This window comes from Labrys sedimenti (assembly GCF_034424805.1).
Taxonomy (GTDB): Bacteria; Pseudomonadota; Alphaproteobacteria; order Rhizobiales; family Labraceae; genus Labrys; species Labrys sedimenti.
Map to the genome: position 1 here is coordinate 1 of NZ_JAXOUF010000017.1, position 56,060 is coordinate 56,060.

Genomic DNA, 56,060 nt, shown 5'->3' on the forward strand with positions numbered 1-56,060 from the left:
CATGGCCGCGCTCGTCGGCTCGCTATCGCGCACCGCCAATGGCAAAGCCTCCTGAACGCGACTACTTCACGGGAGACTTTGTATCGGCCTGCAAAATAGCCATCAACGCGCTCGGCGCTTCATTCGGCCATTCGGTGGCATCATTGGTTCGGCCATAAGCCATGCCAAACAAAATGTCGGTCACGGTTGTTTCGAGCTTGGCCGAGAGCCTTAAGGCCATTTCACATGGTATCGGCTCGCTCCCTTGAACTCAGGCTCCAAGGCTACCGGATCGACGCCAACCGCTTGGCGAGCCATGATGGATCCATGCATGCCCCCCTTCATTGCAAGGAGTGAGCCGAAAGATGTCACGAAAGCTGAGCGGGCTTCACCAGTGAGGGGGCTTTCGCTGGATCGCTGCGCTTAGCAGTATTTTCACGCTGTTTCGGACGTGGGAGAAGTCCTTCGCGCTGGGCTTGCTTGCGCGCGAGTTTGCGGGCACGGCGCACCGCTTCAGCCTTTTCCCGGGTTTTTCTTTCGGAAGGCTTCTCATAGGCCTTGCGGCGCTTCATCTCGCGGAACACGCCCTCTCTCTGCAGCTTCTTCTTGAGTACGCGTAAGGCCTGTTCGACATTGTTGTCCCGCACCAGCACCTGCAATGAGTTATCTCCTTTTTGGTTGGGTCGATATAGGAGCAATCTCGAACATCGTTCATTGCTCCAAAAGCTCGATCTATTCGGCGTTGTGTCGATCGGATTTGACGCGTTCGGTGCAAGCCGTCAGACGTGCGCTATCTCATGCTCTTTGACGGCACGCAGATGCTGCTCATCCTTGCTTTTGATACGATAGGCCGGCTCGACATTTTCAACGGGAAGCATCTCGACGATCTCGTAATATCCACGCCGCCCCACAAGGCCGGGACGCAAATAGACGACGGTGTCGCCAATGCCGAACTTGCGGCATGCTGCGCGGGGCTCTCGAGTCGCCGGGCATGAGGTGTTTTTGGCACCATCTTGAACGGCATGTGTTCCCTTCAGCGGATAATGCTCATTCTGATAGAGAGAGCGAATGGTGTCGCCTGTGTATTCGCCCATATCTGTGTGAATGGAGACTCCATTGAGATTGGCTCCATACTCGTCCATCGCAAATTTTACGGCAGAGGCGAGGCTGTCAAATCGACGATATTTTACAGAATTTCGAGTCCATCCAGCGGATTTTGATTTTACGAAAAGCTCAGAAGGAACAAAGAAATCTAATTTAGACATATATCAAATTATCATTAAATCTCAGATTTGTCATTATATATCTGAAATAATGATGGGATGTCCGACTGCTGAATTTAAAGCTTTTTCCAGATATTGAGCGCCTGCATCTTCATCATGCCAATTGCAGCCACCCTCAATGAACGAGCGCGAGCGCTAACCCCAGCGGCGATGGGCCCACATCCATTGTTGGGGATATTCACGCACCCATTTTTCGAAGAGCCGGTGAGTCTGGTGCGTTGCCGCGTCGATATCGGCATTTCGATCGTCGGTGCGTGGGACATCGAGGAGTTCGGCCTCGATCCGAAAGTGTACGCCATGCGTGCGGATGACGCGGGCCGCGACCAGCAGCGCATCGCTTCCCCTGGCAAGCAGGGCAGGAAAGGTGGTCGAAGGGGCCGGACGGTCGAAAAACGGCACGGAGAGCCCATTGCGGTCGCGCAGATCGGCCAGCAATGCAATGGCGCCTCCACCACGCACGATGCGCAGCAGCTTTTTGCCAACATCCGCGCCCTTGACGAAAAGCCCGCGCGGATAGCGGTCGCGGCGCACGAGCGCGACATAGTCGTCGACTTTCGGATTCTTCATGCGTTGATAGACACCGGCGACCTTGATGCCGTTCGTCACCGTCGGGATGACGACGAGTTCCCAATTGCCCGTATGGAGCGAGACGAAAACCACGCCCTTGCCGCTGGCCTTCACGGCCTCGATCAACGGGCCGCTCGCATCCTCCACCCGTCCGGCCTTGACGATGCGATTCACCATCAGGCTTTCGGCGAATGTTCGTCCCAGATCCATCCACATGGCCCGCGCCAGTGCGTCGATCTCGGCGGCACTCTTTGTCGGATAAGCCGCGGCGAGATGCTGCAACGCACGCTCGTGGCGGCGCAATCGCGGCGCGACCAGGCGCCATAGGGAACCCATGGCCCAGGAACCGAAATCGAGCGGCAAGAGGTGAAGCAGGCCCACAAGGCCGCGCAGCAGGATATATTCGGCAGCGTGTTTGGTGTTGCGCCAGCTGCGCCCTGTTTCCGACGGGATCACGTTGATATATCTGAAAAATTTACCATTATCGTAACCGAAATCGCCCGTTCGACCGAATGTCGCGGCGATACATCAAGGTCGTGGGCCTGAATCTCGGCTGCACCGGATTGTGAGGCCGCCGACCTTGCCTATACCGGCATCTGCGTCCGATGCCTGCTCTTTCGGGGACTCGGCACAGCCCCCGCGCCCAGACCACAAACGACCAGCCTCCACCCGGGAGACTATCGAGATTTGCACCCCTTCCCGGCCTACCTCATGGTGACCGTCGCGTCGGTCTGGTCCGCGTGGGTCTCAAGGAACTTTGACCCGGTTCCATCATCGAGCCCGCGCCTTGCCTGGAAGCCCGCAGTTCGTGTTCCCGAGCCACTCTTTCGCGGGAATCCGCCACGCCCTTGAGTCTATAAGCGGGCTCGGGGCCGTCCGAGGGCATTTGCCGGGTTACCTGATAGGGGCCTTCTTCGTGCCTTGAGATGGACGAATGAAGGGTGACGATATCGCCGACCTCAAACGCATGCTTCATCACTCACTCCTCCTTGGATGTTCTGGAGGTGTCGGGAGGCGCTCGCCGTGCCGCCAATATCGTGATCTGCGACGCGTCGAACCGGCGACAATCAGGTCCTGGTGACGGTCGGGGGTGCGCTCCTGGGCGGGCCACCCCGTCCCCGCGACTGAGCCTTGGGCTTGGGTGCGGGCAGAAGCCCCTCGCGCTGCGCCTGCTTGCGTGCGAGCTTGCGAGCGCGGCGAACGGCTTCCGCCTTCTCGCGCACCTTGCGCTCGGACGGCTTCTCATAGGCTCTGCGCAGCTTCAGCTCACGAAGGACGCCTTCACGCGCCAGCTTGCGCTTGAGGGCCTTGAGTGCCTGTTCAATATTGTTCTCACGAACGAGTATCAGCATATGAACTCCAAATACCAAAAACAAAAGGGCCGAACGCATCGCCGGCCCAAGGATGAATCGTAACCGTCTTGCACCAATCAACCATTCTGATCGGTCGGAGCGGAAGGCGGCAGGCACCTTTCCCTATTGCCAGCCACAGACTTACCCATCCCTCGGCGCGCTAAGAGCAAACCGGGAGAAGAGTTGCAGTTTCCTGGAAAAATCGCAGCCTGCAGGCACGGTGCCGCAAGAGCTTCGGTCAATCCGCCGATCGTAGAGCGCATCTCGATTAGGCCAGCGTCTCATGCACTGACCCTGCTCCAGTTTTTGGAGTTGTACACCATTCCCCCTGGGATAGCTAGGATCGGATGACCGCATGGTTCGATGCGGCTTGCCCGTCGATCGCCCAGGATCGATCCGTCCTTCTCGGGCCGTCCCTGAACGGCAAGCGTGGCGCCGGAAAGGATAGGGGCTGGAACGCTCCGAATCCCGCCATGCTTGTAACTCACGCCGTTCGCCGGGCCTTCCTACAATCCCGTCATCGAACCAAGCAACGGGAGACAGCCATGACGGACTGCAGCTACACCACCAGTTTCACGGTCGAGCAGACACCAGAGTGGGCCTTCGCCGCCATCAACAATGTGCGCGGCTGGTGGTCGCAGAACGTCGAAGGCGGGACCACCCGGGTCGGCGAGAAATTCAAATATCGCTACGAGGATCTGCATCGCTGCGAGATCCAGGTGTGCGAATTGATCCCGAACCGAAGGGTCGTCTGGCGCATCCTCGACAATTATTTCAGCTTCACACGGGACAGGTCCGAGTGGAAAGGCACCGAGATCGTTTTCGAGATCGCCAGGAAGGGCGAGCAGACCGAGGTCACCTTCACCCATCAGGGCCTCGTGCCCGACTATGAATGCTATGACGCCTGTTCGGAGGGCTGGCACACCTATGTCAATGGCAGCTTGCGGGACCTGATCGCCACCGGCGCGGGCCGTCCCAATGTCGGCGAGGCGATCACCCAAAGCGAGCAGCAGCTGACGCGCTCCGACGCGGTCTGATCGGTCCTGGAGCCGGGTGCGTTCCCATTGCAACGCCTAAAGCGTTTTGCGATTTGATAGAAACACTTCGAATCGCAAAGACGCGTTGGAACAAAGAGTTAGAGAAAATAAGCGTTCACATTTGAACGCGTCTTGCTTAGATGCGGCCGAGAAAATCGAGCACCCGGCGGGTGAGCAGCCGCGTTGCCTCCGCGTCGAAGGACGGCAGCGAACTGTCGGCGAAGTAGTGCTGATCCCCCGCATAGAGGAACAATTCTGCGTCTTCGGCTTTCTCGACGATTTCGCGCGCCGCTTGGATGTCGCCTTCGCCGACGAAGATGGGATCTCGGTCCATGCCGTGGATCTGCACAGGAACGCTTGGCGGCCAGGGCCCGAAGGCCCATTCGCCGCGGGTCGGCAGGCAGGAATAGAAGAACAGGGCTCCACGCGCGCCCAAGCGGGTCTGTGCGAGCTTCTGGGCCGGCACCACGCCGAAGGAGAAGCCGGCATAGACCAGGTCCGCGGGCAGGCCGTCGGCACAACGTCGGTGAATGCGGAACCAACGACGGCAACTCCAGCATGTTCCTTTCATTAGTTCAATTCACAGGGTCAGCATCCGAACGGGTGGCATTCTCGCCAGCTTCTGCAAGATTGGGGCAAAGTTTGATTCATCCGAATCGCATTTTTCTCTGACTTATTGTCTCGATGCATTTTCTCAGCCGAAAGTTCGGCCTGCTTTTCTGGAAAATGCTTTGGGGCCTCGCATTCGTTGCCCGGAGTGTTGCTCGATGAAATTGTTCTTTTCCGACAGGCAGATGGCCCATCGGCCGACCCAGTACATGATCAACGGTCGTATCGGCAGCGCCCTCGAAAATCCCGAACGCGCGCAAACCCTGGTCGGGTCGCTCACGGCGCTTGGCCTGACGGTCGAGGAGCCGAAGGATGCGGGCCGGGCCGCGATCGAGGCCGTGCATGCCGGCCACTATATCGACTTCCTGGAGACGGCCTATCGGCGCTTCCAGGAACTGCCCAATGCCGGGCCCGAAGTCCTGCCGGCCGTCAGTCCCTATCAGGGCGCGGACGCCGCCTTTCGCCCGCGTCCCGCCCCGCGCCCGAAGGGCATTCTCGGGCAGACCGGCTGGTACATCAACGGCCTGTCCAATGCGATGACGGAGCACACCTTCGCCTCGGCCTATCTCTCCGCCCAAAGTGCTGTGGCGGCAGCCGACGATCTCATCGCCGGCGCCTTCGACAGTTTCGCACTTTGCCGCCCGCCGGGGCATCACGCCTATGTCGATCGTGCGGCCGGCTTCTGTTTCTTCAACAATGCCGCCATCGTCGCCGAGCGGTTGCGCATGCGCTTTCAGCGGGTGGCGATCATCGATTTCGATACCCATCATGGTGACGGCACGCAGGCGATCTTCTACAGCCGCGGCGACGTCTTCTTCGGCTCGACCCATACGGACCCATCGAGCTACTACCCCCATTACACCGGCTATGCCGACGAGACGGGCGAGGGAGCGGGCGAGGGGGCCAACCTCAACCTGCCCTTGGCCGAAGGCAGCGGCGACGAGGCCTTCATCCAAGCCAATCGGGCGCTGGCCACTGCCGTGACGGCGTTCGGGGCCGAGGCTCTGGTGGTGTCCGCCGGCTGGGATGCCCATCGCGAGGATCCTCTGTCCAAGCTCGCCGTGACCACCGCCGCCTATGAGGCGATCGGTTCCGTCTGGGGTGCGCTGCCCCTTCCCGTCGTGATCGTACAGGAGGGCGGCTACTCGCTCAGCGCGGTGTCGGAAGCCGCGCCGCGCTTTGTCTCGGCCTTCCGCGCGGCCCGGCCATCGCGCTGACCCAAGGCGTTTTGCGATTTGGCGGAACCGCCAGGAATCGCGAAGACGCGTCCTACACGAGGACCATGATGACACAGACCGTCACAGCCGACGCCCAACAGGCACCCGAGCGTCAGCCGATCCGTGCCGCACTCGGCGCCTTCGTCGGCACCATGATCGAATGGTACGATTTCTACGTCTATGGCACGGCCGCGGCGCTGGTCTTCGGCGATGTCTTCTTCAAGTCCGAAGATCGCTTCATGGGCATCATTGCCTCGCTCGGCACCTTCGCCATCGGCTTCGTGGCCCGTCCTGTCGGCGCCCTGCTGTTCGGCCATTTCGGCGACAAGGTCGGACGCAAGAACTCGCTGATCATCACGCTCTTGCTGATGGGCGGCGCAACCGTGCTGATCGGCCTCTTGCCGGGCTACAGTTCGATCGGCATCAGCGCCGCCATCCTGCTCATCGCGCTGCGCCTGATCCAGGGCGTTGCGGTCGGCGGCGAATGGGGCGGTGCGGTGCTGATCGCTGCCGAGCATGCCCCGCCGAAGTGGAAGACCTTCCTGGCTTCGGCCCCGCAATATGGCAGCCCGATCGGCCTGATGCTGGCCGCGCTCGCCTTTCGCACGGTCTCGGATCTGCCGCGTGAGGATTTTCTCGCCTGGGGCTGGCGTATTCCCTTTCTGGCCAGCGCCGTGCTGATCATCGTGGCCTTCGTCATCCGCGCCGGCATCAAGGAGAGCCCGGAACTGATCAAGCGGCTGCAGGAAGCGCCGCAGGACGACGTCGTGCCGGCCAAGGAGATCTTCCGCACGCGCGGCTATACGCTCCTGCTCGGCATGGGCCTGTGCCTGCTCGGGGTCGCGGGCTTCTACTTCCTGACCACGCTGATGACGACCTTCACCACCGAGTCGCTCGGCATCTCCAAATCCGACATCCTGAACGTGATCTTCTGGGTCGGCGTGCTCGAACTGGTCGCCTTTCCGTTTGGCTCCTGGATCGCCACCCAGTTCAACGAACGCTTGCTGCTGGTGGCGATGTCGGCGGCCGCCTTCGTCTTCGCCATCCCGATGATGATGCTGATCGTCACCGGCGATCTCGGCAACATCCGCATCGGCATCCTGGTCGGCACCTTCTTCGTTGCCGCCCATTATGCCGTGATGGCGCCTTTCCTGACGCGCGCCTTCCCGGTGCATCTGCGCTATACCGGCATTTCGCTGAGCTCGTCGCTGAGCGGGGCCATCTTCAGCGGCTTGACGCCCGTGGTCGGGGTCTGGCTGGTCAAGACCTATGGCGTGCAATGGCTGCCGCTGTCGCTGCTCTTCATGGTGATCGCCGGGCTCACCTTGCTGTCCAGCCTCTTCCTGCCCATCGAGGAAGAACAGGTACGGTCCTGAAGCTTCGGAGGCGGGCCTTCTGACCCGCCTTTCCGGAAACCGCAATGTTTCGGGGCGGGTCCGACGATCCGCCCCGGAGGCCTACGCCGCCTTGGTGATGGCGTCGATCACCTCGTCCACGGCGGTCTCGACGCTGACGCGGTCGTCGCCTTCGGCCATCACGCGGATGACCGGCTCGGTGCCGGAGGGACGAATGACCAGGCGGCCGCCATCGCCGAGCTGCTTGCGCGCGCCTTCGATCGCCTTGGCGACCTTGGGATCGTCCAGGACCTTGCCGCCACCCGTGCGTACATTCTTGAGGATCTGCGGCAGCGGGTCGAAGCGGTGGCAGACCTCGCTGACGGGGCGATCTGCCTTCTTGAGCACCGCCAGCACTTGCAGGGCGGCGACCAGACCATCACCGGTGGTGGCGAAATCCGACAGGATGATGTGGCCCGACTGCTCGCCACCGACATTGTAGCCCCGCGCCCGCATGCGCTCGAGCACGTAGCGATCGCCCACCGCGGTGCGTTCTAGTTGCAGGCCGAGCCCACCGAGATAGCGCTCCAGGCCGAGATTGGACATCACCGTGGCGACGATGCCGGGCTGGGTGAGCTTGCCCTCGTCCTTCCAGTCCGAGGCCACCACCGCCATCAGCTGGTCGCCGTCGATGACATGGCCCTTTTCGTCGACGATCACCACGCGGTCGGCGTCGCCGTCGAGGGCGATGCCGATGTCGGCGCGCAATTCGCGAACCTTGCGTGCCAGCGCATCGGGGGCAGTGGAACCGACATCCTTGTTGATGTTGTACCCGTCGGGCTCCACGCCGATCGGAATGACGTCCGCCCCAAGTTCCCACAGGGCTTCGGGAGCGACCTTGTAGGCAGCGCCATTGGCGCAGTCGACCACGACCCTGAGGCCGTCGAGGCGGAGCTGGCGCGGCAAAGTGCGCTTGGCGAACTCGATGTAACGGGCGCGCACGTCGTCGATGCGGCGGGCCCGGCCGAGATCGCGCGAGCCGGCCAGCCGCGACGACAGATTGGTGTCGATCAGCGCCTCGATGGAGCGCTCGGTCTCGTCGGAGAGCTTGAAGCCGTCGGGGCCGAACAGCTTGATGCCGTTGTCGTCATAGGGATTATGCGAGGCCGAGATCATCACGCCGATGTCGCAGCGCAGCGAATTGGTGAGCATGGCTACGGCAGGCGTGGGCATCGGGCCCAGCAGCATCACGTCCACGCCGACGGCGGTAAAGCCCGCCACCAGGGCATTCTCGATCATATAGCCCGACAGGCGGGTATCCTTGCCGATCACCACGCGATGGCGGTGTTCACCGCGCTGGAAGGCGAGGCCGGCCGCCATGCCGACCTTCATCGCCAGTTCCGGCGTAATGACACTATTGGCCCGGCCGCGAATGCCATCGGTGCCGAAATATTTGCGACTCATGCGACAACCCCAAGATTTTCTGGTGCGATTATGCCCGAATCCCTGAGCAATTTGCTTCAAAAAATGTTTTCAACCGTAACAGGCCGCTGCCTTTTCAGCGGCGCCATTCATAGTCGAAGGTCGGCAGGCCGGAAGCGGGGTTGACGCCGCTGCCGATGCGCTCGAAGTCCTCGCGCTCGTAGAAGCGGATTGCCTTTTCGTTGAAGGCATTGACCGTGAGGCGCAGGGCCGAGCCGGCTTTCTGCTTGGCAAACAGCATCAGCAGATGCGCCAAACCGTTGCCCTGCTCGGTCGGCGGCAGCGCGATCTGCTCCAGCAGCAAGGCGTCGTCGTCCTGCGGCGCCAGCACCAGCATGCCGACGATCGAGTCGGCGGTGGCATCCTCGCGCAGCGCCACGAAGATTTCCGCCTCCAGCAGGTGCCATCGGCCCCACTGCCCCGGCCAGCGGGCTTGATAGTCGAAGGCTGGATAGGTCGCTTGCCAGGCCCCGCACCACAAGGATTTCAGGGCCGGCTCGTCGGCAGCCTCCGCCAGCCGGAGCGTGACTGCGGCAATGCTCATCGCTCGGTCAGCTTCAGCTCGATGCGGCGGTTCTTCTTGCGCGCCTCATCGGTGCCGGCGGTATCGATGGGCTGGAATTCGGCAAAACCGGCCGCGACGAGGCGCTGTGCCGGGATCCCCTTCGACATCAGATATTGCACCACGGAGATGGCGCGGCTGGACGACAATTCCCAGTTGCTCGGGAATTGCGGCGAGTTGATCGGCCGGTCGTCGGTGTGGCCGTCGACGCGCAGCACCCAGGGGATGTCGGTGGGAATCTTGTCCTGCAGGTCGAGGAGAGCGGCGGCGAGCTTGTCCATCTCGGCCTTGCCTTCGGGCTGCAGCGTGGCCTGCCCCGCCTGGAAGAATACCTCCGACTGGAAGACGAAACGGTCACCGACGATGCGGACATCCGGACGGTTGCCGAGCACTTCGCGCAGGCGCCCGAAGAAGTCGGACCGGAAGCGGGAGAGTTCCTGCACGCGCTGGGCCAGCGCCGCATTCAGGCGCGAGCCGAGATCGGCGATCTTGGTCTGGCTCTCGCGGTCCTTGGATTCGGAGGCGTCGAGGGCCTGTTCCAGCGCGGCGATCTGGCGGCGCAGGGCCGAGATCTGCTGGTTGAGCAGCTCGACCTGCGCCATCGCCTGGTCGGAAATACGCTTCTGGCTGTCGAGTTCACCCTGGATCTGCGCGACCTGCCCGCCCTGGGCGCTGGCGGCTGCGGCATCTTTCTGGGCGTCGTCGAGCAGGCCCTGCAAACGCGTTTTGTCGGCATTGGCCTTGTCGAGGCCGCTGGTGAGCACCGAAAGCTGCTCCTGGGCGTTGCGGCCATTGGTGCGCTCCAGAGCCAGCAACTGCGACAATTCCGCGATCTGGGCATTGAGCCGGTTGAGCGCCTCGTCCTTGCCGGTGACTTCCTGGGACAGGAAGAACTGGCCGAGCACGAAGATCGACAGGATCATGATGATGGACAGGAGCAGGGTCGACAGGGCGTCGACGAAGCCCGGCCAGTAATTAATGCCCTCGCCGCGACGGCGGCTGCGCCCGAGCGGCATCAGTTCTTCTCGCGTTCTTGCATCAGGCGCTCGAGCACGCTCTTGATGTCGCGCTGCTGTTCGGCCTGGCTTTCGACCCAGTCGCGGATCATCTGCTGCTCGGAGCGCATATGCTGCACCAGACCCTGGATGCCCTCGGCGAGCTGGGCCATGGCGGCGGTGGCATTGCGGCCGGAACCGGCCTCTCGCGAGCCGTCGGCCATGCGCTCGATCGCCGATTTGATCGCTGCCATCTCGCCGTCCGAGCCGCCGCGGGCCAGGCCCTCGGCTTCGATGTCTGTCACGGTGGCGGCGAGCCAGTCCTCGAGCTCGGTATAGAAGCGGTTCTGGGCCTGCCCGGCCTGCAGGTCGAGGAAACCGAGGATCAGCGAACCGGCAAGGCCGAACAGCGAGGACGAGAACGACACGCCCATGCCCTTGAGCGGGGCAGCGAGGCCGCTTTTCAGGCTCTCGAACACGGTGCTGGCGTCGCCGCCGCCCACCGACATGGAATTGATGACGTTGCCGACCGAACCCACCGTCTCGATCAGGCCCCAGAACGTGCCGAGAAGGCCGAGGAAGACCAGGAGACCCGTGAGATAGCGCGAAACCTCGCGCTGCTCGTCGAGGCGCATGCCGATCGATTCGAGGATGGAGCGCAAAGTGGAGAGCGAGATCGAGCGACGGCCGACCTTGTCGCCCAGCAATGTCGCCATCGGTGCCAGCATGACCGGCTGGTCTCGCAGCTCCAGGCCGGGATCGCGCAGGCGATAGGCGTTGACCCAGCGCACTTCCGGCAGCAGGCGGATCACCTGGCGGAAGCCGAAGACGATGCCGAGCAGCAGCGTGAAGATGATCAGGCCGTTGAGGCCGGGATTGGCCATGAAGGCGATATAGAGCTGGCGATAGAGCACGGCGGTGACGCAGGCCGCCAGCACCAGGAAGATCAGCATGCGGATGAAGAAGATCCGGGGGGAAGACAGCTTGTAGGGATCAAGGTCTCTGGCCATCGCACCACGCCGTTTCAGCAATCTGTAGCATTTTCCAGAAAAGTTGCTCGACTTTTCGGTCAAGAAAATGCGTCAAAACAAACACGTGGAGCAAGAATGCGATTTTTCGGAAATCGCATTTTTCTCCACACGCGAACCCTCGACAGGAGGGTCCTCCTTTTCGGCCAGAGCTTGACGCAATGCAAGGACCGAAAGCACGCGCTCAATGGCGCGCCGGGCCGGATCAGGCTGCAGCGGTCTGGCCGCCATAGGCGAAGACGGTCTGCGGCCGCGCGCCGCGAATGAAGCCGCCGCCGAGCACGCGGGCCTGGCCATCGGCGTGGTCGTAGAACACGGCAGCCTGTCCGGGCGAAACGCCGTCCTCGGCCTCGGCGAGCTCGATCGCGGGGCCATCGGCCCCGAAATGCAGCAAAGCCGGCTTGGGCGCGCGGGTGGAGCGCACGCGCACGGCGATTTCCAAGCCCTCCGAAGGCAGGTCTTCAAGCGCACCGTCGCCGATCCAGTTCACATCGCGCAGAGCGACATGGCGCGTCGCCAGCGCTTCGCGCGGGCCGACGATCACGCGCGCCGCCTCGGCATCGAGACGGATGACGTGCAACGGCTCGCCGGTGGCGACGCCCAGGCCCTTGCGCTGGCCGATGGTGTAGTGGATGACGCCCTGGTGCTGGCCGAGCACGCGGCCGTCCAGATGCACGATCTCGCCGGGAATGGCGGCGCCGGGCTTGAGCTTCTCGATCACCTGGGCGTAGCGGCCGGAGGGCACGAAGCAGATGTCCTGGCTGTCGGGCTTGGCCGCCACCGACAGGCCGAAGCGCTCGGCGGCCTGGCGTGTTTCCGGCTTGGTCATCTCGCCGAGCGGGAAGCGCAGGATATCGAGCTGCTCCCTGGTGGTGGCGAACATGAAATAGCTCTGGTCGCGCTCGGCGTCGCGCGGGCGGAACAGGCCGCGCCCGCCTGATACCGCACGGCTCGCAACGTAATGGCCGGTGGCCAGCACGTCGGCGCCGAGGTCGCGCGCCGTGCCGAGCAGATCGCGGAACTTGACGCGCTGGTTGCACTCGACACAGGGAATCGGCGTCTCGCCGGCCACATAGGAATCGGCGAAACGGTCGATCACCGCTTCCTTGAAGCGGCTTTCATAGTCGAGCACGTAATGGGGAATGCCGATGCGGTCGGCGACCTCCCGCGCATCGTGAATGTCCTGGCCGGCGCAGCAGGCGCCCTTGCGATGGACCGCGGCGCCATGGTCGTAGAGCTGAAGCGTCACCCCGATCACGTCATAGCCCTGCTCCTTGAGAAGAGCGGCACAAACGGAAGAGTCGACGCCGCCCGACATGGCAACAACGACACGGGTATCCTGCGGCCGGCGCGGCAGGTCGAGCGAGTTCAACATGGCTTCCTTCCGTCCATCAGAGGGTCAAGGTCTCTGCGACGGCGCTCCTTTACGCGATTTTGACCGCGAGGGGAACGCCGATGTTCGGGGAGGCAAGGGCGGGCGACGTTGCCGCGCCGGTCTATTCCGATATTACTTTAGGGAATACAGAGTAGCGATTTTCAACATTAACTATATTTATTAAGTATATCCTGGCACTTTGGCTTAATAAAAACCGAAGTGTTGCATTTATGTCATAGGATTTCGTGTAAAGCCGGTGCTATCAGGCGTTCATGCGCTATAAGCGCCAAGTGCTGGGGTATTAAAATGCAGTTTTTCAGGAATGCTGTGCTTGCCGGCGTCGTGGTTCTCCTGCCGGCAGCGGCATTCGCCGCCGATCTGGCGCCGACGCCCGTCGAGCCGGTTGCGCCGGAAGTCACGCCGTCCTTCACCTGGACGGGCTTCTATGCCGGTTTGAGCGCGGGCTATGGCCGCGGCAATCTCGACACCGATCTGAAGGCGGTTCCGACCGCGACGGCACCGACGCTTGAGAGGGCTCTCGGTTTCGGGCTGAACGGCGGGGTCGCAAAGGTCAAGGGCAGCGCCAACGGCGTCGTCGCCGGTGGCCAGGTCGGCTACAATTATCAGATCGATCCCAATTGGGTGATTGGCGCCGAAGCCGACCTGCAATATGCCGGCCTGGACACCAAGAAGACCTTCATCGGTGCTCAGGACATTCCGGTCACGGTGAAGAATGAGCTCAACTGGTTCGGCACGGCCCGGGTGCGCGCCGGCTATGCCTTCGACAATGTCCTGATTTACGGCACCGGCGGTCTTGCCTATGGCCAGGTGAAGACCAAGGTCAGCACCGGCGGCACCAACCTGTCCGGATCGGAGACCAAGTTCGGCTGGGCTCTCGGTGCGGGCGCCGAATATGCGCTGACCCAGAACTGGACCGTGCGGGCCGAATATCTCTATGTCGATCTCGGCAAGGCCGAGACGATCAAGGCCAACAGCGAGATCGCTCAGATCACCGCCAAGACCGATGTCTCGGTGCACACGGTGCGTGCCGGCGTGAACTACAAGTTCTGATCGGTCGCGACAGCATTTATCCTGTCTTCGAGGGCTCCGCATTGCGGGGCCCTTTTACTTTGGCCGGTCAGCCTTGCGCCGGCCAGCCCGTCGTTCTAGTCAGGGGTCCTTTCCAGGAGACCTCGAACCATGCCGGCCACGCCTGACGACCTGTTCGCTTTCTTCGCCAAGCTTGGCATCACCGTGACGACCGTCGAGCATCCGCCGCTGTTCACGGTAGAGGATTCGAAGGCTCTGCGCGGCCAGATCGCCGGCGGTCACACCAAAAATCTCTTCCTGAAGGACCGCAAGGGCAGGCTGTTCCTGGTGGTGCTGGAGGAGGATGCCAGCGTCGATCTCAAGCGCATCCACGAGATCATCGGCGCCCAGGGCAAGGTGTCCTTCGGCTCGGCCGAACTGCTGACGCAGGTCTGGGGGGTATTGCCGGGAGCCGTCACGCCCTTCGGCGCCATCAACGATACCGAAGCGCAGGTGACCGTGGTGCTCGATCAGGCGCTGCTCGAGAACGACCAACTCAACCATCACCCGCTGGTCAATACGCAGACCACCACGATCGCCCGCGAAGACCTCATTGCCTTCCTGCGTGCTACCGGGCACGAGCCCAGGATCCTTGCCGTTTCGCTGCCACAGCAGGCGGATGCCTGAGGCCAGGCGCGGTTCCATCGATGCGCGCCCGGTCCTGATTCAGAGTCTCGATGACGCCGTTGCATCCGGGCATTGAGCGCTGGATCGAGGATTTGGCGAAAACCGTCAGAAGGAACCAAGAGTCATCGACCATGACTCTTGGCATAAGCCCGACTTCCTGTGCCAGCGTGGTTCGGAAAGCCCGTCGGGTCGTCGACGGGCATGATCCCGTTCAGTCGAGGCAGCCGCGGAATATATCGTACTTCATGCATTTGCGGCGAGGTGCATAGGCGGCTGGGGCAACCGTGGCACCGCGGGCATAGCGCTGGGCCGGTTGCTGCACGCCGGCTACGCCGGCCGATGATGCGGCCCTGGGGCCAACCTGGCAGCGAATGCCTTCCGTTGCCAGGGCGCCGGCGACATCGGCGTCGTAGCACAGCATCTGGGTGGCAGCCCTGCGATAGCCCATGGATTGCAGCGTGCGGGCAAAAAGGCGAATGTTGCAGCCCTGGTCGAGCTTGGTGGTACCGAAGCTGAAGCCGAAGCCGGCTCCCGAGCCGCCGACGCTGACGCTGCCGAGGCAGGCTTCGATGCCGGCCGCCGCGAGGCCCGGGGCAAACGCCGCGGGAGCCTGGCGTCGATCGCGATTGTTCAGCGTGGCGCCGCCGACATTGCCGGTGATGTTGCCATTGCCATTGCCATTGCCGGATCCGTCGCCGGAATTATTGCCGTTGTTAGTTCCGTTCTGGGCCTGTGCCAGCGAGGCAGCGGTAAGGAAGATGACGATGGTGAAGAAATAGACAATACCCTTCGCAAGCGATTTCATATGCGTTCCCCCAAACACAAACACGCCCACAAACTTTTGGAAAGTCTATGAGGTGTACAGGAGGCTACGCTACAAATGTGATTTTCGCAATGAATACAATATTTTATCGCTAAGGAACCTGACGGGGAGTAATGCCGCAGCGTTGAAGTTCTTTCATGAGACGCTTGTAGTCCCAGCTATACGTTGCCTCGTTGTGATTTTCGTTATTGTCACTTGTGAAGCAGTTTCCGTTTCCGTTACCAGAATTGAAATTACCGTTATTGTTTCCTTGATTGAAATTTCCATTAAAGTTGCCGGTATTGCCGTTGCCGTTGTTGTTTCCTTGCCCAACACTGTATTGAACAAGGATAACATCATCTCTCCGCAGTATCCGGATTTGAGATGCCCCGTGCTGCGGGCCTGGGACATGGCAGCGGGAAAGCGCCGGAACCTGCGGGGTAGCGGGAGTCTGCCAACAGCCGATATCGAGGTCTGCGATCATGGTTGCATTCCTGTGATCAGGGACGGCGTGGTTCAGTATAAACCATAAAGGCCGGACCGACCCAGCAGTCGATCCGGCCGAAGCTGCCTCGGCAGCCTCCTATGGGTTGCCGTTTCCGTTTCCGTTGAACGAACCGACGTTTCCGTTGCCGTTGAACATGCCACCATTGTTGTTGCCGTTCAGCGCGCCGATATTGTTGTTGCCGCTGGTGGAACTGGAGTTGCCGCGGCCGTTATAGGCGCCGATATTGCCGGTGCCGCCATTGCCGTAGCCGATATTGCCGTTGGCGTCCGGCGCGCCATTGCCATTGGCGTTGCCGTTCAAGGTGCCGGTATTGGCATTGCCGTTGTAATTGCCGTTGCCGAGCCCGTAATTGCCGTTGCCGTTGCCGTTGCCATTGGCGAGGCCGCTATTGGCGTTGCCGTTCCTATTGCCGCTGAAGCCGCCCCAGTTGCCATTGCCGTTGCCGTTGCCGTTGCCGATGCCGGTATTCATGTTGCCGTTGGCATTGCCGTTGCCGACGCCGACATTGCCGTTTCCGTTTCCGTTTCCGTTTCCGTAACTGAAAGCGTGAGCTGCGGAGATCGAGGTGCAGACGAGCGCGGCGTACAACGCCGCATGGAGCAGGGTTATTCTCATGGTTCTACCTTTCCTGGACTGGGTTCGGGAAAGGCCGAGCCTTCCCTTGATTGTGTTCCGATCCCTTGAGGTGGCAGGAGGCAGGCGCGCATGCGACATACCTCGCTTCCCAGGTGTCACGCGCCACGCGAGCGGTGTTGGCAATTGCCGGATGATCGTTGCCCTCAATGGGGTTAGTTGCGCCTCCTGGTTTTGGGAGGCGCGTGGTGGTTTTCACCTCAATGCGAGGTGCAGCCGTTGTTCATGATGTTACAACTGGCTCGATCGGCAATGGTCTTTACCTTGTTGCTGGTTGCCGTGACCGTCACGCCGGCGGGCGGATTCGGGTCATTGGGATCACCCATGCCGTAATTGCCGTTGCCGTTCATGTTGCCGTTGCCGACGCCAGTGTTGAAATTGCCGTTGTAATTGCCGTTCAACATGCCGGTATTGAAGTTACCGTTCATGTTGCCGTTACCGATGCCGGTATTGCCATTGCCGTTATAGTTGCCATTGTCGGTTCCGGTGTTGCCGTTTCCGTTCATATTGCCGTTGCCGGTTCCGGTGTTGCCGTTGCCGTTCATATTGCCGTTTCCGGTTCCGGTGTTGCCGTTGCCGTTCATGTTGCCATTGCCGGTTCCGGTATTGCCGTTGCCGTTGTTATTGCCGTTATTGGTGCCGGAATTGCCGTTGCCATTGCCGTTACCATTGCCGGTTCCGGTGTTGCCGTTGCCGTTGCCGTTGCCGTTGCCGAATCCCGCATAGGCGCTGAGGACCGGGGTGCAGACCAGTGCCGCACTCAGCAGCAGCCGCGTGAGGAGGGTGCGCATGATACTGTCCTTTCTTGCGACTAGAAAAACAGCCTGGCCGCCGATGTCGGGAGGCGTGTTCGATGATCGGGCGGTGCGGTCTGTCGCTGCCGCGGCCCGTCCATGATGCAATCTGACTGGACCTGCACGGAGCGTTCGGAGCGGTTCGTCTGTCGGGTCGAACCGCCTGGCGCCCGGCCGGAAAGGCCTGGATGCGGGATCCTCGTCCGTCGGCCGTCCGCGGGACGCTACGCCGGAGCAGGGAGGGAGGAGAACTGCCGCATCCAGATTTCAGAGCTCGAGCAGTGAACGCTGAACGCCAGGGAAGGCGGGAGCTGACCGAGGGCCGGGAGGAAAGCCGGGCCAGCTCCCTGAGAGCAAGCAAGGCTTATTGGTTGCCGTTGCCGTTGCCGTTGCCGCTGAAGGCACCCCAGTTGTGGTTGCCGTTCACGTTGCCGTTGCCGATGCCATAGTTGGCATTGCCGTTCACGTTGCCGTTGCCGAAGCCGAAGTTGTGGTTGCCGTTGGCGTTGCCGTTGCCGAGACCGACGTTGCCGTTGCCGTTGGCGTTGCCGTTGCCGATGCCGGCGTTTCCGTTTCCGTTTCCGTTTCCGTTGACGGCGCCGGCATTCCCGTTGCCGTTCAGGTTGCCGTTGAGGGCGCCCCAGTTGCCGTTGCCGTTGCCGTTGCCGTTGAAGGCGCCGGTATTGGCGTTGCCGTTGCCGTTGCCGTTGCCGAAGCCGACATTGCCGTTGCCGTTGCCATTGCCACTGCCGATGCTGAAGGCCATCGCGGCGCTGGAGACGCTCAGGATCAGGGCGGATGCGATGAGAAGCGATTTCATAATGGTTTCTCCACTCAGTCTGTCTTGTGAGGTGCTTAAGGCTGTAATCAGCAGAAGCATTTGCTTTAAGCCCGCGGTGATTACAGTTTTAAGCTTATTGATTTTTCAGTGTAGAGAAACTTGTCTATTGGAATTAGTACAAAGGAGTATTAAATCAAGGGCGATATACTAAAAATCGATTTAAGCATGGCAAATATTGCCGCGCAGCGACGCAAATGCGCGCCATGCAGCTCAAAAGCCCCGGATTGTTCGAGAGGAAAATTTTCAAGGCGTGGAACGGCTGGATCAGAGTTCCCCAACACACCCAGCTCGGTCCATCGGACGTCTTTTGTGGCCGTCGTCAGTAGGCGATGGCAGGAACGGCCATTTGGCTGTCTTCGCAATCGGGCCCGATCATCATGGTGGTGCCGGGCGCGCGCATCTGGCTGCCGCACATCAGGGCGACTTCGGTCCGGTTGCGTAGATGGAATTTGCGCATGATGTTGCGGATATGGACCTTCGCGGTGCTCTCGGAAATATTGAGGGCATGCGCAATGATCTTGTTCTGCTTGCCCTTCTGGAGCAGACTCAAGACATCCATCTCGCGGTCGGTCAGGCTGAGATGGATGTCGGAACGCAAGTGACGTTCGGGCGGCGGTTTGGGCGCGCTCGACGGTGGTTCCTTAAACAGGGGAGGTGCGCTCGCATAGGAGATGGGCTGAGCAGCCGTTTCCTCACGCGCTGGCAGCGACAGGCCCTGCCGGATCGCACTCACCATGGCATTGAAGCCCATCGAGGCTGTGATCCAGCTATGAACGCCGGCCTCATCCATCAGTCGTCCGATCGCAGGATCGCTGTTGTCGGTAACCACCAGCAGGGGCAGCTTGCCGATACGGGTTTGCAATTGCTGAATGACGAAGGCGATGAAGAGCGGATCCGTGCTGCGCTGTACCAGGCTCAGTATGGCGAGCGAGGCCTGTGTGCCGCCTTCTCCGGGAGCGCCCATGATGCGGACATCGATATCGTCCGCGGCCTCCTTGAGCGCATGGGAAAAGATCTCGCCCAGCAGGGGACGGCTCTCGATCAGCAAGACGACTTTGCGGTCCACAACAGGCAACGTGCCTGGCTCGGCTTGTCTATGATCATGGCAATCCAGCATGTCATTGCAGGTGACGTGATGACTCATGATTTGGCCTCTTGAAAGTTCTGGCGTTACTTCCTCTACAAGTCTTCTTGTGGGTTGGGCTTTCACCCTAATATGTCGTTAGGGTGTGAGCCATTACACTTGTGCGGCTATTCTGCGTTGCCGACCTGAACGGCCGGTTGTCGCGCGCAGCCACCTTCATCGGCCACCACGAAATTCTTTGTCGCGGGGCTCGAAAAGTAAAACGATTCACGAATAATAGGATGCCAGAATATTGATTATCGCGATGTGTCATTTATCTCACAGAAACGACTATTCGCGAAAGTCTTTTGGGATTAATCCGAAAGGAGCCTTCCCTATCGTCAACACCAAAAGGTATCATATTGAGGCAAAAGGCGATTTTCAGCCTTCCCGGTTCGTGTATGTAGGTTATATTGAGGGCGGCGTGAATTCGCCGTGATTTGAGTGAAGTTTCCGAATACGATTAAAAAACTTTAATCATCAAAAATATCCAGATGGTCGCCTGCGTATAGGCAGCAATCTTTTCTTTCTATACGCGGCAGTCTGTGGTGCTCTTCAATATGTTACGGGGGCGTTTTGCTGGTGGTTGACTGCCGCCATTACCCCTTTCGGGGGTTGTTGACGAAAAATAGGTATGGAGTTCCATCTGTTCCATTCTCGCAACAAGCAAGATGAAATCTATTGTTTCGTACGGTGTGGCGCGCTCGACGGTTGCCTTCGCGGCGATTTGCCCCCATCTAACCGCGGACGAAGCTTTCCAAGCGGGTAGGAATGATGAGCAACGATGCTGCCGGAACCAACGGTCTGATCAAGGATACCACCACCCAGACCTTCATGGCCGACGTGATCCAGGAGTCGATGAAGCAGCCGGTGCTGGTCGATTTCTGGGCCGAATGGTGTGGCCCTTGCAAGCAATTGGGGCCGATCCTGGAGAAGGCCGTGCTTGCAGCCAAGGGCAAGGTCAAGCTGGTGAAGATGGATATCGACAAACATCCGCAGATCGCCGGGCAATTGGGGGTTCAATCGATTCCGGCCGTCTTCGCCTTCTCCAAGGGGCAGCCTGTCGACGGCTTCATGGGGGCCATTCCTGAAAGCCAGATCAAGGAGTTCATCACCAGGATCGCCGGTCCCGGTGGCGATCCGGACACGGAGGCCTTGCTGGCCGAGGCCGAAGCCTTGCTCAACGAAGGCGATGGAGTGGCGGCAGCTCAGCTCTTTGCACAGATCTTCGAGCAGGACGCCGAGAACCTGAAGGCGATCGCCGGCCTGGCGCGCTGTGCGCTTGCCGCAGGAGAGCTCGATCAGGCCAAGGCCACGCTTTCGCTTACGCCCAAGGGCAAGGAGAACGATCCCCTCATCGCCAGCGCCCGGGCCGCACTGGAACTGGCCGAACAAGCCAGCGATGTCGGCGACCTCCAGGGGTTGGCACGCCAGGTCGAGGCTGATCCGAAGAACTTTCAGGCCAAGTTCGACTACGCCCTGGCCCTCGCCGCTGCCAATAAGCGCGAGGAGGCGGTCGACCAACTGCTCGACATCGCCCGGCACGACCGCAAATGGGACGATGATGGCGCGCGCAAGCAGCTCGTGCAGTTCTTCGAGGCCTGGGGCCCGATGGATGAGAACACCATCTATGGTCGCCGCCGACTGTCGTCGATCCTGTTTTCATAAATAGTGACGCGGCCCGCCAGCTGGCCGTAAGATAACGCCTGGAGGTCGCGGCCGCGACCTCGAGAAACTGTCATGTCCCATGCTTGGGCCATGACGGCCTCCAGGCCCGTTTGAGGAATGGCAGCCGATGCATCCCTTGTTCAAGACGGAGGCCGATCTGCCTCCTGTCGTTCCGGTCTTCCCCCTGGCCGGCGCCCTGCTGCTGCCGCGTGGCCAGCTGCCGTTGAACATCTTCGAGCCGCGTTACCTGGCCATGATCGACGACGTGTTGAAGGGACCGCGTCTGATCGGTATGATTCAGCCCGAGGACGAGGAAAACGAGACGGTGCCGCGCCTGTTCCAGGTCGGCTGCGTCGGGCGTCTCACCCAATTCGCCGAGACGGGCGATGGGCGCTACCTCATCCAGCTCACCGGAATTTCGCGCTTCAAGGTCTTGTCGGAAGAAACCGTCTCTACGGCCTACCGCCAATGCCGTATCACGGCCGAGCCCTTCGCCATCGATTTCACCCCGCGTGCGGGTGAGGAGGAGGTCGACCGCAAGAGCCTGATCGATACGCTACGGGCCTATCTTGCCGTCAATCGCTTCCAGGTCGACTGGAACGACATCCACGAAGCCTCCAACGAGGCGCTGGTCAATGCGCTGTCGATGATGAGCCCGTTCGGGCGTCGCGAGAAACAGGCGTTGCTCGAAGCTTCGTGCCTGCGCGAGCGTGCCGAGATCCTGGTCGCTATCACGCAGATCGAATTGGCCAAGAGCGGCGACGGCTCCGATACGCCGCTGCAGTGAGGATGAGTGCCGATGCCCACGCCGCCGCCGCATCGCCCACCGCCGCTGACCGATCCCAAGCTCCTGGAATTGCTGGTGTGCCCTCTCACCAAGACGACGCTGGAATATGATGCGGAAAAGCAGGAGCTGATCTCGCGCGCCGCCAAGCTGGCCTATCCCATCCGGGATGGTTTCCCTATCATGTTGCCCGAGGAGGCAAGGATCATCGAATAGGACGGGCGATCGAACAGATCGGATCGTTCCGTTCATTTGCCCCGAAGTCGAAAGGAAGACGCAAAGAATGTATGACAGCCCGCCGGAGCTCCAAGGATCGACACAGGAACCGACCGTTCTCGGCGCCGCTTCCATCCCGCGCGAGGACTGGGACCGGGCACCATGGAACCGCTGGTCGTTCCAGCATGTGCGGGAACTGGTGCCGACGGCGCAGGTCTGGCGTGGACCGGGGCCAGCCACGGCGTTACCGGTCGCGCTGCAGGACATAGACGGGGTTGCCTTCGAAAGCGACGGTCAGCCGGCAACGGTCGGTAGCTTCTTCGAGGCGAACTACGCCGACGGCTTTCTGGTGCTACACCGCGGCAAGGTGGTGGCCGAGCGCTATTTCAACGGCATGACGAGCCACAGCCAGCATCTGTCGCAGTCAGTCGCCAAATCTGTGGTGGGCACGGTTGCCGGCATCCTGATCGGGCGCGGCGTGCTCGATCCGGCCGCGCCGGTTACCTTCTATCTGCCGGAACTGGAGGCCACCGCCTATCGTGGCGCCACCGTGCAGCAGGTGCTCGACATGACGACCGGCGTGGTGTTCGACGAAACCTACACCGCGCTCGATTCGCACATCGCCAAGATGGACGTGGCCAGCGGCTGGAAGGCCCGCAAGGACCCCAGCTGGCCGACCCATGTCTTCGAGCTGATCCTGCAGCTCCAGGCCAGCCAAAGTGTCCATGGCGCCATCTTCAACTACCGTTCCGTCGAGACCGACGTGCTGGCCTTCGTGCTGCAGAGCGCCACGGGCCTGCTGCTCCCCGAATTGGTGAGCCGAGAGCTGTGGGCACCGATGGGTGCCGAGGAAGATGCCTATTTCACCGTCGATCCCGCCGGCTATGGCCTGGCCGACGGCGGTTTCAATGCCACGCTGCGGGACTATGCCCGCTTCGCCCTACTGCATCTCGGCGGCGGGGAGATCGGGGGCCGGCGGCTCCTTCCGTCCTCCTGGCTGGAAGACACGCGTTTTGCCGCTCGGCCAGATCTCTTCCAGGGCGTCTATCGCGACATTCTCCCTCGGGGCGCCTATCGCAACCAGTTCTGGATCGAGGATGTCGAGCGCGGGGCCTATATGGCGCGCGGCGTGTTCGGGCAGCTCATTTATATCGATCCCGTCGGCGAGTTTGCCGCCGTGGTGTTGTCGAGCTGGCCGGAATTCCTGCACGCACCGCGGACGCGCGCCAGCCTGGCGGCGGTCCGGGCGATCCGCGACGCCTTGGCGTAACGGGGGGGGGGGCAGCGCCGGCGGCGCTTCGATGTCACGCCGGCAATGCTGTCTCCGTCTGGCAGCCTGCCAGGAGCCAGGCTCGGAACGCCAGCATGGCGGGCGAAGGCTGGCGCGATTTGAGTTGAGTCAGCCAGTATGAACCGGCGTGCACCTCGGTCTCGAAGGGACGCACCAGCCGGCCGCTGGCCAGGGGACTCGAGAACATCGCCGCCGGCAACAGGCCGACGCCGATGCCCTGGGCGATCGCCTCGGCCATGGTGACCGAGGAATCGAAGACGACGGCATGGGTTGCGGGACCGGTTGCCCCCGCTGCGGCAAACCACAATTGCCATTCGTCCTCGCGATAGGACCGCAACAGCAATTCACCGGCGAGGTCCGCCGGCCGACGCAGCCGTTCGGCCGTAGCCGGCGCGCAGATGGGCGAGAGCGGGGCAGGCGTCAGCAGCGTCGCCTCGGTGCCATGCCACAAACCGTCGCCGAAGCGGATGGCATAGTCGAGGCCGTCGCCTGCCAGATTGATGCGGTTGTTGTTGGTGAGGATGCGCAGGTCGATGAAAGGGTGCGTCTCGCCAAAGGACCGCAGGCGCGGCAGCAGCCAGCCGGCGGCGAAGGTCCCGACCACGCCGACTGTCACCACGTCGCGGAAATGGCCCTTTTCGAAGCGGTCGAGCGTGGCACCGATGCGCCCGAAAGCTTCGTTGAGGACTGGGACGAGCGCCTGGCCTTCCTCGGTGAGGGCGAGGCCGCGCGGCAGGCGGCGGAACAGGTGCACGCCCAAGATCTCTTCCAGATTTTTCACCTGGTGGCTCACAGCGGTCTGGGTCACCCGTAATTCCAGCCCGGCGCCCGTAAAGCTGAGATGACGCGCCGCCGCCTCGAAGGCGCGCAAGGCATTGAGAGGCAGATGCGAACGGATCATGGACCCCCAAATTTTTCTCAGGTCTGAGGCGATTTATCATCGTTTGTCCCCTGCTCAAACTGCGGCCATCCTGACATCGAACGATGTAAGGAGTTGGCATGACCAGACGTAATTTCATGGTTGGAGCGGGTGCAGCCCTGTTACTGATGCCTTTCGGCGTCGCGTTTCCTGCGGCCGAATCGCGTGCTTCGACGGATTTCGCAGGGGCAATCAGGCGGATCGAAGGCGAGGTGGGCGGACGCTTGGGCGTTGCCTCTCTCGATCTCAAATCGAGGATGCGGCTGGTTTATCGACCGGACGAGCTCTTCCCGCTCTGCAGCACCTTCAAGCTGCTGGTTGCCGCCGCGGTGCTTGCCCGGGTCGACCAGCGGCAAGAACGACTGTCCCGCCAGGTCCCGATCGAGGCTGCCAGGCTGCTGCCCAATTCGCCGATAACGGCCAGGCATGCCGGCGGGCATCTGACCTTGGCGGAGCTTTGTGAGGCGGCGATCACCGTGAGCGACAATCTGGCCGGCAATCTCCTGCTGGAAGCCGTGGACGGGCCGGCCGGATTGACCCGTTATCTGCGTTCGATCGGCGATTCGGTCAGCCGTCTCGACCGTTGGGAAGTGGAGCTCAACGAATCGCTGCCGGGCGATCCGCGCGATACCACCTGCCCCGCCGCGATGCTGGCGGACCTCCAGCGCCTGCTGGTCGGAGAGGCGCTGTCGCCATACTCGCGCAGCCAGCTTACGGCCTGGCTGAAGGCCAGCAGAACCGGCGATACCCGCCTGCGCGCCGGACTGCCCGCGGAATGGGCCTTCGGCGACAAGACGGGAACCGGCGAGCGCGGTTCGACCAATGATGTCGCCATCGCCTGGCCGCCTGGCAGTCCGCCCCTTCTCATCGCCGCCTATCTGACCGGTACGACCGCGGCGGCCGACCGCCGCAATGCCGCCCTTGCCGCCGTGGCCAAGGCCGTGGTGGAGCATTTGCCGGCGTGAGTGCAGGAAGGGCGCCGTGGGTCCTTGCACGATTTCTGCACGCGGTACGCATCACGCCGCCACGAGTGCTGTATCGCGGCTGAACATCGGCGCGGCAGGATGGCGGCCATGGAGGAACCCATGCCGATCGCATCCGCTTCGCCGGACCAGACCCTGCCGGCCCGCAACCACTCGCCGCTTCGACTGAGCTTCGTTTTCAAGGTGCTGGCCATCATCGTGCTGGCCATCCTCGCCGATTTCGTGCTGTCGGCGGGGCAGGCCCTGCCTCAGGTAGGCAGCATCATCGGCTTTCTGGCTTTTGCCTGGCTCGGCGCGCTGCTGGCCTGCGATAGCCTGATGCGCCGCAACCGGGCCAGCCGCTTCGCGGTGATCGGCGCCAGCCTTGCGGGCTTCGCCCTGATCGTCGAGCCGAGCCTGCTTGCCGGCCTGCTTTTCCTGACAGGCTTGGCGCTGGCGCTGCTGCTGCCGCGCCATGGCGAATTCGGCAATGCGCTGGCCTGGGCCGTGCGCCTGCCCCTCTACGGTGCTCTCAGTCCGATGGCGGCCCTGCTCGATGCAGGTCGCTTCGCTCGGATCATGCGGCGACGAGGAGGCCTCGCTCTCGGTGGGATCGCCGGGGGATTGCTCGTGGCCGGTCTCGGCTCGGTTCTTTTCCTGCTCTTGTTCTCCGACGCCAATCCCCTGATCGGCCTTGGATTCGCCGCCTTATGGGATGCGCTCGCCCTGCGGAGCGGAAGCACAGGCCTGTTCTGGCATGGTCTATTCGTCCTGGCGAGCGTGGTCGCGCTATGGGCGAGCTTCAGGCCGCTGCGCCTGCCCCCCTTTGCCGGTGTCTCCACGCGTGCATCGCTGCCGATCCTGCCTTCCTGGCCCGGAATGGCGCCAGTGGCGATCGCGCTTGCTGCCTTCAACCTGGTGTTCGCTCTCCAGAATGCCTCGGACATCGCGTTTCTGTGGAGTGGCGCCAAGCTTCCCGAAGGCGTGACCTTTTCCCAATATGCCCATCGCGGCACGCAGGCCCTGGTTCTTGCGGCGCTGCTGGCGGCGGGCTTCGTGCTGGTCTGCCTGCGGACCGGCTCGCCTTTGGCGGGCAAGGCGAGCGTTCGCCTGCTGGTCTATCTGTGGATCGGCCAGACCATGCTACTGGTGGCCTCCACCATGCTGCGCGTCGTCGCCTATATCGAGGCCTATTCGCTGACCTATCTGCGCATCACGGCCTTGATCTTCCTCTTCCTGGTGATGACGGGATTGGCGCTGATTTCATGGCGTATCGCCCGTCGGCGCGATGGCGTGTGGCTGATCAATGCCAACGCCCTGTGCCTGGCCATCGTGCTCGGGGTCTGCTGTTTCATCAACTTCGAGGGGGTGATTGCGCGCTGGAACCTCGAACGACAGGGATCGCCGCAAACCTTGGAGGGGCGGCGAGACATGTCCTATGTGGGAAGCCTCGGCGGCACCGGCGCCCTGCTGCCTCTCAAGGACGCCGGCGCTGCGGCCGACGCGGCGCAGAGCCGCGATCTTGCCGAACTGCGCGAGCTGAGGCGGGCAGTGCAGGCCAGGCTGGAGGCGCAGCAGGTCGATTGGCGTCAATGGACGCTGGCTGGCGCCTGGCGGCTGCAGCAGGCGGGGCCGCTGTCCGATCCGGCGCTGCCGAACCCCGCTTTGACACCTTCCCCCTGAAATGACATTCATCGCTCATGTCCCGCACTATTCTCATCGTCGATGACGATCCGCATATCCGCGAATTGCTGGCCTTCGCCCTTGCCAAGGCCGGCATGACCACGCACCAGGCCGGTGATGGCGAGGAGGGGCTGGCGAAAGCCCTGTCTCTCAAGCCGGATCTTGCCATTCTCGACATCAACATGCCGCGCATGGATGGCCTCGAAGTCTGCCGCAGGCTCCGGGCGCAGAGCGAACTGCCGGTGCTGTTCCTGTCCTCCCGCGATGACGAGATCGACCGGGTGCTCGGCTTGGAAATGGGTGCCGACGACTATGTGGTGAAACCCTTCTCGCCGCGCGAGGTGGTGGCGCGGGTCGGTGCCATCCTCAAGCGGACGGCTGCCAGGCCGGCCCAGGCAGCGCCGGCATCGGTGCTGGCGCGGGGCCTGCTCCACCTCGATCCCGAAGGCTGGCAGACCCAATGGGCCGGGGAATCGGTGGGGCTCACCGCCAAGGAGTTCCAACTCCTGCAGATCCTGGCAGCGACGCCGTCCAAGGTCTTTTCCCGCGACGAGATCATCGATCGCCTGCACGGGCCCGGCTTTGCGATCACCGACCGCACCATCGACAGCCATATCCGCCATATCCGCCAGAAGTTCTCGGTCGTGGGGGCCGAGGACGTGATCGAGACCCGGGCGGGCATCGGCTATCGCATCGGCGCCTGTGCGGGCAAGGCGGCGTGACCCTGTTCAGCCGGCTGAAGGATGCCGTCAAGGCGCGCTGGCCGGCGCTACGCCTGCGTTCGATCCTGATCGGGGTGCTGTTGTTCACCGCCCTGATGCCGGGCATCGGCGCCATCTTCCTCAGGGTCTATGAAAATGTCCTGGTGCGCCAGACCGAGGCGGAACTGATCGCCCAGTCCGCCGTCTACGACTCGGCCTTCGATCTCGCCTGGCCCGGCCCGAAGCCGCCGCCGGTGCTGCCCCCGACGGAGAACGATCCGAACGAATCCTACCGGCGGGACGATTCGGCGACCGAGCCCTATTTCACGCCTGAGGCCCTGACGATCGACCTCAACACGATGCCGATCCTGTCCCAGCGCCCGCTGCCCGTCGCCTCGTCGCAGGCGCCGGATGCCGAGGCGCTGGCAGCGGCTCGGGCGATCGCGCCGCTGGTCGAGCAGAGCCGGCGCACCACGCTGGCGAGCGCGTTGATCCTCGATGCCAGGGGCACGATACTCTCGGACGGGCCGCTCCAGGGCCAGAGCTATGCCTTCCTGCCGGAGGTCCAGTCGGCCATCGGCGGGCATTCGCAATCGGTCCTGCGGCGGCGCGGAGATTACGTGCCGCGCTATGCCTTCGAAGTCTTCAGCCGCGCATCCGCCATCCGCGTGCACTATGCCCGGCCGATCAGGCTGGGTGATCGCACCGTCGGTGTCCTCCTGCTGTCGCGCTCGCCCCGCGCCCTGTTCCGAGGCATCTATGACGATCTCGGCAAGATCGCGCTCGGTTTCGGCATCATCCTCGCCGTGATCATCGGTCTCGCCGGCCTGCTGTCGCGGGCCATCGCCAAGCCGATCGAGCAGCTGACCGAAGCCAGCGCCCGGGTCGGCCGGCATCTCGGCCGCGGCGGCAGCGAGGTGCCGCCGACCCCGGCCACCGCCACCATCGAGATCCGGGCCCTGTTCGACAATTTCCGGCGCATGGCTGATGCCATCGACCTGCGCTCGCGCTATCTGCGCGATTTCGCCGCCGCGATGAGCCATGAGTTCAAGACGCCGCTCACCGGCATACGCGGTGTGCTCGAACTGCTCGACGAACATGGCGACACCATGAGCGCCGGGGAGCGCCGGCGCTTCATCGCCAATGCGGAGGGCGATGCCGAGCGCTTGTCGCGCCTGGTGGCCCGCCTGCTCGAACTCGCCCGCGCCGACATGGCGGATGAGAACGAGGGTGTGTCGACAGCGCTGGTGGATCCCGTGCGGCGCATCGCCGATGCCGGTTCCGACGACCACTTCAAGGTCGAGGTCGATCTCGATGCCGGCCTGCCTACCGTGCGCATTCCGGCGGACGTCCTGGAGACGGTCTTGACGACCCTGGTGGAAAACAGCCGCCAGGCCGGAGCATCCAGGGTGACGATTTCGGCAGCGGTCGGCGACGACCATCTCGACCTTCGGGTGGCTGATGATGGGCCGGGCATTCCGCCTCACGACCGAAGCCGCCTGTTCGAGCCCTTCTTCACCACCAAGCGCGCCAACGGCGGCACCGGCCTCGGCCTGCCGATCGCCCGCTCCCTGCTCGCCAACAGCGGCGCCAGTATCGACTATGTCGATGACGGGCCTGGTGCCCGCTTCCAGTTGCGGCTGAAGCGGAATGGGGTCGGGTGATCCAGGTGGAATTTATCTACAGCTGCCGGCCGATATCCATGCGCTGATGCAATATGCGGATAATGTCGATGGTTTGCCCCGCTTGGCGATAGAATACGATATGCGAGCCGATATTGTATTTTAGATAACCTTCTCAGATCTCAACGAGGCGGCCGGTTTTTGTGCCGGCGGCCAGCCCCTCGAAGGCTGCCACAAGTGTGTGAAAATAGCTGTCGGCCTGCTCGCGAGACCACGTTCGGAGCGTATAAAGCCAGATTTCCTCGAGATCGCTTTCGGCCAGAGGCGTGAGGCGATAGCGGCTGACTCTATCCGGCATGCTTGTCATGCAACCGTTTGAGGAAGGCCTCACCGTCGAATGGTTTGGGAGGTCCGGACTCCTCGCCGGCGATCAGAGCGTCGCGCAGGGCTTGAAGTCGCATTTCCTGCTCTTCGAGCAGACGCAGCCCGGCACGTACGACATCACTCGCAGACCCGTAACGGCCCGAGCCGACCTGTTTGTCTATGAAGGTCACGAAGTGATCTCCCAAGGAGACCGAGGTGTTGCGCTGCATGTTCGTTCCTCAAGTTAGTACCAATATATACCATTTATTGGTACTATGCCACGTCAATCACAGTTCCCTGGCTGACACCGAGGCGCAAGACCGAGCCAGCGGCAGGGTAAGGTTTATTCGGCACGGGACTGTGCAAGAGGTTTTGCTCCTCTATGTCCTGACCGTACCTGCCACGGCTGGAACGCCATGACCCTCGAACAAGCGTTTCTCGGCGGCCAGGCCATTGCCGACGAGATCGAAGAAGGCACGGATGCGGGCCGTGTTCTTGAGGTCGCCATGGGTGACGATCCACAATTCGCCCGTCAGTTCAGGCATCGGTTCGGCGAGGGCTCGGATGAGGCCCGGATCGCTGTCGCCGAGATAGCAGGGTAGCAGGGCAAGGCCGAGGCCGGCCTTGGCGGCGACTGCCTGGTTGACCAGGCTGTTCGAACGATAGGCGACGGCGTCAGCCGGCAGGTGTCGCGCCAGCCAATCGGCGGCCCGGATGCCAGCCGTGGCCTCCTGCCAGCCGACGAAGGTCTGGCCGTCGAGGTCCGCGACGGCGGACGCCGGCCCACCATTGGCTGCCACGAGCGCCGGGACGCCATAGAAGGTCCAGGCCATGCCGGCGAGCTTCCTGCCCCATAGATCGCCTTCCCTCGGCCGCACCGGCCGGAAGGCGATGTCGGCCTCGCGGCGCGACAGGCTGAGCACGCGGTTGTCGATGGCCAGCTCGACGACGATGCCCGGATGGGCCTGGCGGAAGCCGGCGAGGTGTTGGGTCAGCCGGCTATAGGCGAGGGTTTCCGAGGAGGTGACGCGCAGCCGGCCGGAAAGGCGGTGGTCACGGCCGGTGATGTCGCGGTCGAGGGCCAGCGCCTCGTCCTCCATGCGCTCGGCGGCAACGGCCATGCGCTCGCCTGCGGCCGTCGCCTGGTAGAGGCCTCCGGGCAGCCGCTCGAACAGGCGCAGATCCAGGCGCGCTTCCAGGGCGTTGAGGCGTCTGAAGGCCGTCGAGTGATCGATCGTCAGGGCCTTCGCCGCTGCCGTGAGGCTGCCGGCGCGCTGGATCGCCAGCACCAGGCGCAATTCGTTCCAGTCGTCCATGCCGCCTGCATAGCATCTCAGGTGCTTGCAGTCACGCAAGTGCGACTGGTGAAAAGCCAATTAGTCATGCGCCGTTGCATTGTCCTAACCTTCCAGTCGATCCGCCGTTCGGCTCAGCCGATGGACGATTGCTTCGACTGAAAGGAAATGGAACATGAAACTCTATTATGCCACCGGTACCTGCTCGCTCGCCCCTCATATTGTGGCGAAGGAGGCCGGGATTGCGCTCGAGCTCGAACGCGTCGACCTGCGCAAGACGCCGCATGTGACCGAGCAGGGCGTGGACTATACCAGCGTCAATCCCAACCATTACGTGCCGGCGTTGCGGCTCGACGACGGATCGGTGCTGACCGAGGGCGCGGCGATCAGCCAATATCTCGCCGATCTCGAGCCTCAGAGCGGCCTCGCCCCGGCCGCAGGCACGGTCGAACGTGCCCGCTTGCAGTCCTGGCTCAACTTCATCGCCTCGGAACTGCACAAGATGTACAGCCCGTGGCTGTTCCATCCCGAATATGGCACGCAGGCCCAGGACGTCGCCCGCATCAAGATCGCCGAGCGCCTCGCGACCGTCGAGCATCATCTGGGCGAAGGTGGTCCTTTCCTGCTGGGCGGGACCTTCACCGCCGCCGATGCCTATCTCTTCACCATCGTCGGCTGGTCGCCCTACACCAAGGTGGACCTCGCACCGTTCCCGGCGATCCGTGCCTTCATGGCTCGCGTCGGGGCTCGTCCCGCCGTGCAGGCCGCCATGCAGGCGGAAGGCATGAAGGTGGCGGCATGAGCACCCAGTCCCACCCCGCCGGGCTGACGCTCGTCAGCCACCACCTCTGCCCCTATGTGCAGCGCGCGGCGATCGCGCTGATGGAGAAGGGAGCGCCGTTCGAACGGCGCTTCATCGATCTTGTGGCCAAGCCCGACTGGTTCACGGCTCTATCCCCGCTCGGCAAGGTGCCTTTGCTGCTGGTGGAGCGGATGGAGCAGCCACAGGCCGTGCTGTTCGAGAGCAACGTCATCTGCGAATTCGTCGAGGAAACCGTGGAAGGCCCCAAGCTGCATCCCGCCGATCCGCTGGAGCGAGCCCGGCATCGGGGATGGATGGAGTTCGGGTCTGCCATCCTCGCCGATCTCTGGGGCCTGGAGACGGCCACCGATGCGACGGGTTACGAGCGTGCACGTGCCAGGATTGCAGACAAGTTTGCCCGGGTGGAGGAGGTGCTGGGCAACGGTCCTTATTTCGCCGGCGAAGCCTTCGGCCTGGTCGACGCCGTCCATGCGCCGATCTTCCGCTATTTCGACCTGTTCGATACCCTCGCCGATATCGCTGTTTTCGCAGGGTTGCCGCGTGTGCGAGCCTGGCGACAGGCCCTGTCGGTCCGCCCCAGCGTGCGCGCGGCTGTTACGCCCGACTATCCCGATCGCCTGCGCGCCTTCCTCGTCCGCCACGATGCCTTCCTGCTGAAACTGGCGGCGTGAAGCGAGCGATGGGAGGTGAGTCTGTCATCTCCGGCGAGGCCGAAGGCCGAGGGAAGGGGATCCAGGGGCTCTGAACGCGATCTACGGCCCCTGGAGCCCCTTCCCCTCGCCATGCTCGGCCGGGGATGACAGAGCCATCAGCATGGCGAAATTGGAAAACACCGCTGCGCCCCGCTTGCTCACACCAGCCGGCGCGGGATCACCTCGTGGAAGCTGCGATCGGCGATTTCGACCCAGTCCTGCAGGGCGCGGACCCGGGCGCTGATCTCGAAATTCTCGTCATCGGCGATCATGCGGGCCTCGGCCTCGATGCGGAACTCGATGCCGTCGCAGGTGAGCGTGCAATGATGCGTCACCGTCTGGCAGGCGCTATGCGGTTCGCCGTCACGGATCGAGAATTCCCGGCGCAGTCTATGGGCGAAATCGGTGGCGATTTCCTCAAAACGCATCGGCGCGGAGCCGAAGGCGTCGCCGTCGACCACGAGACGGGCCGTGCCTTCGATGAGATCGAGGCTGAAACTGCGCTCGGCCTGGGCCGGGCGGCTCGAACGGACCGGGCCGGTTTCGGCCATGCTGACGGGCGGGAAGGCGAGGGCGGCATCCTCGCGCCGCGGCCGGCGCACCGGCAGGATCAGGGCGGCCTCGCCGGTACGGACCGTCAGGGCCGCCTGGTTGCGCGCGGGCCAGGCCATGGGCCAGGCCGAGGTTGCAATCGACAGGCGAATGCGGTTGCCGGCGACGAAGGCATGGGCGCAGTCGTTGAGCCTGATCCGGACCGTCTCGAACTCGCCGGGCGTCAGGGGCCTGGGTTCGGCGTGGCCATCCCGATGGGTGAGGTTGAGGATGGCGTAGGAGACGCGCTCCGAGGAGCCGTCCGGCGCGACGTCGCACAGCCGCGCATGGATCTGCGCCGTGGGCTGGTCCGAAGCGATTTCCAGCACCAGCTCTGGCGCGCCGAGGATTTCGGTACGGTCGGCGAGCTCCTTGGAATCGAAGACGAGGGACAGGCCGTCATCGAGGCGCTGATCGGCGGGCGCTTCGCCCGGCAGGCCGGAACTCATCCATTCGCCGCCGCCGGCGCCGCACCACAGCGGCGAGCGGATGGCAAGCTCCGCGGCGGGTGCCGGCCGCCACCAGAGCTGGCCGGGCGAGAGGAACATCGGCCGCCGGGTGATCAGGCGCGAGGGCCAGGATGCCTCGCCGATCCAGCGGCCGTTGCGGCCCTCGTCCGAGGTGCCGCGTTCCTGCATATAGGCCCGCAGCATCGGTTCGTTCATGATGCCGTTGTCCTGCCCCTTGAGCCAGTGATCCCACCAGCGCAGTGCCTCCTCCAGGAAGCCGATTGCGGGGCCAGGCAGGCCCTGATGCGGGTAATGATGGGCCCAGGGCCCAATCAGGCCGAGCCGCGGGCCCGGCAAATGCTCGAGCAGGCGCGGGATCGCATTGGAATAGGCATCCGCCCAGCCGCCGACAGCGAAGACCGGTACCGCGATGGCGGACCAGTCCTCGCAGACCGAGCCCTGGCGCCAATATGCGTTGCGATGCTGTTCGCTGGCCCAGATCGCCGGAAAGAAAGGCAGGTGGTCGAGGCGCTGCTCCCACGCTTCGCGCCAGCCCTCGCCATGGAGCGAGGGCGTCGGCGGCAAGGCCTGCCAGGCCATCATCGCCGAGCCCCACCACAGATTGTCCGCCAGCAGGGCGCCGCCCATGAAATGCACGTCGTCGGCATAGCGGTCGTCGGTGGAGCACACGCTGATCACCGCCTTCAGGGCCGGCGGCCGGCGCGCGGCGACCTGCAGGGCGTTGAAGCCGCCCCAGCTCTTGCCGATCATGCCGACCTTGCCGTCGCACCAGGATTGCTGCGCGATCCAGGCGATCACGGCGCAGGCATCCTCCTGTTCCAGGGGCAGGTATTCGTCGTCGAGCAGGCCTTCGCTGTCGCCCGACCCGCGCATGTCGACGCGGATGGCGGCGTAGCCATGCGCCGCGAACCAGCCATGCATGGCTTCGTCGCGCGAACGCGTGCCGTCCCGCTTGCGGTAGGGGATATATTCCAGGATGGCGGGAACGGGATTCGTCTCCGCTCCTTCCGGCAGCCACAGGCGAACCGCCAGCCTGACGCCGTCGGGCATCGCGATCGTCAGATGTTCGATGGTGCGGACGGGATTGGGCATGGTTCACTCTGAATTGGCTGGACCGTTTCTCATAGCACGGTCGGGGAATGCAGGGCGATCAGGGGTATTTTGTGTCTTTCGTGATTACTAAAGCCATAATGCTCCCGAGATGTTTCTATACCAGACTTGCATTCTGGAGATGGCGGCGCATCAGTGCGGCGGCGACCTCGAAATCGCCTGCCACCAGCCTCTCCAGGATCTCCATATGCTCGCGGCAGGAGATTTCGACGCGGTCCCTGCCATAGGTCCAGTCATAGTTCGACAGGCGTCGCAGCCGTGACTGGCGCCGAACCGCATGAGCGAGATAGCGGTTGCCGGATGCGGCGCCGATGCCTTCGTGGAAGGCGGCGTTGGTTTCGAAAAAGGCGATGCTGGCCGAGGCGCTCCACTGGCCTGCCCGGGCGGTGGCCAGGGCCGTGGCATGGCGTTCGCGCATGTCTCCAGCCCATCCCGGCCTCAGCTTGAAGCCGGGCTCGAGAATGGCGGCCGGCTCCACCAGCATGCGGAAACGATAGCTTTCCTGATTGGCGCCGTCGTCCTGTAGAAGATCGGCGAAATGCCAGCCATAGCCGGCCTTGCGCTCGACGATGTCGAGCTCTTCGAGCCGGGCGAGGGCGTCCCGCACGCGCTGGCGGCTGACGCCGTAGCGCTTCATCAGCTCGGCTTCCGAAATGTCGAGAGGCAGGCTCTGACGCTCATGGTCGTGGGCGATGCGCACCAGCAATTCGTCGTCGAGGTCGGTGCTGCGCGAGGGGGGCGGCGCGGGCGGTGGCGGCAGGGCGATGAGCTCGACGCCCCGGTTGGGCCGGCGCCCGACGAAGCCTCCCGCCGCGAGCTGGTCGAGGGCGGCCCGGATCGGTGTGCGGGAGACACCGAGCTCCTGGGCGAGGCGATTCTCGTTCAGCCGCGCGCCCGGCTGCATCGCCTCGTCGTGGATCAGGCGGACGATGCGGTCGAGCAGATCCTGCCGCAAGCGGGTCGACGGCTCCTTGACATCCAGCTCAGATTGTTTCATGTAATCACAAAATACAATTCATAGTGCGTGAACCTGTTCAATTCTGATGTATCAGGTCCCGCGTCGACAATGAAGGCTCGGCCTTCATCGCACAGACATACAAAGTGGGAGATGGTGGAAATGAGTTCGCGAAACGGTGATGGCCCGGTCTCCTATCAGCCGCGAGTCCTGCCGCTTCCCCTGATCGAGGTTGCCGGTACTCCGCGGGAAAGGGGCCGGCAATATGGCGAGCAGGCTGCCGCGCGCATCCGGCACGGCATCGAGCATTACTCGGCGCAGCTGGAGGCGGCCAAACTGCCCTGGAACGAGGTGGAGGGGCTGGTCTCGCGCTTCGAGCCGACCATCCGCGAATTCGCCCCGGCCTATATCGATGAAATGCACGGCATCGCCGAAGGCGCGGAGCTGCCCTATGCGGCCATCGTGCTGCTGAATGCCCGCACCGAAATTCTCAAGCTCGCCGAAATGCGGGAGAACGGCATCGTCGCGCCGCTCGAAGCCGATGGCTGCACCGGCGCCGTCGTGCTGCCGCAGGCGACCGCCTCGGGCCGCCTTCTCCACGCCCAGAACTGGGACTGGAAGGCCGAATGCGCCGAAACCGCCATCGTCCTGAAGATCCGCAGCGAGGACGGCCCGGACATCCTTACCTTCACCGAGGCAGGTGGGCTTGCGCGCAGCGGCTTCAATTCGGCCGGCATCTCCATCACCGCCAATTATCTGGAAACGGATCGCGATTATCGCCGGCTCGGCGTGCCGCTGGCCCTGATCCGGCGCAAGGTCCTGGAGCAGAAGCGCCTGGCCCTGGCCATGCACGCCGTCTACGCCACGCCGAAATCGGCTGCCAACAACATGATCGTGGCCCAGGCCAACGGCATTGCCATCGACTTCGAATGCGCCCCCGACGAGACCTTCCAGGTGCTGCCGCAAGCCGGGTTGATCGTGCATGCCAACCATTTCCAGAGCCCGGTCGCCTTGTCCAAACTGGTCGATCGTGGCATTGCCGATACGCCGGACTCGCTCTATCGGGACCTGCGGGTGCGGGCGCTGATCGAGCCCCATCTCGGCGCCGTCACCATGGATCATGTCAAGGCGGCCCTGTTCGACGATTTTGAAACGCCTTGGGCCGTCTGCCGCCCGCCGCACCGGGAGGGCTCCACCAATCTTTCGGCGACCGTCGCCATGATCGCCATGGAGCCTGCTCTCGGCGTGATGGAAGTGGCGATGCTGCCGGCGCTCAACCGCAGTTTCGAAACCTATCGCCTCGACATGAACATCCACGTGCCGGGCAGCGGCGTCCTGCCCCGGCATGCCGCCTGATACGCCGAGGCGGCGCAGACCGTCCGGTTCATCCCACCATCCCGACGACAAATCGCATAGGGAACTGACATGACGAACTTTTGGACCCTCGCCTGCGGCGCGGCTGCTTTCGGGCTGCTGGCCGTAGCGCCGGCTGTGGCCCAGCCGCGGGATGTGCTGCGCATCCAGCTCAATGCCGATATCCGTTCGACCGATCCCGGCATCAATCGCGACGCCAATTCCGACGCGGTGGTGATGAATGTGCTGGAGGGCCTGGTCGCCTTCCGCGAGGATGCCACGGTGGGGCCGATGCTGGCGGAGAGCGTGGAGACGTCGGCGGATGGGCGCAGTTACACCTTCAAGCTGCGCAAGGGCATCACCTTTCATGACGGTACGCCGCTGACCGCGGCGGATGTGGTGTTCGACTGGCAGCGCTACATGGCGCCGCAGAACAATTGGCGCTGCCTGCCGGAATTCGACGGCAGCGGGCGCATGAAGGTCACCGGCGTCGAAGCGCCCGATCCGCTCACCGTGCGCTTCACTTTGGCCGAACCCTCGGCCCTGTTCCTGACCACGCTGGCGCGGGTCGATTGCGGCGGCACCGGCATCTATGCGCGTAGCTCCGTCGGTGCGGACGGCAAATGGATCAAGCCTGTCGGCACCGGCCCGTTCAAGTTCGGGGCCTGGGTGCCCGGCCAATATATCGACCTTTCCCGCAACGATGCCTATGCACCCTTGCCCGGCAAACCCGACGGCTATGCCGGCAACAAGACGCCCAAGGTCGCCGGCGTGCGCTTCATGATCATTCCCGATCCCTCCGCGGCCAAGGCGGCCCTGCTCTCGGGCGGCATCGACGTCATTCCCGACATCGCCGTCTCCGACATGGCCGAGCTGCGCGCGAACGCGGATGTGAAGGTGCAAAGCAAGCCCACCATGGAGCTCAACGCCATCCTGTTCCAGACCAAGGACCCGCTGCTGTCGGATCCGCGCATCCGGCAGGCGCTCGCTTTGTCGCTCGACGTGCCGCAGCTCGTCCAGGCGGTCACCGAAGGCGAGGGCAAGCCGAACCGGTCGCTAATCCCGGTCAGCTCGGCCTATTACGGCGAGCCCGAGGCGAAGATGCCGGAGCGCGACCTCGCCGCCGCCCGGAAATTGCTGGCCGAGGCAGGCTACAAGGGCCAGCCGATCCGGATGCTGACCTCCAAGCACTATCAATATCTCTATGACATGGCCGTGCTGGTGCAGGCGATGGCCGAGGAAGCCGACATCAAGATCGAGCTCGAAGTGCTCGATTGGGCCACCCTCCTCGACCACTACACCAAGGGGGACTACCAGGCCGCGGCCTTCTCCTATTCGGCCCGGCTCGATCCGTCCCTGTCCTTCGATATGGTCAGCGGCGACAAGGCCAAGGCGCCGCGCAAGGTCTGGGACAATCCTGCCGCGCTCGCTTTGCTCAAGCAGAGCACGCAGATCGCCGACAAGGCCCCGAGGCAGGCGCTGATCGACCAGATGGAGAACATGTTCCGCACCGACGTGCCGATGATCGCGGTCTACAACCCCGCGGCCAAGGGCGCGACACGCGCCAATGTCGAGGGCTTCGAGGTCTGGTCTCTCAGCCAGCCCAGGGGATGGGGCGTGACGCTGAAATAGCATCTGCTCCGACACCCCCGCCTGGCGAGGTAGCTCAGCAATGAAAGCACTGGCTCTCTATGTCGTGCGCCGGATCCTGTGGGCGATACCGACGCTCCTGCTCGTTGCCATCATGGTTTTCGTGCTCGTCCGGTTGATCCCGGGCGATCCGGCCCAGGTCGCGCTCGGCGACAATGCCAGCGAGGCCCAGCTTGAGGCGCTGCGTATCGCCATGGGGCTCGACAAGCCGATCGTCGTGCAGTTCTGGTACTGGCTCCAGCACATGCTGCAGGGCGATCTCGGCCAGTCCATCACCAATGGCCAGGCGGTGCTGCCCTTGATCGTCGATCGCTTCAAGGTCTCGGCCATCATCGTGCTGGCCGCCGTCTTCCTGGCCGCCCTGCTGGCGGTGCCGGGTGGATTGCTGGCGGCCTGGAAGCAAAATCGGGTGGCCGATCTCGCCATCGTCTCCAGCGCCACGCTGCTCTTGTCGATCCCGAGCTTCTGGCTGGGCATGATCTTCCTGCTCGTCTTCGGCGCCAAGCTGCAGTGGCTGCCGGTGGTAGGCTATGTGCCCTTCTCGCAGGATGCCGGCCAGGCCATGTTCTATGTGATCCTGCCGATCGCCACGCTCGCTTTGATCGAGACGGGCGTGCTGACCCGGATGTCGCGCGCCAGCGCCATCGAGGTGCTCAGGCTCGAATATGTCATGCATGCCCGGGCGAAGGGACTGAAGGAAAGCCGGGTGCTGCTGCGGCATGTCCTGCCCAATGCCTTCGCGCCGACCTGGACCGTGATCGGCCTCACACTCGGCAATCTGCTCGGCGGCATTGCCGTGCTCGAGACGGTGTTCACCCTGCCGGGACTCGGCCGGCTCATGGTGGATTCAATCTTCTCGCGCGACTACCCCGTCATCCAGGGCTGTCTGCTGATGACGGCGCTGATCTATGTGCTGGTCAATCTGGTGGTGGACCTGTGCTACCCGCTGTTCGATCCGAGGGTCTCGGCGACATGAGCTTCCTTCGCATCCCCCGTTTTCGCTTCAATGCTGCGCTGGGCAGCGTCTTCGTCGGCGTCGTGGTGGCGATGGCGTTGCTGTCGCTGGTCTGGACGCCCTATCCGCCGATGAAGGTGCATTTCGCCGCGCTGCTCAAGCCACCCTCGGCCACGCATTGGCTCGGTACCGACAAATATGGCCACGACGTCCTCTCCGGCGTGATGGCCGGGGCGGCGATCAGCCTGGGCATCGCCTGCCTGTCTGTCGGCTTTGCCGTGGTGGTCGGTACCACGCTCGGTCTCCTCGCCGGCTATCTCAAGGGAACGGCCGACCGTATCCTGATGGTCGTCAGCGACGCCCTGCTGGCCTTTCCCGGCCTGCTGTTGGCACTCGGCGTCATCGTCATCGTCGGGCGCGACCACAGCGTCGGGGCGATCGTGCTGGCTCTCGGCCTCGCCTATACACCCTCCGTGCTGAGGGTAGTGCGCGGCACGGTGATGTCGGTGCGCGAGCGCGAATACATCGAGGCCTCGCGCGTGATCGGCAATTCCGAATGGAAGACAATGGTCAAGCATGTGCTGCCCAACTGCCTGGCGCCGATCATCGTGCTGGCGACCTCGATGCTGGGCTGGGTGATCCTGTCCGAAAGCTCCCTCAGCTTCCTCGGCCTCGGAGCGCCGCCGGAGATGGCGAGCTGGGGCAACATGCTGGCGGCGGCCCGGCCCTATATCGAGCGGGCGGCCTGGCTCGGCATCGCGCCCGGCCTGTGCCTCGCTTTCACGCTGCTCGGCATCAATCTGATGGGCGATGCCATCCGCGACCGCTTCGATCCGCGCATGGAGGGACAGCGATGAACGAGACGATCGCAAACCCGCTGCTCAGTGTGCGCGGCCTCACCATGGAGGGGCCTGGCGGCCTGCGCATCCTCAACGACGTCGGCTTCGATGTCGGGGCTGGAGAAATCGTGGCGCTGGTCGGCGAATCCGGCAGCGGCAAGACCATGGCGGCGCGCTCCGCCTTGCGGCTGATACCCCCGCAGGTGCGTCGCATCGCTGGCGAGGTCTTGTTCGAGGGACGGGATGTCGATGGCTTGAGCGCGGAGGCGATGCGCCGGTTGCGCGGCGGCTCGATCGGCATGATCTTCCAGGAGCCGATGGTCTCGCTCAATCCGGCCATGACCATCGGAGCCCAGCTTGCCGAAGGCCTGATGCTGCATCGCAAGGTCACGGCGGCCGAGGCGGATCGTCTGGCCTGCGAGATGCTGGCGCGGGTGCAGATCAAGGATCCCAAGGGCTGCCTGACCGCCTATCCGCACCAGTTTTCCGGCGGCATGCGCCAGCGTATCATGCTGGCCTCGGTGATGCTGTTGAAGCCGAAATTGCTGATTGCCGACGAACCGACCACGGCGCTCGACACGCTGTCGCAGCGCGAAGTGCTCCGGCTGATGGTGGAACTCACCCAGACCGAGGGTACGGCGGTGCTGCTGATCACCCACAATCTCGGCCTGGTGGCGCAATATGCCGATAAGGTCGTGGTGCTGCAGCGCGGACAGCTGGTCGAACGGGGCGGCGTGGCCGAGGTGCTGACCCGTCCGCGTCAGGCCTATACGCGAGCCCTGCTCGATGCCTTGCCCAGGCTCGAGGACAACCGCGCGCCGGTTCCCGAAGCGCCCGCCCTGATCGAGGCGCGCGAGGTCAGCGTGCGTTTTCCGGGCTCTGGCGGGATGTTCTCGTCGACCCCTCCCAAACTGGCCGTCGACGGCGTGTCTCTGGCCGTGCGTCCCGGCGAAGCGGTAGCGGTGGTCGGCGGCTCCGGTTCCGGCAAGACCACGCTGGGGCGGGCGATGATCGGCCTACTGCCTTTGGCCGGCGGCGAGGTCGCCTTTCGTGGCGAGCCGATGGCCGGGGCCGAGCGGGCGCGCCAGCGCGATTTCCGCCTCAATTGCCAGCTCGTCTTCCAGGATCCCTATTCCTCGCTCGATCCGCGCCAGCGCATCGGCGATATCGTCGCCGAACCCCTGGCCCATGGACCCAGGCTCAGCCGGGCGGAGCGGCGCGAGCGGGTGGACGCCATCCTCGCCGAGGTGGGACTCGCCGGTTTCGCCCAGCGCCTTCCCCATGCCCTGTCGGGCGGCCAGCGCCAGCGCGTCGCCATTGCCCGGGCGGTGGTGCGCAACCCTGCCTTCGTGGTCGCCGATGAGCCGGTGTCGGCGCTTGACATGACCATCCAGAAACAGGTGCTCGAGCTGTTTCGGCGCCTGCAGGACAAGCACGGCTTTGCCTGCCTTTTCATCTCGCACGACATGGCGGCCGTCTCGCAAGTCGCCGACCGCATCGTGGTGATGAAGGACGGCCGGATCGTCGAGCAGGGCAGCGTCGCCGAGATCTTCGACCGGCCGCAGCACGCCTATACGCGCGCCTTGCTTGAAGCGACGCCGTCCCTGGCCGTCCCGCAGGCGATGTCGGCCTGAGGCGCTGTCGCCCCGGGTCTGCCAGGCTGCCGCCGCCATACGTCTCATCGTCAGCAACTGCGATGGGACGGATGGCGCAAATATTTGACCTCCGCGTCGGCCATCTCCGCCTGGTCGCCGCCCGTTGACCAGGCCAGCGGCGAGGCCGGCGGCTCGACGTCGAAAAAAGGTTGGCCAAGCAGAGCATTGGCGATTACCGCGCTGCGCCACGCCATCAAGCTGAGCTGGGGTTCGGCGATGCCATGGCTGATCAGCCCGGCATTCAACGCGAAGATTCGGTTGTCGGCCGGGCCGTCCCATTTCACGGAGAAGTCGGCATCCAGCCGCAGCCGGCCCGTTCCGTCGATCGCGATGCGGTCCTGGATCGGCGCGAGGCAGTCGGGCAGGCGATAGCTATAGCCCGTGGCCAGCACGATCACGTCGGCCTGGCTGAATTCGATGCCGCCGTCGAAGCCATTGCGCATCACCAGCCGGAAGCCGCCGGCGTTCTGCTCGACATCCAGCACTTCGCGATGCGGCATCAGCCGGGCCTGGGGGCCGCCGCGCTCGATATGGCGCAGCGTGTAGAGGCGGCGATAGATCTCCGACAGCGTGGAAGCCGAAACGCCGTCGCTCGCCAGTTTCTCGCGCTCCACGGTGGACAGGCGCCGCCCTTCGGCGAGGTTGTGGAAGTTGCGCACATAGTGCGGCGTGAACAATTCGTTGGTGAAGGGTGTGGCATCGAGCGGCTGGAAGTTCGGGCGCAGGCTGATCCAGTCGACCGATGCAGCCGCAGCTTCGCCCGCTCCCAGCAGATGAAGCAGGATCTCAGCGCCGCTCTGCCCGCCGCCGATCACCGCCACGCGCTTGCCCGCGGCACGAGCGAGTTCGAAGGCGGCGCGCGAGGAGTGGAAATGGTTCTGGCCGGTCAGCTTGCGTACGAAGTCGGGCTGGTAGGGCTGCAGGCCGATGCCGAGTGCGACATTGCGGGCTTCGACCGTGCCGTTGTCCGTCTGCAGGATGAAATTGCGGCCATCGAAATCGAGGGCCTGCACGTCCTCGCCAAAGCGCAGGCTGTCCAGGCCCTTGGCGACCCAGGCCAGGTAATTGGCGAATTCCTGGCGCGGCACGTCGGCGAACTCGGCATTGATGAAGTCATAGAAGCGCCGATGCGCGACGAGATAGGCGATGAAGCTCCATGGGCTGGTCGGATTGGTGGCCGTGACCAGGTCCTTCAGGAACGAGGTCTGCAGCGTCACGTCGGGGAGCATCATGCCCGGATGCCAGTTGAAGCGTTCGCGCTTCTCGAAGAAGGCGGCTTCGACGCCGTCGATGGCATCGAGCTGGGCGGCGAGGCTGAGGTTGAACGGGCCGATGCCGATGCCGGCGAGGTCGAGCGGATTGCGCTGTGTCATGCCTGGACTCCTGCGGATTTGTCGGCGAAACCGCGGTCCCGGAAGGGGCGGGATTCGCGTTCGGCGAGATGAAGGGGATTGTCGAGTTCGCTGCCCAGGCTCGGCACCGGGCGGCGATTGGCATCGCCATAGCCGATAGCGAGCCGGACGCGGTTGATGCAGATGCGCGGCACCTTCGGGGTGAAGAGGTCGAATAGCTCGAAGCGTTCCGCGAGATCGGGATGGCGTGCCTGATAGAGGCGCAGGCACCGCGCCAGTACGCCGTAGAACTCGATTTCCGGGAAACGATCGTGGCTTGCGAGCGCATCGGAAAGAAAGCGCAGCACGCTGGCGAAATGCCCGGTCTGCAGGTGCTGCAGGAGATGGGCCGCCGGCCGCTTCAGCAGGGCTTCACGGATGGTGGGCGCGAGGTCGGCCGCTTCTGGGAATGCCTGGTCGACGAGGTCGACGTCGCCCTGAAGGTCCTTCAGCGCGACGCCGCAGGGAACGGCGCCGTCGAGCAGCACGGTGATGTTCTGGCCATGGGCGATGAAGCCCACGCCATAGCGGCAGAGGAAGTGGTAGAGCGGCAGGACGACGGCATCGAACAGGCGCGCCAGCCAGGCCTCATGCGTTAGGCCCGAAGACGCGATCAGAGTGCTCGCGAGCGGCACGCCGGCAAAGTCGCTCTTGACGAGGGCGCCGAGCATCAGGGGGCGGCGCCCCGCGGCGAGGCCGGCTTCCGGGCTTTCGCGCCAGATCACGCCCAGCATTTCGCGGAACTGGTAGGGCGCGTCGGGAATGCGCTCGTAGAGGGGATGGGGATAGAAGGCGCCCGCGCATTCGCGCAGCACCAGCGCGTTGGAGAGCTCGGGATCCTGCCTGGTCTTGTCGGCGAGCCAGTTCGAGAAGGCCGGGCCAACCGCCATGTATTTGCCGGGTACGCCGCGCCAGGCCGAAGTGTTGAGGATGGTGAGCGAGAGCTTGAGGTGGAGCTTGGCCGGCGAGGACGCATTGGCGAGGGTGCGCAGCGACTGCAGGGGACGGTAGGCATCGCCGAAGAGCCCGAGCGGCACGATGCGTCTGGCCGCGATCTCGCCGGCGAACTGCGCCACGATCATGTTGTCCCACTGCCAGGGATGCACCGGCAGGAGCATGAAGCGCGCCGGATCGAGGCCCGCCGCCTGGCAGGCGGCCTGCAGTCTCTCGCGCTCGTTCTCGCCGAGGGAGGCGACGAGCAGCGCCTCCTCGTCGATGTCCCCGGCCAGGCTGAGGCGGCAGCGACTGCGGTCCGCGGCCAGCCAGAACAGCTGGAAGGTCGGCTGGAACTCGGGCGCGTAACGGGAGAAGTCGCCGAGGCCCCAGCCGATCCGGCCCTTGCTGGCCGGCGCCTTGGGATGGCCGTCGAGATAGGCCTGGACCTGGTCATCCGGCAGGGCCAGCAGATGTTCGCTTTCACCGGAGCCGGCCATGGTCGCGATGCGGGCATCCGCCAGCAAGGTGCTGAACAGCTCCTTGGCGTAGATGCACAGCGTGTCCGGCTCGATATCCAGGGTTTCGCGGGCATCGAGCATGAAGCCGGCGGCATCGTCGGCCGGGCGCAAGGCGGCGCCGTCCTGCCGCATCAGGCTGGCCGTATCGATCGACAGATTGCCCCAGATGCGGCGCACGGCCTTGAAGCGATAGGCGAGCCCTCCCGCAAAGCGCAGGATCCACTGGGTGCCCTCGGCATTGGTGGGCTCGGGTGCGAGGCCTTCCTCGAAGGCGAGTTCGCTGATCGCCTTGGCGATGACGGCCCGGTTCAACGAGAGCCAGAGCCCGGCGTCGATCGGGCTGCCGTCGGGCAGGGGTCCAAGGGTTGGCGTGCCTTGGGTCATAGCACCACCTCCCGGAAGAAGCGCTCACGCTGGCAGCACACCAGCGCCGCACGCTTATGCGGGAAGTCGAATTCCTTCACCTTGTCATAGGCGGTCTGGGCGCAATAGCTCAGCATCTTCTGGTGGGAGGCGCGGGGCTCGCCGACCACCCGGCGCGTGCGCGGCTCGTCGAGGAACAGGCTGTGGGTCACCGAGCGGAACCATGTGCCGGTCCTGGCGCGGCCGAGGTGGCGGGAATTGCCGATCAGGCCGTGCCAGCCGCGGTCGTAGTCCTCCGCGTCGTAGAAGGGGCCGAGCCGGTCTTCCTTGGCCCAGTAGAATTCGAAATAGCCGGAGGGCTCGTCGCCCAGGCTGCCGATCACGCCGAAGATGTGCGGATCGGCTTCCTGCTCGGCGAGATAGCGGTCGAGCTCGGCCTCACTCTGGGCCAGCTCCCAGAAGAAGGCGACGCGGGGCTGGTTCATCCAGCCATGGAAAAGCTTGAGATCGCGGCGGCGGTCGATGGCGCGTATCGAAAGCGTGGTCCCCAGTTCGGGGATCCAGCGATGGTAGAAGGTGCCGGTCGGCTGCGGCGGCCGCAGGGGCGGCAGGCGGTCCTGCGGTCCGATGGCGGAGCGGATCTCGGGAAAGGCACGCAGCCCCTCGGGCCGGTGCCAGAGCAAGGGTAGCTGGTAGAAATGCTCGCGCGCGATGCGCACGGCGCTGGCGCCCGTCTCCTCATCCGTCACCGTCTGTACGGCAAGAGGGAGCAGGGCCGGCCTGAAGGCGACATCGGGCAGGAGCAGGGCGGCCATGGCGGGGAAGAGCTGGAAGGCGGCTTCCACCAGGATGGCAATGGCATGGACATCGCCGGGATGGGTCGCATCGGGCTGGCGGATGGCAAGGATGCCCGGCCCGTCCCCCTCGGGGGGGCGGAGCCCGGCCCGCCCGATCGTCGCCGAGCCGGCCTGGGCGACCAGCTCCAGGCTCCCGTCCGCCTGCAAACGGCTCTCGATGACAGCCTCGCCGCCAAAACCGAGAGGCCAGTGCCGGCTCGGCGCCGGGGAAACGGCAACATCGGTGGGATCGATCTTCATCTGCAGGGTCATGCCGCGACCTCCGCAATGGGGTTGCGCAGGGGCACGTAGCCGGCGAGAGGATCGGTCACTTCGGTGTTTTCATTGATGTTGCGGAAGCAGATCATGAAGTTTCCTTTGCTGCCGAGCGTCGGCGCGTTGAGGAGATAGGTGAGGCAGGTCTTGTCGGCGAGCGGCAGGGCGGCAAGCTCTTCGAGGAAGGCACGCAGATCACCGATCAGGATGTCCTCGGCGACGAGACGTGAGGTACCGAGCGCGCCGATCACCGCGAAGACCGAATTGACGAGGAGGTAATAGCCCACGAGCTGGGCCGCTTCGGCCGAGTTGAAGACATGGCCTGCCTTCATCGGGCTGTCGGGCGCCTTCGCGGCGAGCTCGGGCAGGAATTCGCGGATATAGCCGGTGCCCTGGCAGTCGCGGAAATGCACGGCCACCGGCCAGCCTTCGGCGAGTTCGACCACGATATTCTGCTGATGCGCGCCGAAGAGCAGGCCGATATCGGCCTGGATCTGCAGGAAGGGCGCCACGACCTTGTCGAGGAACTGGCGGAACCAGCGACGGGCTACTGCGCCGGGATCGGCCGGCTCCTGCCCGGCAATGCGCCGGATGAGGGCGGCGAGGGCGCTGTCATGCCCGTCAGGATAGATCTCGCAAAGAGCGGCCAGCACGGCGGCAGGCGGCTGGCTCGCTCCCTTGAACGGATTTTCGCGCAGGATCACCGTGGTCTGCGGCAAGGCCTTGCCATCGGCATCCTGCAGCAGGAGAAAAGCGGGTTCGCCCATCACCTTGAAGCTCGGGAAACGACGGGCGATGGCCTGGCCGACTTCGCCGGCCAGGAGGCGGTCGATCTCGATGCCGCGCTCGCATTCGCGGGTTTCGATGACCCGGCGCGAATTGGTGAGGCGCAGGCTGAGCGAGAATTTCAGCATCCAGCCGGCATGGGGGGCATGGATGGCGCGCAGCGAGGAGGTGGCCTGCCAGGGGGAGCCGGCATGGCCGAGATCCTTCAGAAGGCCGCGGCGGAACAGCCCGTCAATCGCCGGGTCAAGCGCCAGCTGGGCTGCCTGCCAGGGATGCATCGGCAGCAGGATACGGTCCTTCGCGGCCTTCACGACCTCCGGATCCATCGCAGGATCCCCGGCGGCCAGGCTCTGGCAGAGCTCGGCAGCGGTGTCGGTACGCGAACTGTCCTGGAGCACCAGAGCGGGATCGGCGGTCCACCAGCGCAAGGCGAATCCGCTCCGATACTCGGGAGCGAAGCGCCGGGAATCCTCCAGGGTGAACTGGTCCCGGCTGCGCGGCGTGGGATGCACGGCATGGCCGAAGCGCAGCGAGCCTTCCGCTTCGGCGAAGCTGGGGTCGCGCTGGGCGAAATAGGCGTCGGGGGACGGGACACGCGCCGCCACGTCCTCGATGTTCCTGATGCTGTCCAACACCCGTGACAGGAAAGTCAGGCTCCTGTCCTTGTCGGCGCTGCCGACGATGTCCGGCTCGCTGGCGAGCAGGAAGACGAAGTCCTGGAAGCTGATCGGGCGCGGTGGTGCCATGCCCGAGAATTCCAGGAAGGGCGGGCGGAAGCCGTGATAGGCCGCCCGCGATCGATGCGTCACTTCGATGGCGACATGACCGCCCCGGCGCGGCAGGGGAAAGCGGGCGAGAAGCCGGCCGTTTCCGGCGCTGCCGTCTTCATGTTCCATCGTCCAACCCTGCCATTCGCGCATCAGGCTGTTCAGGAAAGCGCGCATGGAGACGTCGTGGGCGGTGTCGATGGATCGTCTGATCAGGTCGATGGCGTTCATGGTGTTCCTTTTCAGCAGAACTCCAAATTGCAAAGTAGATATGGAAATTGCTACTTGTACAATTTATAATACTTCTACATTTTTTCTAAAACTACTATTGAATTCCCTAGAGTTTGTTTCTAGTTGAATCAAGAAAATTGTTTGGAGAAAAGCATGGCTGGAGACAGCGCCTCTGTTTCGCGTGCGGACAGTCTTCGCCTGGCGCTGATCGCCGCCTCGTCGGGCTTCGGGCAGTCGGCCCTGCTGGCGTTGGTGCCGATCGTCACGGAAAGGACGGGGCTGGCGTCGCCGCAGATCGGCGCCGTCGCCTTCCTGGGCGCGCTGGTCTTCCTGGTTGCGGCTCCGCTCTGGGGGCATCACGGCACGGCATGGCGGATCAAGCCGTTCTTCGCCGGGCTTGCCTGCCTGATGGTTGTAGGCCAGGGGCTGTTTGCGGGGGCGCTCCATGTCGGAGTGCCCGCGGCCGCGCTCGGACTCCTGCTGGTCTCGCGCCTGCTCTACAGCGTCGGTGCTGCCGGCGTGATGCCGCACGCCCAGGCCGCCATCGTGCAGCGCAGCGCCACCGAGCGTCGGCCGGCCGCACTGGCCAATCTCAGCGCCGGCTTGAATGTCGGTCGCATCGCCGGCTCCCTGGTGACGCTGGGCGCGGGAGCCGGCGTCATCGTGCCCGTCATCATGATGGTCGCCAGCCCGCTGCTGCTGCTCTGCGCTCCGAACCTGCCGGCTGCTCCCCCAATCGCCAAGAAGGCTGAAAGCTCGAGCAGGCGTGCCAATATCCGGCGTGTCCTGCCTCTGCTCGCTGTCGGTTTTGCACTGACCTTCGGCTTCGGCCAGATCCAGCTCGTGCTCGGCCTGTTCCTGCAGCACCGCTTCGGCCTTGATGCCGTCGCCGCCGCGGGGCTTGGAGGCGCCACCTATGCCGCGGTGGCGGTCGCCATGATCGCGACGCAGATCCTGCTCGTGCCGCGCCTTGCCTTCCAGCTCGGGCGCAATATGCGCTGGGGCATTGCCGGCTTCGCGCTGGGGTGCCTCGCCATCATCCTGGCACCCGTGCCCTGGCTGGTGCCGGCCGGTGCGGTCTGGGCCGGCATCGGGCTTGCCGTGGCGACGCCCGCCTATACGGCCTGCCTCGCCCAGCGTGTCGCGGCGCATCGCCAGGCGGGAGCCGCCGGCTGGCTCGCCAGCACCCACGCCGCCGGACAGGGGCTGGGCGCACTCTGCGGCGGCGCCGCCTTCGCCTTGTCGCCGGAGCTGCCCTTCATCACGGCCGTCGGCATCGCGATCGTAACCTGCCTCGCTTTGCTGCGTCTGGACGACCGCGCCCAGGATGAGGAGGTGTCCCGGGATCATGGCGTCGCCCCCTGAGGGCGGGCGACATTCGCCAGCAACCGCACGGTGGCAAGGACGGCAATGGCCGAGAGGGCGGTGGCGAGGCCGAAGAGCGCGCCATAGCCCATGAGGTCGGCGAGCTTGCCCGAGATCAGCGAGCCCACGAGATAGACCACCATCTGGGCGCAGGCCAGGATGGTGAAGTCGGTGCCGGGCTGGTCCGACGAGGTCACCGTCATGAACAGGCTGTAGAGCGCGACGATCTCCATGTAGCGGATGAAGGTCTGGAAGCCGGCGGCGCCGAACAGGGGCCAGGCGCCTGTGACGATGCCGAGGGCATGCGCGGCGAAGAGGGCAAAGCACAAAGTGCGCAGGCCGCCGAGCAGGCCGAGCGTGGCTGCGGTGCCATAGCGCTTGACCAGGAGAGCAGCAATCGCCGATCCAGCAAGTCCCGCCGTCGCCGCCGAAATGCCGGAAAGATAGCCGATGCGGTCGAGCGGCACGCCGGCATCGACGAGATAGGGGCCCTCCATTGCCTTCACCAGGCCTTCGCTCATCCGGTAGATCAGCGCAATCCACAACACCGTGCGGATTTCGGGGCGCCGGAGGAAGGCCATGATGGAGGGCCGCGTCAGCCGGTCGGAGGGTGCGGCGGGCGCCTCCCACATCGCGAAGGCGGCGATCAGCGGCAGGGCCGAGAAGGCGGCGATGACCAGGAGCATGCCGACCCAGCCGACATGGTGGTAGAGCACCAGGCCGAGCGTGCCGCCGATCACCACGCCGAAGGCCACTGAGCCGCCCTGGATGGCATTGCCGATGGGGCGGTCTTCCGGAGCCAGATATTTGGCGGCATAGCCGTCGGTGGCGATGTCCTGGGTTGAGACCAGCAGCGCGGTGACGAGGCCGATGCCCAGGATGCCGCCGACATGCGTCGGGCCGAGCGGCAGCAGCGCCAGGATGGAGGCGATCACGCCGAGCTGGGTGAGGATCACCCACCCCGCCCGATGGGCCCGGGCGAAGGGCCTGACGCGGTCGACCAGCGGCGCCCACAGGAATTTCAGCACCAGCGGCAGGAAGAGCAGGCTGAGATAGCCGATCGCCGTGCGCGAGACGCCTGCCTCGCGCATGATGGGAGGCAGGGCGGCCGCGATCAGATAGGAGGGAATGGCCTGGGCCAGGTAAAGGCCGCCCAGCACCGCGAACAGGCGCAGGCGGCCGGGCCTCGAAGCAGGAATGTCCTGGGCGAGCGCCGTCATGCCGTCTCCATATGCTGTGCGATGAAGCGCCTGGCGGCCTGCTCGTCGGACGTCGCGGTCAGCGGCATCGACCACAGGCGCTGGAAGGTTTCGATCATGCGCGGATTGGCGTCCGGCCGGACGATGGCGAGCGCACGGCAGTGGCGCTCGAAGCGTTCGCGCGTCGCCTTGAACCAGAGCGCCTGCTCGCGCTCGCCGGCCTGGGAGAGCCCGCCGCCGCCGGCGAAAACAGCCAGCAGGGCAAAGGCGCTCTCGTTGCGGCCGATTTCGATCAGCGCGTCGAGATAGGCCCGCTCGTCCCGGTCCCCATAGGGCGGCAGGTAGCGCAGGATCACGAGCGGGCCGTGCTTGTCGAGTTCCACCATGTTCAGAACGTCTTGCGATAGCCGAGCGTCACCGTGCGGCCCCAGGAATAGACCGGGAGGTTGCGCACGGAGGTCGCCGTGGGGTTCTGGAAGCGGGTGTCGAACAGATTGTCGACGGACACATAGGCTTCGCCGCCCTTCACTGGTGCCGACAGGGCGACGTTCATGGTGGCGCCCGGCTTGATCTTGTAGCGGGTGCCCTTGAGGTCGATCGCCTTGTCGCGTCCCGAGAAGCCTTCACCCTCCACGCGCACCGACACGCCGTTGTCGAAGACGTAGCTGGCATAGAGCGTGCCGCGGAAGGGGGTGGCGATGCGGTTGTTGGGCAGCCAGCTGTCGAGCTTGCCGTCCTTGTTGGAATCGTAGCGCCCCTCGCGATAGCCGAGCACGGTGCCGATGGTCAGCTGGTCCGTCGCCGCATATTCGCCGGTGAACTCGCCGCCATAGATGAATTCCTTCTGCTGCGAGATGGTGTTGGTGACGGGGTCGAAGGTCACGCCCTGGCTGGAGGTGGAGATGAAGCCCGTCAGGCTGCCCTTGAAGCGGTCATGGCTGCCGCGGATGCCGAGTTCGTAATTGTTGACGATCTGGGCTTCGGGGCTGATGGAGGCATAGGAGACACTCGCGCCGGCGGGAAGGCAGTTCGGCCGAGCGATCGGGCACGCATAGGCCGTCGACAGGCCGGCGCGGCGGGTATAGGCGCCGACGTCGGGCAGGGCGAAGCCCTGCGAGAAGCCGCCGAAGATCTCGCTGGTTTCGGTGAGCTTGAAAGTGCCGCCGATGTTGAAGGTCGGCTTGGAATAAGTGAAGCTCCCGCCGGTGACGCGCAGCGCCGGCAGCACATATTGCCTGGAGGCGACCACGGTGTAGGCGGCCGGGCGGGTGAAATCGTCGACGTCGAGGGCGAAATGCTCGAAGCGCACGCCGCCGCGCACGGTGAGGCGGTCGGTCAGCGGCACCTGCAACTGGCCGAAGGCGGCGGTGGTGACCTGCTGCAGCGGCGTGAAGACATCCTGGCCGTTGGTCAGCGTCTGGTGGGTCTTTTCAAAGATGAGATCGCTGCCCCAGGTGAGCTTGGCGCCCTGCCAGATGGTATCGAGGGGGGTGTCGATGGTCAGGTTGACGCCACCGCGGTCCGAATAGAGCGTGGTCTGGTTATAGGGGCTCGTCGGGTCGGCTGGATTGAAGGAATAGTAGACCGGATTGTTGTAGATCGGATCGAAAGTTGAATAATTGAAGCGCTTCTTGATGTTGTTGTAGAAGCCAACGATGTTGAGGCTGCCAAGCGCAAAATCCTTGTCGCTATAGCGCAGCGACAGGGACTTGGTGTCTTCGAGAACGCTCTCTCCCGTATAGGGCCGCGCAAAGTCCGGGCGAGCATAGGGCGGGGAATAGGCGGTCAGATAGCGCGGCGTCTGGTTGAAGTAGTACCAGCCTGCCGAGAATTCGAGCCGCTTGCCGGCGTCGAAGTCATAGCCGAGCTTGGCGAGGAGGTTGACCCGGCCGAAGCGGTCGCCGCCGCCCTGGCCCAGCATGGCATCGGATGGCAGTTCCCGCCCGGAGCCGTCATAGGTGCGACGCCCGAGATAGCCGCTGCCGCTCAGGACATAATCGAGCCCATTCTCGGCCTTGCCGGAGATGCTGGCGGACAGTTCCGGCGCCACCGAATCCACGGCATTCGCCGTGAAGGCGCGCAGGGCCGTGTTCACGGTGATGCGAGGCTTGCCGGGTTCGGCCTTCTTGGTGATGAAATTGACGGTGCCGCCGGTGGCGCCGGCCCCATAGAGGCTGGAGGCGCCCGCCACCATCTCGATGCGCTCGATCGAGTTGAGGTCGATCAGGGACAGGATGCGGGAAACGTCCCGCAGGGGCGTACTGAGGGGAACGCCGTCGACCAGCACGAGCAGGTCACGGCCGCGATAGCTTTCGGAAGCGCCCGAGACCGTTTGGTTGGAAACCGAAAAGCCCGGCACCAGCTTGGCCAGGGCCGCCGATGCGCTCGCGCTCTGCTGAAGCTGCTTATCGATTTCCTGCCTATCGATCACCTGGACCGATTGCGGAATATCGGAGACGGATCTTTCGGCGCGAGAGGCGGTAACGGTAACCGGATCGAGCTCAATCGGCTGCTCCTGCGACTGCTGTGCCAGTGCAGGCGAAACAACCGATAGAAACATGACCGCCGATACGGATATCTTGCCCATGATGAATTTTTAGACCTCCAGCCACTCTCGATACGAAACTAAGTTATATTTGGCGATTTCAAGCGGATATCTGTTGTATATTCATAGTATATTCCCAGTTTGTAACGATTATAATCTGGGATAAGATGTCATATACTTCTGGATATCGGCCCTTTCTCGCTCTATATTGACGAGAGGTCTTACTTGTCGAGTTGTTTGAATTCTTGGACTTGGGCGCATTGATTGATGGACTGAAGCGAACTGGAGGCGCGGATCACGCCGTTTTGACACCGCGAGAGCCTTTTGCGGGAAGGCTGCGGCCTGTCTGGTTGCTTGGGCACGGGCTGACGAGCGAAGAACTGGCGCTGGTCGAGTTGCGGGCGAGCGGGCGCATGGCCACACATCGCAGGCTCGACCCGTCGGACCAGGTCTTGCTCGGCGCCCGGGCATTGCTACGGCTTGAGCCCGATATCGGTCCGATCTCCTGCTTTTCTCCGCTCCAGGATCGAGAACTCCGCCTGGATGCCGCCGAACTCGGGGCGGGCGGTGTGCTGCTGCGGCCCTCCAATGGCCGGATGGAGGTCGAGCGTGACGGGCAGCGCACCGTCGTCTCCGCCAGGGAGGCCATTTTCCTGGCCGCCGGCCGGCCGGCCGGTCTGTGGCTACGGCATGTCGACCGTGTCGATTGCCTCGTCCTGGCGAACGAACGCATCACCGAGAATATGCTCGAATGCTCGGCCATGCTGCGGGTCTTCCCGCAAAACAACGACACGCTGGTGCTGCTCGGCAATTATGGCGCGGCGCTGATGCGGGGCCTGCTGCCGATGAGCGGACCGGTGCTGCTGCAGCATGCCTGCGCCTATATGGGCGATCTCGTCGACATCCTGTGCGGCGAGGCCGAGGCCCAGGTGCCCCATACCGTGCAGGATCGCGCGGCCGCGCGCTTGAACGCCATCAAGTCGGATATCGAAGCCCATCTCGACGACCAGGCGCTCAATGCCAGCCAGATCGCCCTGCGGCACGGTATCAGCACACGCTATCTCCAGAAACTGTTCGAGGGGGAAGGCGAGACCTTTTCGGAATTCGTACTGCAGCGCCGGCTGGACAGGGCGATGCGTCGCCTGCAGTCACCCGACGAGCGCAAGCGTTCGATCAGCGAGATCGCCTTCGATGTCGGTTTCGGCGACCTGTCCTATTTCAACCGCACCTTCCGCAGGCGCTTCGATACGTCGCCGCGCCTGGTGCGCGCCAAGCACCGCTCCGTATCCGCTGGCCCTGCGGGGAACGAATTGCCGGATGCGGGCAGCGCTTGAGCGTAGGCTGCCCCGGTTCGCGGCCATCCGCATCGACGGCCTCGAATCATCGGCCAGAATCGGCCGTCTCGCCGATACCCGGCTTCAGTGGGCGGTGGCCGAGGGCGGCTTCATCCGCGTCATGGTATCCAGGGCGCACGGGCTGACGGGGGCGATGAACAGCCCGACCCTTGCGAGGGCCTTGGCCAGGGCGGTGGTGGCATCGAGCGCCCGGTGCAGCCCGTCGCTCTTCAACAGGTAGGAGGCAGCGTGGAGCAACTGGACCCTGTCGTCGCGCTGCGCTGCATCGACCATGGCCAGCACCAGGCACTCGTCGCGGCACAGGGCCCGGCAGGCGGCCGGACGCCAGCCGATCTCGTTGTCGGCCGTCGCCCGCAGCGTGCGCACGAAATGATGGAACTCGCCGAACAGCGGCTTGGCGTTTTCTTCCGGCATTTCGCGCGCCAGCCCTTCCCAGGCGATGTCCCAGCAGGCGGCATCGCCGGTGGCATAACCCGCCATCCAGCAGCGAAAGACGGAAAAGAGCAGGTTCTCGGCCGGAGCGTCGATATGATAGCCGACGGGGCGAGCGACATCGGGGCTTGGCAGGGTCATCATGGTGTCCTTCAATCCGCGGGGTTCAAGGTCCCGGCATTGGCAACGGCACGCATAGGACCACACCGAACTGATTTGTTCAAGAAAATCTCTTTTTATTTCAATAGTTTGTAGGAATTCCAGGGTGCGCGGCCGGTCGCTTGCCCGCGGGGTTCGAGCGGCAGCGGTCAGCCGTGCCGGGCTGCTCCGCCTGCCGGAAGTTCGCGCTTCTCGCGGCTGCGGACCTCGGCCGTCTGCGCCAGGATCCAGTCCCGGAAGACCTTGATCTTGGGCGTCGTGCGCCGCGCCTCGGCGTGCACCAGCCAGTAGCCATCGCCATCGGAGCCGGTGATGTCGAAGGGCTGGATCAACTGGCCCTTGTCGAGGAAGGCCGTGTAGAGGTTGTGCGTGAGCATCGCCGCGCCTTGGTCGGTGATCGCCGCAGTCGCCTCATAGGCCTGGGTGCCGAAGGTCGGGCCGGGGATCACGCGGTCCGGCTCGAATCTGGTGCCCGCCGCCCTGAACCAGACTTCCCACCAGGGATCCTGCGGGCAGCACAGGGGAACCTTGTAGAGGTCCTCGGGCACGCGGATGCCGCCGACCTTCTCCGCCAATGCGGGGCTCAGCATCGGCGCATAATCGGCCTTGAACAGGTAATGGGCCACCAGCCCGGGCCATTTTCCGGCGCCCACACGGATGCCGACATCCACATTTTCGCGGGCGATGTCGAGGGAGCGCGATGCGATGTCCATCTTCACGGCCAGGCCGGGATACATCAACTGGAATGTTCCAAGGCGGACGGCAAGCCAGTTCGATGCGAAGGTATCGATGGTCGTGACCGAGAGCACGCCGGATGCGCCGCCCTTGGTTGCGAACCAGGCGTCCGACAGGGTTGAAAACGCATTCGAGACCAGAGGGGCAAGCTGTTCACCGGCCTCGGTCAGCCTGATCTGCCTTGCTTTTCTTATGAAAAGCGGTGTTCCGGCGCGTTCTTCGAGAACCTTGATCTGATAGCTGGCGGCCGATTGCGTCATGCCGAGCTCCTCGGCGGCCTTGGTGAAGCTGCCAAGCCGCGCGGCGGCCTCAAAGACCCTGATGGCGCCCAG

51 protein-coding genes and 2 pseudogenes (1 of these 53 running past the window's edge) are annotated in these 56,060 nt (G+C 63.9%); 22 read left to right on the forward strand and 31 right to left on the reverse strand.

Annotated elements, in window-relative coordinates; translation table 11 throughout:
- Positions 1-347 precede the first annotated feature (347 nt).
- The 4 genes from rpsU (U1R88_RS28290) to rpsU (U1R88_RS28305) form a co-directional block, all read right to left on the reverse strand.
- Positions 348-638, reverse strand: a complete 291-nt coding sequence (gene rpsU, locus U1R88_RS28290; protein WP_322434270.1) for a 30S ribosomal protein S21 — start codon at positions 636-638, stop codon at positions 348-350.
- Positions 639-758: 120 nt separating this feature from the next.
- Positions 759-1,244: a hypothetical protein gene (locus U1R88_RS28295; RefSeq protein ID WP_322434271.1), complete on the reverse strand. Its 486-nt coding sequence runs from the start codon at positions 1,242-1,244 to the stop codon at positions 759-761.
- A gap of 153 nt (positions 1,245-1,397) precedes the next feature.
- Entirely contained in the window at positions 1,398-2,285 is an 888-nt protein-coding gene (locus U1R88_RS28300; protein ID WP_322434272.1) for a lysophospholipid acyltransferase family protein, read from the reverse strand.
- A gap of 611 nt (positions 2,286-2,896) precedes the next feature.
- Positions 2,897-3,181: a 30S ribosomal protein S21 gene (gene rpsU, locus U1R88_RS28305; RefSeq protein WP_311932894.1), complete on the reverse strand. Its 285-nt coding sequence runs from the start codon at positions 3,179-3,181 to the stop codon at positions 2,897-2,899.
- Between the two features lie 545 nt (positions 3,182-3,726).
- Between rpsU (U1R88_RS28305) and U1R88_RS28310 the strand changes: the two genes are divergently transcribed.
- A complete protein-coding gene (locus U1R88_RS28310; protein ID WP_322434273.1) occupies positions 3,727-4,218 on the forward strand; it encodes an SRPBCC family protein in 492 nt (163 codons plus the stop codon).
- Positions 4,219-4,354: 136 nt separating this feature from the next.
- Here the strand turns inward: U1R88_RS28310 and U1R88_RS28315 are convergent.
- Positions 4,355-4,741: pseudogene (locus U1R88_RS28315) on the reverse strand (dienelactone hydrolase family protein); the annotation flags it as partial.
- A 244-nt stretch (positions 4,742-4,985) separates the two neighbouring features.
- Here U1R88_RS28315 and U1R88_RS28320 point away from each other — a divergent pair.
- The gene (locus U1R88_RS28320; RefSeq protein WP_322434274.1) at positions 4,986-6,044 is read left to right on the forward strand and encodes a histone deacetylase family protein; all 1,059 of its coding nucleotides are present in this window, start codon (positions 4,986-4,988) and stop codon (positions 6,042-6,044) included.
- A gap of 65 nt (positions 6,045-6,109) precedes the next feature.
- On the forward strand, positions 6,110-7,420 hold the full coding sequence (locus U1R88_RS28325) for an MFS transporter (RefSeq protein ID WP_322434275.1): 1,311 nt from the start codon (positions 6,110-6,112) through the stop codon (positions 7,418-7,420).
- A gap of 81 nt (positions 7,421-7,501) precedes the next feature.
- Here U1R88_RS28325 and glmM read toward each other — a convergent pair whose 3' ends face one another.
- The 5 genes from glmM to mnmA all read right to left on the reverse strand — a co-directional run bounded on the left by glmM (position 7,502) and on the right by mnmA (position 12,820).
- On the reverse strand, positions 7,502-8,842 hold the full coding sequence (glmM, locus tag U1R88_RS28330) for a phosphoglucosamine mutase (protein ID WP_322434276.1): 1,341 nt from the start codon (positions 8,840-8,842) through the stop codon (positions 7,502-7,504).
- A gap of 94 nt (positions 8,843-8,936) precedes the next feature.
- Positions 8,937-9,404 carry a GNAT family N-acetyltransferase gene (locus U1R88_RS28335; protein ID WP_322434277.1) on the reverse strand — a complete coding sequence of 156 codons (468 nt, stop codon included), beginning with the start codon at positions 9,402-9,404 and terminating at the stop codon, positions 8,937-8,939.
- The gene (locus U1R88_RS28340; RefSeq protein ID WP_068297785.1) at positions 9,401-10,438 is read right to left on the reverse strand and encodes a peptidoglycan -binding protein; all 1,038 of its coding nucleotides are present in this window, start codon (positions 10,436-10,438) and stop codon (positions 9,401-9,403) included. Before U1R88_RS28340 ends, U1R88_RS28335 begins: the two co-directional genes overlap by 4 nt.
- On the reverse strand, positions 10,438-11,427 hold the full coding sequence (locus U1R88_RS28345; RefSeq protein WP_105863874.1) for a flagellar motor protein MotA: 990 nt from the start codon (positions 11,425-11,427) through the stop codon (positions 10,438-10,440). Before U1R88_RS28345 ends, U1R88_RS28340 begins: the two co-directional genes overlap by 1 nt.
- 223 nt (positions 11,428-11,650) lie before the next feature.
- Positions 11,651-12,820: a tRNA 2-thiouridine(34) synthase MnmA gene (gene mnmA, locus U1R88_RS28350; RefSeq protein WP_068297791.1), complete on the reverse strand. Its 1,170-nt coding sequence runs from the start codon at positions 12,818-12,820 to the stop codon at positions 11,651-11,653.
- Between the two features lie 306 nt (positions 12,821-13,126).
- Here mnmA and U1R88_RS28355 point away from each other — a divergent pair, with 306 nt between their 5' ends.
- Together U1R88_RS28355 and U1R88_RS28360 are read left to right on the forward strand one after the other, a co-directional pair.
- Positions 13,127-13,891, forward strand: a complete 765-nt coding sequence (locus tag U1R88_RS28355; protein WP_322434278.1) for an outer membrane protein — start codon at positions 13,127-13,129, stop codon at positions 13,889-13,891.
- A gap of 129 nt (positions 13,892-14,020) precedes the next feature.
- Positions 14,021-14,536, forward strand: a complete 516-nt coding sequence (locus tag U1R88_RS28360) for a prolyl-tRNA synthetase associated domain-containing protein (RefSeq protein ID WP_322434279.1) — start codon at positions 14,021-14,023, stop codon at positions 14,534-14,536.
- Positions 14,537-14,747: 211 nt separating this feature from the next.
- Here the strand turns inward: U1R88_RS28360 and U1R88_RS28365 are convergent, their stop codons facing one another.
- From U1R88_RS28365 to U1R88_RS28390, 6 genes are all read right to left on the reverse strand, one after another.
- Positions 14,748-15,341: a hypothetical protein gene (locus tag U1R88_RS28365; RefSeq protein ID WP_322434280.1), complete on the reverse strand. Its 594-nt coding sequence runs from the start codon at positions 15,339-15,341 to the stop codon at positions 14,748-14,750.
- A gap of 109 nt (positions 15,342-15,450) precedes the next feature.
- Positions 15,451-15,822 carry a hypothetical protein gene (locus U1R88_RS28370; RefSeq protein ID WP_322434281.1) on the reverse strand — a complete coding sequence of 124 codons (372 nt, stop codon included), beginning with the start codon at positions 15,820-15,822 and terminating at the stop codon, positions 15,451-15,453.
- Between the two features lie 99 nt (positions 15,823-15,921).
- A complete protein-coding gene (locus tag U1R88_RS28375) occupies positions 15,922-16,629 on the reverse strand; it encodes a hypothetical protein (RefSeq protein WP_322434282.1) in 708 nt (235 codons plus the stop codon).
- Between the two features lie 50 nt (positions 16,630-16,679).
- Positions 16,680-17,270: a hypothetical protein gene (locus tag U1R88_RS28380; protein ID WP_322434283.1), complete on the reverse strand. Its 591-nt coding sequence runs from the start codon at positions 17,268-17,270 to the stop codon at positions 16,680-16,682.
- Between the two features lie 367 nt (positions 17,271-17,637).
- The gene (locus U1R88_RS28385) at positions 17,638-18,153 is read right to left on the reverse strand and encodes a hypothetical protein (protein ID WP_322434284.1); all 516 of its coding nucleotides are present in this window, start codon (positions 18,151-18,153) and stop codon (positions 17,638-17,640) included.
- A gap of 280 nt (positions 18,154-18,433) precedes the next feature.
- The gene (locus U1R88_RS28390; protein WP_322434285.1) at positions 18,434-19,324 is read right to left on the reverse strand and encodes a LuxR C-terminal-related transcriptional regulator; all 891 of its coding nucleotides are present in this window, start codon (positions 19,322-19,324) and stop codon (positions 18,434-18,436) included.
- 684 nt (positions 19,325-20,008) lie between these two features.
- On the opposite strand from U1R88_RS28390, the gene trxA reads away from it, so the two are divergent.
- The 4 genes from trxA (at position 20,009) to U1R88_RS28410 (ending at position 23,175) form a co-directional block, all read left to right on the forward strand.
- Positions 20,009-20,905, forward strand: coding sequence for a thioredoxin (gene trxA, locus U1R88_RS28395; protein WP_322434286.1), 897 nt, complete (start codon positions 20,009-20,011; stop codon positions 20,903-20,905).
- Positions 20,906-21,032: 127 nt separating this feature from the next.
- Complete coding sequence (locus U1R88_RS28400; protein WP_322434287.1) at positions 21,033-21,692, forward strand: LON peptidase substrate-binding domain-containing protein; 660 nt, start codon at positions 21,033-21,035, stop codon at positions 21,690-21,692.
- A 12-nt stretch (positions 21,693-21,704) separates the two neighbouring features.
- Complete coding sequence (locus U1R88_RS28405; protein ID WP_068297823.1) at positions 21,705-21,905, forward strand: Trm112 family protein; 201 nt, start codon at positions 21,705-21,707, stop codon at positions 21,903-21,905.
- Between the two features lie 67 nt (positions 21,906-21,972).
- Positions 21,973-23,175 (forward strand): serine hydrolase domain-containing protein, encoded by a 1,203-nt coding sequence (locus tag U1R88_RS28410; RefSeq protein WP_068297825.1) that lies wholly within the window; start codon positions 21,973-21,975, stop codon positions 23,173-23,175.
- 34 nt (positions 23,176-23,209) lie between these two features.
- Here U1R88_RS28410 and U1R88_RS28415 read toward each other — a convergent pair whose 3' ends face one another.
- Positions 23,210-24,097: a LysR family transcriptional regulator gene (locus tag U1R88_RS28415; RefSeq protein ID WP_322434288.1), complete on the reverse strand. Its 888-nt coding sequence runs from the start codon at positions 24,095-24,097 to the stop codon at positions 23,210-23,212.
- A gap of 98 nt (positions 24,098-24,195) precedes the next feature.
- On the opposite strand from U1R88_RS28415, the gene bla reads away from it, so the two are divergent.
- The 4 genes from bla to U1R88_RS28435 all read left to right on the forward strand — a co-directional run bounded on the left by bla (position 24,196) and on the right by U1R88_RS28435 (position 29,125).
- Entirely contained in the window at positions 24,196-25,080 is an 885-nt protein-coding gene (gene bla / locus U1R88_RS28420; protein WP_322434289.1) for a class A beta-lactamase, read from the forward strand.
- A gap of 120 nt (positions 25,081-25,200) precedes the next feature.
- On the forward strand, positions 25,201-26,760 hold the full coding sequence (locus U1R88_RS28425) for a DUF4153 domain-containing protein (RefSeq protein WP_322434290.1): 1,560 nt from the start codon (positions 25,201-25,203) through the stop codon (positions 26,758-26,760).
- 17 nt (positions 26,761-26,777) lie between these two features.
- Positions 26,778-27,482, forward strand: a complete 705-nt coding sequence (locus tag U1R88_RS28430) for a response regulator transcription factor (RefSeq protein WP_322434291.1) — start codon at positions 26,778-26,780, stop codon at positions 27,480-27,482.
- Positions 27,479-29,125 carry a sensor histidine kinase gene (locus U1R88_RS28435; protein WP_322434292.1) on the forward strand — a complete coding sequence of 549 codons (1,647 nt, stop codon included), beginning with the start codon at positions 27,479-27,481 and terminating at the stop codon, positions 29,123-29,125. Before U1R88_RS28430 ends, U1R88_RS28435 begins: the two co-directional genes overlap by 4 nt.
- A 16-nt stretch (positions 29,126-29,141) precedes the next feature.
- Here the strand turns inward: U1R88_RS28435 and U1R88_RS28440 are convergent.
- From U1R88_RS28440 to U1R88_RS28450, 3 genes and pseudogenes are all read right to left on the reverse strand, one after another.
- Positions 29,142-29,450 (reverse strand): annotated as a pseudogene (locus U1R88_RS28440) (type II toxin-antitoxin system RelE/ParE family toxin).
- Positions 29,431-29,676: a type II toxin-antitoxin system ParD family antitoxin gene (locus tag U1R88_RS28445; protein ID WP_322434293.1), complete on the reverse strand. Its 246-nt coding sequence runs from the start codon at positions 29,674-29,676 to the stop codon at positions 29,431-29,433. Before U1R88_RS28445 ends, U1R88_RS28440 begins: the two are co-directional and overlap by 20 nt.
- A gap of 150 nt (positions 29,677-29,826) precedes the next feature.
- A complete protein-coding gene (locus tag U1R88_RS28450; RefSeq protein ID WP_322434294.1) occupies positions 29,827-30,762 on the reverse strand; it encodes a LysR family transcriptional regulator in 936 nt (311 codons plus the stop codon).
- Between the two features lie 154 nt (positions 30,763-30,916).
- On the opposite strand from U1R88_RS28450, the gene gstA reads away from it, so the two are divergent.
- Positions 30,917-31,543: a glutathione transferase GstA gene (gene gstA, locus U1R88_RS28455; protein ID WP_068297850.1), complete on the forward strand. Its 627-nt coding sequence runs from the start codon at positions 30,917-30,919 to the stop codon at positions 31,541-31,543.
- Positions 31,540-32,235, forward strand: coding sequence for a glutathione S-transferase family protein (locus U1R88_RS28460; protein WP_322434295.1), 696 nt, complete (start codon positions 31,540-31,542; stop codon positions 32,233-32,235). The genes gstA and U1R88_RS28460 overlap by 4 nt, the downstream gene beginning before the upstream one ends.
- A 179-nt stretch (positions 32,236-32,414) precedes the next feature.
- Here the strand turns inward: U1R88_RS28460 and U1R88_RS28465 are convergent, their stop codons facing one another.
- Positions 32,415-34,409, reverse strand: coding sequence for a CocE/NonD family hydrolase (locus tag U1R88_RS28465; RefSeq protein ID WP_322434296.1), 1,995 nt, complete (start codon positions 34,407-34,409; stop codon positions 32,415-32,417).
- Positions 34,410-34,524: 115 nt separating this feature from the next.
- Entirely contained in the window at positions 34,525-35,424 is a 900-nt protein-coding gene (locus U1R88_RS28470; protein WP_322434297.1) for a GntR family transcriptional regulator, read from the reverse strand.
- Positions 35,425-35,544: 120 nt separating this feature from the next.
- Here U1R88_RS28470 and U1R88_RS28475 point away from each other — a divergent pair, with 120 nt between their 5' ends.
- From U1R88_RS28475 to U1R88_RS28495, 5 genes are all read left to right on the forward strand, one after another.
- A complete protein-coding gene (locus U1R88_RS28475) occupies positions 35,545-36,738 on the forward strand; it encodes a C45 family peptidase (RefSeq protein ID WP_322434298.1) in 1,194 nt (397 codons plus the stop codon).
- A 69-nt stretch (positions 36,739-36,807) separates the two neighbouring features.
- Positions 36,808-38,367, forward strand: coding sequence for an ABC transporter substrate-binding protein (locus U1R88_RS28480; protein WP_322434299.1), 1,560 nt, complete (start codon positions 36,808-36,810; stop codon positions 38,365-38,367).
- A 49-nt stretch (positions 38,368-38,416) separates the two neighbouring features.
- A complete protein-coding gene (locus U1R88_RS28485; protein WP_322434358.1) occupies positions 38,417-39,361 on the forward strand; it encodes an ABC transporter permease in 945 nt (314 codons plus the stop codon).
- Positions 39,358-40,197: an ABC transporter permease gene (locus U1R88_RS28490; protein WP_322434300.1), complete on the forward strand. Its 840-nt coding sequence runs from the start codon at positions 39,358-39,360 to the stop codon at positions 40,195-40,197. Before U1R88_RS28485 ends, U1R88_RS28490 begins: the two co-directional genes overlap by 4 nt.
- The gene (locus tag U1R88_RS28495) at positions 40,194-41,813 is read left to right on the forward strand and encodes an ABC transporter ATP-binding protein (RefSeq protein WP_322434301.1); all 1,620 of its coding nucleotides are present in this window, start codon (positions 40,194-40,196) and stop codon (positions 41,811-41,813) included. The genes U1R88_RS28490 and U1R88_RS28495 overlap by 4 nt, the downstream gene beginning before the upstream one ends.
- A 50-nt stretch (positions 41,814-41,863) precedes the next feature.
- Here U1R88_RS28495 and U1R88_RS28500 read toward each other — a convergent pair whose 3' ends face one another.
- Genes U1R88_RS28500 through U1R88_RS28515 form a run of 4 tightly spaced genes read right to left on the reverse strand, consistent with a single transcriptional unit; the run spans position 41,864 to position 47,938 of the window.
- Positions 41,864-43,207, reverse strand: a complete 1,344-nt coding sequence (locus U1R88_RS28500; RefSeq protein ID WP_322434302.1) for a lysine N(6)-hydroxylase/L-ornithine N(5)-oxygenase family protein — start codon at positions 43,205-43,207, stop codon at positions 41,864-41,866.
- A complete protein-coding gene (locus U1R88_RS28505; RefSeq protein WP_322434303.1) occupies positions 43,204-45,063 on the reverse strand; it encodes an IucA/IucC family protein in 1,860 nt (619 codons plus the stop codon). The genes U1R88_RS28500 and U1R88_RS28505 overlap by 4 nt, the downstream gene beginning before the upstream one ends.
- Positions 45,060-46,151 carry a GNAT family N-acetyltransferase gene (locus U1R88_RS28510; RefSeq protein WP_322434304.1) on the reverse strand — a complete coding sequence of 364 codons (1,092 nt, stop codon included), beginning with the start codon at positions 46,149-46,151 and terminating at the stop codon, positions 45,060-45,062. Before U1R88_RS28510 ends, U1R88_RS28505 begins: the two co-directional genes overlap by 4 nt.
- Positions 46,148-47,938 (reverse strand): IucA/IucC family protein, encoded by a 1,791-nt coding sequence (locus U1R88_RS28515; RefSeq protein WP_322434305.1) that lies wholly within the window; start codon positions 47,936-47,938, stop codon positions 46,148-46,150. The genes U1R88_RS28510 and U1R88_RS28515 overlap by 4 nt, the downstream gene beginning before the upstream one ends.
- A 153-nt stretch (positions 47,939-48,091) precedes the next feature.
- Between U1R88_RS28515 and U1R88_RS28520 the strand changes: the two genes are divergently transcribed.
- A complete protein-coding gene (locus tag U1R88_RS28520; RefSeq protein ID WP_322434306.1) occupies positions 48,092-49,303 on the forward strand; it encodes an MFS transporter in 1,212 nt (403 codons plus the stop codon).
- Here U1R88_RS28520 and U1R88_RS28525 read toward each other — a convergent pair.
- From U1R88_RS28525 to U1R88_RS28535, 3 genes are read right to left on the reverse strand one after another with little or no spacing between them, the layout of a single operon-like run.
- Complete coding sequence (locus U1R88_RS28525) at positions 49,285-50,523, reverse strand: MFS transporter (RefSeq protein ID WP_322434307.1); 1,239 nt, start codon at positions 50,521-50,523, stop codon at positions 49,285-49,287. The genes U1R88_RS28520 and U1R88_RS28525 overlap by 19 nt on opposite strands.
- Positions 50,520-50,888: a hypothetical protein gene (locus tag U1R88_RS28530; RefSeq protein WP_068297898.1), complete on the reverse strand. Its 369-nt coding sequence runs from the start codon at positions 50,886-50,888 to the stop codon at positions 50,520-50,522. The genes U1R88_RS28525 and U1R88_RS28530 overlap by 4 nt, the downstream gene beginning before the upstream one ends.
- A 2-nt stretch (positions 50,889-50,890) precedes the next feature.
- Positions 50,891-53,089, reverse strand: a complete 2,199-nt coding sequence (locus U1R88_RS28535; RefSeq protein ID WP_322434308.1) for a TonB-dependent receptor — start codon at positions 53,087-53,089, stop codon at positions 50,891-50,893.
- A gap of 371 nt (positions 53,090-53,460) precedes the next feature.
- On the opposite strand from U1R88_RS28535, the gene U1R88_RS28540 reads away from it, so the two are divergent.
- On the forward strand, positions 53,461-54,381 hold the full coding sequence (locus U1R88_RS28540) for a helix-turn-helix transcriptional regulator (RefSeq protein ID WP_322434309.1): 921 nt from the start codon (positions 53,461-53,463) through the stop codon (positions 54,379-54,381).
- A gap of 84 nt (positions 54,382-54,465) precedes the next feature.
- Here the strand turns inward: U1R88_RS28540 and U1R88_RS28545 are convergent, their stop codons facing one another.
- Entirely contained in the window at positions 54,466-54,978 is a 513-nt protein-coding gene (locus tag U1R88_RS28545) for a hypothetical protein (protein WP_322434310.1), read from the reverse strand.
- 164 nt (positions 54,979-55,142) lie between these two features.
- A protein-coding gene (locus tag U1R88_RS28550; RefSeq protein ID WP_322434311.1) for a LysR family transcriptional regulator crosses the window boundary here: on the reverse strand, positions 55,143-56,060 show its 3' portion. Its footprint extends 21 nt past the window's final position; 918 of the gene's 939 nt are visible here — the last part of the coding sequence; its start codon lies off the right edge, out of view; its stop codon occupies positions 55,143-55,145.

Coding starts and splice junctions, on each gene's coding strand:
- U1R88_RS28540 (WP_322434309.1), top strand. CDS start 53,461: ATGGCCACACATCGCAGGCTCGACCCGTCGGACCAGGTCTTGCTCGGC.
- gstA (WP_068297850.1), top strand. CDS start 30,917: ATGAAACTCTATTATGCCACCGGTACCTGCTCGCTCGCCCCTCATATT.
- U1R88_RS28500 (WP_322434302.1), bottom strand. CDS start 43,207: ATGACACAGCGCAATCCGCTCGACCTCGCCGGCATCGGCATCGGCCCG.
- U1R88_RS28385 (WP_322434284.1), bottom strand. CDS start 18,153: ATGCTTCTGCTGATTACAGCCTTAAGCACCTCACAAGACAGACTGAGT.
- U1R88_RS28475 (WP_322434298.1), top strand. CDS start 35,545: ATGAGTTCGCGAAACGGTGATGGCCCGGTCTCCTATCAGCCGCGAGTC.
- U1R88_RS28490 (WP_322434300.1), top strand. CDS start 39,358: ATGAGCTTCCTTCGCATCCCCCGTTTTCGCTTCAATGCTGCGCTGGGC.
- U1R88_RS28410 (WP_068297825.1), top strand. CDS start 21,973: ATGTATGACAGCCCGCCGGAGCTCCAAGGATCGACACAGGAACCGACC.
- U1R88_RS28400 (WP_322434287.1), top strand. CDS start 21,033: ATGCATCCCTTGTTCAAGACGGAGGCCGATCTGCCTCCTGTCGTTCCG.
- U1R88_RS28460 (WP_322434295.1), top strand. CDS start 31,540: ATGAGCACCCAGTCCCACCCCGCCGGGCTGACGCTCGTCAGCCACCAC.
- U1R88_RS28505 (WP_322434303.1), bottom strand. CDS start 45,063: ATGACCCAAGGCACGCCAACCCTTGGACCCCTGCCCGACGGCAGCCCG.
- U1R88_RS28425 (WP_322434290.1), top strand. CDS start 25,201: ATGCCGATCGCATCCGCTTCGCCGGACCAGACCCTGCCGGCCCGCAAC.
- U1R88_RS28545 (WP_322434310.1), bottom strand. CDS start 54,978: ATGATGACCCTGCCAAGCCCCGATGTCGCTCGCCCCGTCGGCTATCAT.
- bla (WP_322434289.1), top strand. CDS start 24,196: ATGACCAGACGTAATTTCATGGTTGGAGCGGGTGCAGCCCTGTTACTG.
- U1R88_RS28365 (WP_322434280.1), bottom strand. CDS start 15,341: ATGAAATCGCTTGCGAAGGGTATTGTCTATTTCTTCACCATCGTCATC.
- U1R88_RS28345 (WP_105863874.1), bottom strand. CDS start 11,427: ATGGCCAGAGACCTTGATCCCTACAAGCTGTCTTCCCCCCGGATCTTC.
- mnmA (WP_068297791.1), bottom strand. CDS start 12,820: ATGTTGAACTCGCTCGACCTGCCGCGCCGGCCGCAGGATACCCGTGTC.
- U1R88_RS28535 (WP_322434308.1), bottom strand. CDS start 53,089: ATGGGCAAGATATCCGTATCGGCGGTCATGTTTCTATCGGTTGTTTCG.
- glmM (WP_322434276.1), bottom strand. CDS start 8,842: ATGAGTCGCAAATATTTCGGCACCGATGGCATTCGCGGCCGGGCCAAT.
- U1R88_RS28295 (WP_322434271.1), bottom strand. CDS start 1,244: ATGTCTAAATTAGATTTCTTTGTTCCTTCTGAGCTTTTCGTAAAATCA.
- U1R88_RS28340 (WP_068297785.1), bottom strand. CDS start 10,438: ATGCCGCTCGGGCGCAGCCGCCGTCGCGGCGAGGGCATTAATTACTGG.
- U1R88_RS28355 (WP_322434278.1), top strand. CDS start 13,127: ATGCAGTTTTTCAGGAATGCTGTGCTTGCCGGCGTCGTGGTTCTCCTG.
- U1R88_RS28380 (WP_322434283.1), bottom strand. CDS start 17,270: ATGCGCACCCTCCTCACGCGGCTGCTGCTGAGTGCGGCACTGGTCTGC.
- U1R88_RS28415 (WP_322434288.1), bottom strand. CDS start 24,097: ATGATCCGTTCGCATCTGCCTCTCAATGCCTTGCGCGCCTTCGAGGCG.
- U1R88_RS28335 (WP_322434277.1), bottom strand. CDS start 9,404: ATGAGCATTGCCGCAGTCACGCTCCGGCTGGCGGAGGCTGCCGACGAG.
- U1R88_RS28480 (WP_322434299.1), top strand. CDS start 36,808: ATGACGAACTTTTGGACCCTCGCCTGCGGCGCGGCTGCTTTCGGGCTG.
- U1R88_RS28445 (WP_322434293.1), bottom strand. CDS start 29,676: ATGCAGCGCAACACCTCGGTCTCCTTGGGAGATCACTTCGTGACCTTC.
- U1R88_RS28430 (WP_322434291.1), top strand. CDS start 26,778: ATGTCCCGCACTATTCTCATCGTCGATGACGATCCGCATATCCGCGAA.
- U1R88_RS28525 (WP_322434307.1), bottom strand. CDS start 50,523: ATGACGGCGCTCGCCCAGGACATTCCTGCTTCGAGGCCCGGCCGCCTG.
- U1R88_RS28530 (WP_068297898.1), bottom strand. CDS start 50,888: ATGGTGGAACTCGACAAGCACGGCCCGCTCGTGATCCTGCGCTACCTG.
- U1R88_RS28495 (WP_322434301.1), top strand. CDS start 40,194: ATGAACGAGACGATCGCAAACCCGCTGCTCAGTGTGCGCGGCCTCACC.
- U1R88_RS28465 (WP_322434296.1), bottom strand. CDS start 34,409: ATGCCCAATCCCGTCCGCACCATCGAACATCTGACGATCGCGATGCCC.
- U1R88_RS28470 (WP_322434297.1), bottom strand. CDS start 35,424: ATGAAACAATCTGAGCTGGATGTCAAGGAGCCGTCGACCCGCTTGCGG.
- U1R88_RS28325 (WP_322434275.1), top strand. CDS start 6,110: ATGATGACACAGACCGTCACAGCCGACGCCCAACAGGCACCCGAGCGT.
- U1R88_RS28370 (WP_322434281.1), bottom strand. CDS start 15,822: ATGATCGCAGACCTCGATATCGGCTGTTGGCAGACTCCCGCTACCCCG.
- rpsU (WP_311932894.1), bottom strand. CDS start 3,181: ATGCTGATACTCGTTCGTGAGAACAATATTGAACAGGCACTCAAGGCC.
- U1R88_RS28520 (WP_322434306.1), top strand. CDS start 48,092: ATGGCTGGAGACAGCGCCTCTGTTTCGCGTGCGGACAGTCTTCGCCTG.
- U1R88_RS28515 (WP_322434305.1), bottom strand. CDS start 47,938: ATGAACGCCATCGACCTGATCAGACGATCCATCGACACCGCCCACGAC.
- U1R88_RS28510 (WP_322434304.1), bottom strand. CDS start 46,151: ATGACCCTGCAGATGAAGATCGATCCCACCGATGTTGCCGTTTCCCCG.
- trxA (WP_322434286.1), top strand. CDS start 20,009: ATGATGAGCAACGATGCTGCCGGAACCAACGGTCTGATCAAGGATACC.
- U1R88_RS28310 (WP_322434273.1), top strand. CDS start 3,727: ATGACGGACTGCAGCTACACCACCAGTTTCACGGTCGAGCAGACACCA.
- U1R88_RS28320 (WP_322434274.1), top strand. CDS start 4,986: ATGAAATTGTTCTTTTCCGACAGGCAGATGGCCCATCGGCCGACCCAG.
- U1R88_RS28405 (WP_068297823.1), top strand. CDS start 21,705: ATGCCCACGCCGCCGCCGCATCGCCCACCGCCGCTGACCGATCCCAAG.
- U1R88_RS28360 (WP_322434279.1), top strand. CDS start 14,021: ATGCCGGCCACGCCTGACGACCTGTTCGCTTTCTTCGCCAAGCTTGGC.
- U1R88_RS28450 (WP_322434294.1), bottom strand. CDS start 30,762: ATGGACGACTGGAACGAATTGCGCCTGGTGCTGGCGATCCAGCGCGCC.